The sequence below is a fragment of the Methylobacterium sp. J-092 genome (assembly GCF_022829325.1).
Classification (GTDB): Bacteria; Pseudomonadota; Alphaproteobacteria; order Rhizobiales; family Beijerinckiaceae; genus Methylobacterium.
On sequence record NZ_JAKSXU010000212.1, the window covers coordinates 1 to 44,450 of the forward strand.

Below are 44,450 nucleotides of genomic sequence, written 5' to 3' on the forward strand. Positions count from 1 at the left end.
GGACGGGCCTGCCTGCGACGGCCTTGCAGGAGACGGCCTTGCAGGAGACGGCCTTGCAGGAGACGGCCTTGCAGGAGACGGCCTTGCAGGAGACGGCCTTGCAGGAGACGGCCTTGCAGGAGACGGCCTTGCAGGAGACGGCCTTGCAGGAGACGGCCTTGCAGGTGGCGACCCGCGTCGTCGCCTACGCCGCACCGGAGCCGCGCGACGATCACCGCGCGCTCGCCGTCGAGATGCCGGTGAACCTCGTCTACGGCAGCGTGCCCTATGCGGTGATGATGGCGACGCCGGCCGACCTCGAGGATTTCGCCTACGGCTTCAGCCTGACCGAAGGCATCGTCGCGGCGGCCGACGAGATCCGCGGCGCCGCGGTCGAGCCGGGCGACGGCGGGCTGCGCCTGCTGGTGGATTTGGCGCCCGGGCGCCTGCGCGAGCATCTCGCCCGCAAGCGCGCGATCAGCGGGCGCACCGGCTGCGGCGTCTGCGGGATCGAGGATCTCGCCGCCCTGCCGCGGGCCGAGACCCGGGCCGCGTCGGGCCGCGTGCGCGTCGGGGCGGAGGCGATCGCGCGGGCCTTGTCGGATCTCGGCGATTCGCAGGTGCTCGGGCGCGAGACGCGGGCCGTGCACGCCGCCGCCTGGGTGCGCCTCGACGGGAGCCTCGTGGCGGTCCGCGAGGATGTCGGCCGGCACAACGCGCTGGACAAGCTGATCGGGGCGCTGATCCGGACGGGAACCGACCCGGCCGCGGGCTTCCTGGTGATCACCAGCCGGTGCTCGTTCGAGATGGTCGAGAAAGCCGCGCATTTCGGCGCGTCGGTCCTGGTCGCGATCTCGGCCCCGACCTCGCTCGCGATCGAGCGGGCGCGCCTGCACGACATGACGCTCTGCGCCATCGCCCGGGCCGATTCGTTCACGCTGTTCTGCGGGGACGAGCGCGTGGTCGGCCGCGCAGGGTAGGGGCCGATCAGGGTGTCGGCGCGTCCTTGTCCGGCGCGCCCGGCACGAGGGTCGCGCCACCGATGACGCGGACGTTGCGCTTGGCCTCGGGCGGATTCTTCCAGCTCTGGTCGGCGGGTTTGACCTCCGAGGTCTTCACGTCCGCCGGCTTCGATTCGCCCGGCTTCGATTCGACCGACTTGGCCAAGGTCCCGTCGGCGGGCGGCTGGACCGCTGCCGGAGTCGGCGTGACGCCGGGAACCGGCGCGGCCTTCGGCTGATCCACGGCGGCGACGGGAGCCTCCGGCTTCGACTCGGGCTTGGCGGCGTCCACCGGGCGGAGCTTGGGCGCCTCGGGAACGGTGCGCGCCTGCGCTTTTCCTTCGATCGCCTTGCCATCGCGCGCCTTCTCGTCGAGCGCTTTGGTCTCGGACAACCGGGGCGGGTTGGCGACTCGGGCGAGCTTGCGCGGCGATTCGGCGGGGCCGCGCCGATCGGGGTTGATGCCCTGCGGGTTCGGGTCCGCGAGCGTGCGCCCCGGCATGCCGTTCGATCCGTCGGGTCGGGCATAATCGGCCTCGGCCTCGGCCTCGGCCGGCGCACGGCGCAAGGGCATTCCGCGCGCCTCGGGCAACGGGATGTCGGCCGGCGGGAGCAGGCGCTCGGCCTGCCGCATCGGCTGGCGCGGCATCTCGTCCTCTTCGGTCCAGCCGTAGCCGGGCGCCGGGCGGGCAAGGGCGATCGGGCCGTCGTCGAGGCGCTGGCGGCCGAGGATCGCGCCGTCCCGGGCATCGACGAACAGGCGCACGCGGGCACCCATCGGGTTGAAGGCCTCGACGATGTAGGCGCGTCCGTCGAAGCGCGGGCGGCTCATGCCGCTGAAGCCGCGCTCGCTCAGGCGCCATGCGACGGCGCGCGGCGGCATGATCGCCTCGTCGTACGCGTATTGCGCCCGCGCCGCGTCGGCGGCACCGATCAGCAGGGCGCAGGCGGCGAGGCCCGCACGGAGACGACGATAGGATCGGTTCACGGCTGACCTCCCGGTCGCATTCTCAAGATCGCCCGAATCTCCGCAGGCGCTCGCCCCGCGCCGGGGAGTCCCGATCGGGACCTGCCGACGATCCGGCCCGGGCCCCGCGCCGAAGGACCGCGTCCCGCGTGTCCTTCGGCCATTCCGGCAGGGTCGTTGCCCCGCATGCCGCTTGTGCTCGGCGCTCGCCTTTGAGCGGAGGATTTGGGCGCAATTGCGGGAGAAAGCGGGCGGCGAAGGGCCGATCTTGACGCCGATCCACCCGTTCGCATCGCCCCTCGCACGACGGGGAATTGGGTCGCCTGCCGATCCGGCGTGGGGGCGGACATGGGACCGGACATGGGATCCGTCATGGGATGCGGCATCAAAACGCCGCTTTTGGTCCCGCGGGGCCCTTGCTGGAATTTTTGAAATCTGCCAGTTTGCAGCGTTAGGACAGTATGACTGTCCCATTTCCGGGGCGCGCGTGCGATCGATGCCGCGCGGTGGGGCCGTTCAGGCCTGGGCAGAGGGTTTCGGGACGTGACCATCGTGACGTCGAAACGAGATCGCGAGCCGGTCGCCGCAGAGGCGATCCGGGCCCACGCCGGCTGACATCGGGCCGGTGCGAGCCCGCGGGTAGCGGGCGCTTCCTCCACCGAGGACCCTCCCGAGACCCGACGAGACAAGATGACTGGCCCGGCCTCGCTTGAGCGCCGGGCATGAAACATGCTCGCCTGGCGGGCATGGGCGTTCGAACGGGTCTGGTCGATCTTTCGGGGATGGTGGGCATGGCGGCTTTCGGGAATGCGGACATGGCCGTGAGCGGGAACCTCAACGCCGACACGGCGCCGGCGGCCCGCGACGGCGTCGCGCCGCTGGTGGTGCGCGATCCGGCGATGCCGGTGGCGCAGGGCGCCTACGATCCCCGCAACGAGCGGGACGGCTGCGGCGTCGGCTTCGTCGCCGACATGCACGACCGGCGCACCCACGCCATCGTCGAGCAGGGCCTGAAGATCCTGGAGAACCTCGACCATCGCGGCGCGGTCGGAGCCGACCCGAAGATGGGCGACGGCTGCGGCATCCTCACGCAGATCCCGCACGCCTTCTTCGCCGAGGAATGCTCGCGCCTCGGCTTCGAGCTGCCCCCGGCCGGCGACTACGCCATCGCGCAGCTGTTCATGCCGAAGGCCGACGAGCCGCGGGCGATCATCGAAGCCATCGTCGAGGAAGCGCTCGCGTCGGAAGGGCTGCCCCTGCTCGGCTGGCGCGACGTGCCGGTCGACCCCGAGGATCTCGGCATCGCCGTGAAGGCGACCGAGCCGCATCACCGCCAGCTCTTCATCGGGCGCCCGGCCTCGGCGGCCGACGGCGACGCGTTCGAGCGGCGCATCTACGTCGCCCGCAAGGTGATCTCCGGCCGCGTCTACGGCCTGAAGGACCCGCGGGTGATGGAGTTCTACCCCGTCTCCGTGTCGAGCCGGACCATCGTCTACAAGGGCATGGTCCTGGTGAACCAGCTCGGGAACTACTTCCTCGACCTGAAGGATCAGCGCTTCGTCTCGGCGATCGCGCTGGTGCACCAGCGCTTCGCCACCAACACCTTCCCGACCTGGCGCCTGTCGCACCCCTACCGGATGGTGGCGCATAACGGCGAGATCAACACGCTGCGCGGCAACGTGAACTGGATGTCGGCGCGCCAGGCGAGCGTCGATTCGGAGCTGTTCGGCAACGACATCTCGAAGATCTGGCCGATCTCCTACGAGGGCCAGTCCGACACCGCGTGCTTCGACAACGCGCTCGAGTTCCTCGTGATGGGCGGCTACCCGTTGGCCCACGCGATGATGATGCTCATCCCCGAGGCCTGGGCCGGCAACCCGTTGATGGGCGAAGATCGGCGCTCGTTCTACGAGTACCATGCCGCGCTGATGGAGCCGTGGGACGGGCCCGCCGCCGTCGCCTTCACCGACGGCCGGCAGATCGGCGCGACCCTCGACCGCAACGGCCTCCGCCCCGCCCGCTACGTCGTCACCGACGACGGCCTCGTCGTGCTCGCCTCGGAGATGGGCGTTCTGCCGATCCCGGACGAGAAGATCGTCCAGTCCTGGCGCCTGCAGCCGGGCCGGATGCTGCTGATCGACCTCGAGAAGGGCCGCATCGTCGACGACGAGGAGATCAAGGGCGAGCTCGCCGCCGCGCACCCCTACGCGGAGTGGGTGAAGAACACCCAGATCGTGCTCGAGGACCTCAAGCCGGTCACCGCCCGCGAGAGCCGCACCGACGTGTCGCTGCTCGATCGGCAGCAGGCCTTCGGCTACAGCCAGGAAGACCTCAAGCTGCTCATGGCGCCGATGGCCGTGACCGGCCAGGAGGCTGTCGGCTCGATGGGCACCGACACGCCGCTCTCCGCTCTGTCCGACAAGTCGAAGTCGCTCTACACGTACTTCAAGCAGAACTTCGCGCAGGTCACCAACCCGCCGATCGACCCGATCCGCGAGGAGGCCGTGATGAGCCTCGTCTCGTTCATCGGTCCGCGCCCGAACCTGCTCGACATGGAAGGTGCCTCGCGCCGCAAGCGCCTGGAAGTCCGCCAGCCGATCCTGACCAACACGGATCTCGAGAAGATCCGCTCGATCGGCCATTTCGAGGACCGCTTCGACACCAAGACGCTGGACATCACCTACCCGGCCGAGACCGGCGCGGCGGCGATGAACGGCGCGCTCGACCGGCTCTGCGACCGCGCGGAAGTCGCGGTGCGCGGCGGCTACAACATCATCGTCCTGTCCGACCGCGCGGTCGGCCCCGACCGCATCCCGATCCCGGCGCTGCTGGCGACGGCGGCCGTGCACAACTACCTGATCCGCAAGGGGCTGCGCACCTCGGTCGGGCTCGTGGTCGAATCGGGCGAGCCGCGCGAGATCCATCACTTCGCGTGCCTGGCCGGCTACGGCGCCGAGGCGATCAACCCGTATCTCGCCTTCGAGACGCTGGTGGCGATGAAGCACGAGTTCCCGCCGGACCTCGTCGACGAGGAGATCATCTACCGCTACATCAAGTCGATCGATAAGGGCCTGCTGAAGGTCATGTCGAAGATGGGCATCTCGACCTACCAGTCCTATTGCGGCGCGCAGATCTTCGACGCGATCGGGTTGAACTCGGCCTTCGTCGCGCGCGACTTCTTCGGCACCGCGACGATGGTCGAGGGCGTCGGCATGGCCGAGATCGCCGAGGAGACCGTGCGCCGCCACGCCGACGCGTTCGGCGACGCGCCGATCTATCGCAACGCCCTCGATGTCGGCGGCGAGTACGCCTACCGGCTGCGCGGCGAGGCCCATACCTGGACCCCGGACACCGTCGCGACGCTGCAGCATGCGGTGCGCCTCGGCGTGCCCGAGCGCTACCGCGAATACGCCAAGCTGGTGAACGACCAGGAGCAGCAGCTCAAGACCCTGCGCGGCCTGTTCCGGATCAAGCTCGCCGGCGAGATCGGACGCGAGCCGGTGCCCGTGGAGAGCGTCGAGCCGGCCGCCGACATCGTCAAGCGCTTCGCCACCGGCGCGATGTCCTACGGCTCGATCTCGAAGGAGGCGCACGAGACCCTGGCGATCGCCCTGAACTCCTTCGGCGGCCGCTCGAACTCGGGCGAGGGCGGCGAGGAGGTCGAGCGCTTCAAGCCGCTGCCGGACGGTCGCTCGCGCCGCTCGTCGATAAAGCAGGTCGCATCGGGCCGCTTCGGCGTCACGACCGAGTACCTCGTCAACGCCGACATGATGCAGATCAAGGTCGCGCAGGGCGCCAAGCCCGGCGAGGGCGGACAGCTGCCCGGCCACAAGGTCGACGCCAAGATCGCCAAGGTCCGCTACGCCACGCCCGGCGTCGGCCTGATCTCGCCGCCGCCGCACCACGACATCTACTCGATCGAGGATCTGGCACAGCTGATCTTCGACCTGAAGAACGTGAACCCGGCGGCCGACGTCTCGGTCAAGCTCGTCTCCGAGGTCGGCGTCGGCACGGTCGCGACCGGCGTCGCCAAGGCGCGGGCCGACCACATCACCATCTCGGGCTTCGACGGCGGCACCGGAGCGGCGCCGCTGACCTCGCTCAAGCATGCCGGCGGCCCGTGGGAGACCGGCCTCGCCGAGACGCAGCAGACGCTGGTGATGAACCACCTGCGCGGCCGCGTCGCGCTGCAGGCCGACGGCGGCATCCGCACGGGCCGCGACGTGCTGATCGCGGCCCTGCTCGGCGCCGACCAGTTCGGCTTCTCGACCGCGCCGCTGATCGCGGCCGGCTGCATCATGATGCGCAAGTGCCACCTCAACACCTGCCCGGTCGGCGTCGCGACCCAGGACCCGGTGCTGCGCAAGCGCTTCAAGGGCACCCCCGAGCACGTGGTGAACTACTTCTTCTACGTCGCCGAGGAGCTGCGCGAGCTGATCGCGGCGATGGGCTTCACCAAGCTCGAGGACCTCGTCGGGCGTTCCGACTTCCTCGACAAGGTCGAGGCGATCCAGCACTGGAAGGCGCGCGGGCTCGACTTCTCGAAGCTGTTCCACCGTCCCGACGTCGGGCCGGAGGTCGCCATCCGCTGGGTCGAGACGCAGAAGCACCCGATCGACCACGTCCTCGACCGGCGCCTGATCGCCGGCGCGCAGAACGCGATCAACACCGGCGAGCCGGTGGTGCTCCACGACGTGATCCGCAACTCCGACCGCACCGCGGGCGCGATGCTCTCGGGCGCCGTCGCCAAGGCGCACGGCCACGAGGGCCTGCCCGACGACACCATCGTGGTGAAGCTCTCCGGCACGGCCGGCCAGAGCTTCGGCGCCTGGGTCGCAGCCGGCGTGACGATCGAGCTCACCGGCCACGGCAACGACTACGTCGGCAAGGGCCTGTCGGGCGGCAAGCTGATCATCCGGCCGAGCGACGCGCTTAAGGCGCCCGCCGACAGGACCATCATGGTCGGCAACACCGTGCTCTACGGCGCCATCGCCGGCGAGTGCTACGTCCGCGGCTCGGCCGGCGAGCGCTTCGCCGTGCGCAACTCCGGTGCGATCACCGTCGTCGAGGGCATGGGCGACCATGGCTGCGAGTACATGACCGGCGGCGTGGTCGTGTCGATCGGCGAGACCGGCCGCAACTTCGCCGCCGGCATGTCCGGCGGCATCGCCTACGTGCTCGACGAGGACGGCTCGTTTTCGGCCCGCTGCAACCTCTCGATGGTCGATCTCGAGCCGGTCGAGGAGGAGGACGACCTGATGCGCCGCTTCCACCAGGACGGCGACCTGGAGACCAAGGGCCGCGTCGACATCCTCGCCGACATGTCCGGCCACGACGAGGAGCGCCTGTCGCAGCTCATCACCAATCACCTGAAGTACACGGGCAGCCCGCGTGCCAAGGCGATCCTCGACGACTGGGCGGGCTACCGCACCAAGTTCGTCAAGGTGATGCCGGTGGAGTACCGCCGGGCGTTGCGCGAGATGGAGATGGCACGGATGCCGGTGGCGGCCGAGTAGGCGCGCGCCGGCCTCGTGCCGGTCGATGGAGATCACGTTCGATCCCGCGAAGCGTCTGGTGACGTTGCGCGAGAGGGGCCTCGATTTCGCACGCACCCCTGAAGTCTTCGCCGCCGCGGTGACGACCTTCAGGGACGAGCGGATGGACTACCGCGAGGCGCGATCGATCACGGTGGGAATGCTCGACGGACGGATGGTGGTCGTCGTTTGGACCGAACGGGATCATACTCGCCGGATCATCAGCATGAGGAAGGCCAATGACCGAGAGCAAGCGCGCTATCGCGAACGCGGCTGACCGACCGCTGAACCCCGACGAGATCGGCTGGGATCCGGACGACGCGCCGGAACTGGACGAGGCTTGGTTCGAGAAGGCCGATCGTTTCGTCGGCGGCCGCCTGATCGAGCGCGGGCACCGTCCCGGCGAGACTGAACGGTTGGTGCTTCCCACCGATCTCGTCGAGCGGTTCCGAGCCGGAGGGCCAGGCTGGCAGATACGGATCGAGACCGCGCTCAAGGAATGGTTGCGCGAGCATTCCGACCGGCTCTGAGCCGGCCGACGGACGGCCCGGACGAAACACGCGAGCGATGGCGGACATCGCGAGGGGGGACGACATGACGGCGACGCTTGCGACGATCCCACCTGCCGCCATGCGGATCTACGGCGATCTCACCTCGGGCAATTGCCTGAAGATCAAGATCGTCGCCGATCGGCTCGGCCTCGCCTACGAATGGGTTCAGGTCGACGCGCTGAAGGGCGAGAGCCGGACGCCCGCCTACCTCGCTCTGTTTCCGGCAGGCCAGATCCCGGGCGTGGCGTTCGCGGACGGGCGTCGGCTCGCGCAGTCGAACGCGATCATCCGCTACCTCGCCCGCGGCAGCGCGTTGCTGCCGGACGATGCCTTCGCGGCGGCGACGGTCGATCAGTGGCTGTTCTGGGAGCAGTACAGCCACGAGCCGGCGGTCGCGGTCTGCCGGGCGGAGATGAAGTTCCGCGGCGTGCGGCGCGAGGCCCGCGATCCGGCCAGGGTCGCGCGCGGCGAGGCGGCGCTCGACCTGATGGAGCGGCATCTCGCCGGAACGGGCTGGTTCGTGGGCGACGACGCGACCATCGCCGACGTCGCCCTGTTCGCCTACACCCAGTGGGCCGACGAGGGTGGATTCGATCTGGCCGCGAGGCCCGCGATCCGGGATTGGCTCGACCGATGCAAGGTCGCGTTCCGGATCGAACCCGACGCTATCGCCACCGCCGCCGGTCGCTGACCCGATCGCGGCACCACCGATTTTTCGCTACCGACGCTGAGCATCCCGATGGGCAAGATCACCGGCTTCCTCGAATTCGACCGGCAGGACCAGAAGTACCAGCTCGCGGCCGACCGCGTGCGGCACTTCCGCGAGTTCACCCTGCCGCTCGACGAGCACGACCTGAAGAAGCAGGCCGCCCGCTGCATGGATTGCGGCATCCCGTTCTGCCACGGGCCGACCGGCTGCCCGGTGCACAACCAGATCCCGGACTGGAACGACCTCGTGTTCCAGTCGGATTGGGAAGAAGCCGCGCGCAACCTGCACTCCACCAACAACTTCCCGGAATTTACCGGCCGCATCTGCCCGGCGCCGTGCGAGGAAGCCTGCACGCTGAACCTCGAGAACCAGCCCGTCGCGATCAAGACGATCGAGCAGGCCATCGCCGACCGCGCCTGGAACATGGGCTGGGTCAAGCCCGAGCCGTCGTCGATCCGCACCGGCAAGAAGGTCGCGGTGATCGGGTCGGGCCCGGCCGGCCTCGCGGCGGCGCAGCAGCTCGCCCGGGTCGGGCACGCGGTGCACGTCTACGAGCGCGAGCCGAAGGCCGGCGGCCTGCTCCGCTACGGCATCCCCGACTTCAAGATGGAGAAGCGCCACATCGACCGACGCGTGAAGCAGATGGAAGCCGAGGGCGTGGTCTTCCACTACAACCAGAACGTCGGCGTGACGAAGCCGGTCGAGGAGCTGACCGCGGAGTTCGACGCGGTGCTGTTCTCCGGCGGCGCCGAGGACCCGCGCAACCCGCAGCTGCCGGGGCAGGAGATGGAGGGCGTGCACTACGCGATGCCCTACCTGATCCAGTCGAACCGCCGCGTCGGCGCCGAGCCGATGCGCGGCAACGGCGAGGCGCCGATCCTGGCATCGGGCAAGAACGTGGTGGTGATCGGCGGCGGCGACACCGCGTCCGATTGCGTCGGAACCGCCTTCCGGCAGGGCGCCCTGTCGGTGACGCAGCTCGACATCCGGCCGCGCCCCCCCGAGCGCGAGGACAAGCTCTCGGTCTGGCCGTACTGGCCGACCAAGATGCGGACCTCGTCGAGCCAGGCCGAGGGCGCCGAGCGCGAGTTCCAGGCGGCGACGCTCCGGCTCGAAGGCAACAAGAAGGGCCGGCTCACCGGCGTCGTCTGCGCGCGCGTCGACGCCAAGCGCCAGCCGATCGAGGGCAGCGAGTTCGTGCTGCCGGCCGACCTCGTCTTCATGGCGATCGGCTTCGCCGGCTCGATCCAGAAGGGCCTGCTCGAGCAGTCCGGCATCACGGTCGACAAGCGCGGCAACGTCACCGCCAACGAGGAGGATTACCGCACCTCCGACCCGAAGATCTGGGCGGCCGGCGACATGCGGCGCGGCCAGTCCCTCGTCGTCTGGGCGATCCGCGAGGGCCGTCAGGCCGCCCGCTCGATCGACGAGACGCTGATGGGTGCCTCGATCCTCCCGCGCTGAGGTTTTCGCCGGGCGTTCAGCCCGGCGGCCAGCGGAAATCGTCGGCGCGGCCGGGCTGCGGCAGCGGTGCCGCCCCGCGCTGGAGCGCGCGCTCGACCGTGCCGGTGGCGTCGCCGTCGCGCGGTCGGCCGCTGACCAGGACGCCGCCGGGCGACAGCTCGATCCGGCCGAGCGGGACGACCGGCCCCGCCGCCGGCTTGACGGGGAGGGCCGGGACGCCGGGCGGCTCGGGCAGGCTCGGCAGCATCGCCGTGATCTGCCGGTCGATCGCGGTGACGTCGTCGAGGGTCGTCGTCGGTGCCCCGTCGAGCGGCGTCGCGGGCAGGGCCGAGACGGCGGCGGCCGGCTGCTCGGGCGCGGTGGGCGCCGTCGCACCCATCAGGCGCTTCAGCTCCACGTCGGCGAAATGCGCGAGCTTGCGGGCGCCGGCATGGGTGAAGTGCACGCCGTCGGCGGTGCGGAGCTTGGCGCTCTGCCCGTCGAGGTCCGGTCCGGTGGCGGTGTAGTGGTTGCGGTCGTCGGAGAAGCCCGGCCCGACATCGACGTAGGTGCCCCCCGCCTTGGTGACGGCATCCCGGACGATCTCGTTGAGGCTGCCGAGGTCGCGCGTCAGGCTCTCGCTGCGCATCGGCGGGGCGCCGACCCAGACGAGCGGAATCTTCCGGTCGGTGAAGACCTTCACCAAGGCGTCCACGCGGGTGCGGTAGACCTCGCGCCAGCGGTCGGAGAGCGGATCGAGGGTCTGGTCCCCGTCGCGCATCGGCTGGCGATCGTTGGCGCCGAGCATGACCACGGCATAGCCGACCTTCGGGTTCGCCTTCAGGTAGTCCTCGGCGGCCTTCGGCCAATCGACGACGTCCCTGCGCACGAGGCCGCTGTCGGCCTTGGCGCGATCGATCACCGCGACGTCGGCGGTGTCCTCGAACACGTCGTCCAGCCCGCGGCTGAGATGGTCGGCCAGCGAATCGCCGAACACCGCGATCTGGACCTTCGCCTCGGTCTTCTTCACGGCCGGCGCCGGCGCCGCGACCGTGGGCGCCGGCCGGGTCTGCGGACGCCGAAGCTGGCGGCCGGTCTCCGCGCTGGCGGGCGGGCGCACGCGCGGCGGGCGATAGGTCGGGGCCGCCTGCCGCGGCTCCGGCGGGCTCGGCCGGTCTTCCCACGGCCAGTAGAACTGGCGCTGCTCGGGCTCCGGCGCGGCGCGGCGCGGCGCGCGGGCATAGCCGTCGTCCTCGCGGTAATAGGCGTCGCGGCCGCGTCGGCGCGGCTGGTCGTAGCTGTCGCCCCACTGCGCCTCGGCCGGCGACGGCGGCAGGAGGACGAGCGGAAGCGCGAGGCCGGCCCCGAGCGCCAGAACGAGGCGGCGCGCCTTGGCGGCTGCCGCGTCGGCTCGGTTTGTCGCGTCGCGTCTCATGCGCCCTCCGGTCCCGCGGGCTTCGACCCGCGGGCGACCATAGCGGAGCGGTCGCGCCGCGTCTAAGAGCCTCCCGCAAAACCTCCCGCGCGCCGGCGGTCTCCTGTGCCCACGATGGCGCGACGGCGGTTCCATGACCGATGACGGGCGGCCATTCGACCCTGAGAGCGTCGGTCTTTCGACGAGACCCGATCGTTCGGCCCCCTCATCCTTCGCAGACGCCGAAGCGGCACCGCGAGGATGAGGGAAACGGGCCGACGAACGCGTCGACGGGGTTTCAGGCGGCGCGGACGGTGGCCAGGAAGTGCGCGACCTCTGCGCCGAGGCGTTCGGACTGGCGCGACAGCTCGGAACTCGACGCCAGGACCTGGGTCGCGGCAGCGCCCGTGTCCTCCGACGCGCGCGCCACGCCCGCGATGTGGGCCGTGACCTCGCTCGCACCGGCCGAGGCCTGTGCGACGTTGCGCACGATCTCCTGGGTCGCCGCTCCCTGCTCCTCGACGGCCGCCGCGATCGTCGCGGCCACCGCGTTGATCTCGCGGATCCGGGTCGTGATGCCGCCGATCGCGCTCACGGCCTGATCGGTCACGTGTTGCACGTGCCCGATGCGCTGGCTGATCTCCTCGGTGGCCTTGGCCGTCTGGCCGGCCAACTCCTTCACCTCCGTCGCGACGACCGCGAAGCCGCGGCCAGCCTCACCGGCACGCGCGGCCTCGATCGTGGCGTTCAGGGCGAGCAGGTTGGTCTGCGCGGCGATGTTGGAGATCATCCCGACCATGGCCCCGATCTGCTCGGCGGCGTGGCTGAGCTCCTGCACCAGCCGCGCCGTCTGATCGGCGTCCACCACGGCGGCTCGCGCCAGCTCGGACGAGCTGGACATCTGCCGTCCGATCTCCTGCACCGAGGATCCGAGTTGCTCGGCGGCGATGGCCACCGTGCTCACGTTGTCCGCCGCCTGCGTGGCCGCCGTTGCCACGATGCCCGACTGCGCCGCCGTGTCGCCGGCGGTTGCGGTCATCTGCTGGGCCGTCGCCTGCAGCTCGGTGGCCGCCGACGAGACCTGCCCGACGATGCCGCCGACGGCCGCTTCGAAGGCGTCGGCCATCTGCCGCATCCCGGCCTGGCGCTGCCGCTCCGCCTCCAGCCGCCCCTGGGACATCTCCTCCTCCAAGGCCTGCGTGCGGATCAGGTTCTCCTTGAACACCTGCACCGAGACGGCCATCGCCCCCAGCTCGTCGCCGCGCCGGGTCGCGGGCACCTCGGCCGCCGTGTCGCCCCGCGCGATGGCGCTCACGCAGGCGGCGAGCTGGCGGATCGGGCGGCCGATCGAGAGGGCCGAGAACACGGCCGAGCCGATCAGGACGAGGATGACGGTGCCGCCGATGGCGAGCCCGATCCGGTTGGCGGACTCGGCGGTCGCGACCGTGTTCCGCCGCGCCTCGTCCGCGAAGCGCTGGGCATTGGCGACCGATTCCGTTCCCGCCTCGTTCAACAGCGTGTTCACGCGCTGCTGCTCGGCGACGATCTGCGACAGCTTGTTCCCGTCGACGGACCGCGCGCCATTCTCGAAGCGGATGACGTCGGCCAGCGATGCCGCGAGGTCGGCATAGGTGACGAGATTCGTCCGAAGGTCCTGAAGAACGCCCGGGATCAGCGCGATCCGGATCGGCTCGTCGAGCGCCGCTGCGCCGGTAGCCTTGCCGGCGCGGATGCGCTCGGCGACGCGGGCGACCTGCTCGGTGGTTTCCGCGGTGCGGATGTCGCCGACCGCCGCTTGAAGCTCCGCGTGCGAGAGGCGGGTCTGCTGGATGCCTGCAAGGATGATCTGCTCGCGTCCGGCCGCGGCGTTCGCGTCGATGATATGCTGGGCGCTGATCCACTGGTTCATGACGAGGGCCGTGGCGAGCAGGACTCCGATTACGCCCGAAGCACCAAGTTTCTTTCCGATCGTCCAACGCATGATGACAAATCCCCCGGATTCTTGAGAAGATCAACAATCCGGACGACAGATCTGCGACGCGACATCGTGACGACCATCACGGACGTCTCGGAAGATAGAAGAATTTCATGGATGCATGATTGACCACACGTCTCACATTGCGCGTTTCCGGCTTGCGAACGACACCGTCCGAGAGCGCAAACCGCTCGGTTCGACTCCGAGCGATGAATAAAAGAGCGATATGCACTCTTTCGCCCCGGCTCGACGTTGCGTTCCGACGGAGCGTCTGGCCAAGTCGGGCGATGCCCGCCCGACGCCATGCATCCTCCTACCAGTTGCTCAACCTACTCGAGGCGACCGGCCAGGTCGGCGTCTGGTCCCTTAACCTGCGGACCGGCGAAATGAGCGGCTCGCTGGGCCTCGCCCACATCACCGGCCTGCCTTCGGACGAGAGCCTCCTCGGCCTGCTCGACCGACTTCTCCACCCGGACGATCGCGAAGCTCTCGGCGAGCTGTTCGACATGCTCTACAGCGGCCGGGCGATCGACCGCACGGTCCGGCTTGTGCGTCCCGACCACACCGTGCGCTGGGTTTCGGTCAAGGCCCAGATCGTTCTCGACGACGCCCATCGGCCGATGCGTGCCGAGGGCATCGCCTTCGACGTGACCGGCCCGCACGAGGCGCGTCTGCTCGCCGAGCAGAGCACCGCACGCTATCGCGGCCTCGTTCATGCCATCGCGGCCGTGGTCTGGACGACGGCTCCGGACGGGAAGGCGCGGCCAAGCCCGACATGGCAGGTCCTGACCGGGCAGACGGGACCGGAGATGCAGGGCGACGGTTGGCTCGCCGCGATCCACCCGGAGGATCGGGCACGGATCGAGTCGGCATGGCGAACGGCGATGGAGCACGGCACGCCTTACGAGGCGGATCACCGCGTTCTCTGCGCGGACGGGACGGTCCATTGGTACAGCAACCACACCATACCTCTCCACGATGCCGATGGTTCGGTGCGCGAGTGGATCGGGATCATGCAGAAGATGCCGCCCAGCGGTCGATTCTCGTCGCCTGAGATCACCGGGACGCTCGTGCGCGGAGCCCGCGCGATGCTGCGCTGGTCCGTCGTGGATCTGGCTCGGGCCGCCGGCGTCTCGGTCTCGAGCATCCGGCGCCTGGAGGAGGAGGTCGGGACGGTGCAGCCGCGAACCCGCTTGGCGATGCGTCGAGCCCTGGAAGGCGCCGGCATCGATTTCATCGGGACCCTCGACGGCATGACGGGGGTGATCTTGACCAAGGATCGGCGTGGCGCCTGATCGTGTGGATCTCGAGCCGACGCGCCGTCGGGGCCGGCGATCGATGATGCCGCGCCCTTGGCGGCCGGCATCGCCGGACGGTTCGACGTCATGCCCGCTCGGATCGGACGTGTCTTGAGAGCGCCTTCAGGCGAGGTGGATGCCGGCTCGCGCGAAGCACGGTCGACGATGCAACACGCGGGCGCCCCTCATAAAACGCCCGATCATCGGAGCCTCCTCCTGTGTCTAGGACGGCGCGACGGACGTTTCGTGACGGCTGTCATGCCGGATCGCATAGACCGGAATCCCTGAGGCCCGGCGGAACGCCGCCGCCGTGCGGCGCGAGGTCCGGGCCTCGACGGGTCGGCCTCAGCGAGGCCTGGCGTCGGTCCGGCCCGCGAGACGGTCGCGCAGGGCGGGTGTGGCGTAGCCGTCGGCGGCCAGGCCTTCGCGGATCTGGTAGCGCCGGATCGCCTCGCGCAGCTTCGGCCCGGCGCGGCCGTCGGCTTCGCCGGCATAGAGGCCCTGCGCGGCGAGGCCCGTCTGCAAGGCCTGGAGGCCGGCCTTGTCGAGGCGGGACGCCGCGCTCGGCCAGGGTGCGACGAGGGGCGGCCCGCCGGCTAGGCGGTCGGCGAGATGGCCGACCGCCAGCGCGTAGGAATCCGAGGTGTTGTAGCCGCGGATCACCTCGAAGTTGTCGGTGATCAGGAAGGCCGGCCCGCCGGCGCCGCCGGGCAGGAACACGGACGCTCCGCCCTTGTCCGGCAACGGGCCGCCATCGATCCGGCTGACGCCGCGGCGCGAGAATTCAGGCAGGTCCGCGGCGTAGCGCGTCAGGTCGAAGCCCTCGGGCAGGCGGACGGCGTAGCCCCACGCGATCGCGGGATTCCAGCCGAGGTCCTTGAGGTAGGCGGCGATCGAGGCGAGGGAATCGGCGTCGCTCGCCCAGATGTCGCTGCGGCCGTCCCCGTCGAAGTCGACCGCGTGCGCCAGGAACGTCGAGGGCAGGAACTGCACCTGTCCCATCGCGCCGGCCCAGCTGCCGAGCATCCGGTCCGGCGCGACGTCCCCGCGCTGCTGGATCGCGAGGGCGGCGAGCAACTCGTCGCGAAACAGCGTGCCGCGGTGCCGGGCGGCGGCGAGCGTCGCCAGCGCGCGGATCGTCGGCACCGAACCGCCGCTCGCGCCGAAATCCGACTCGATGCCCCAGATTGCGAGGAGCACCGAGGCCGGAACGCCGTAGCGCGCCTCGATCGCCGGGAGGGTCGGCCCGAGCGCCGATCCACGGGCCCGGCCGCGGGCGATCCGCGCCGGCGAGACCGCCCCGACGAGATAGTCCCATACCGGCCGCCCGAACTCGCTCTGACCCTTGATGCGGGCGAGCACAGCAGGGTCGGGCACGACGTCGCGGAACGCCGCATCGAAGGTCGCCGGCGCGATGCCCTTCGCGAGCGCATCCGTGCGGAGAGCCGCGACGAAGCCGGGGAACGCGTCCGCCCGACCGGCTTGCCCGACGGCGGCAGGCTCGGCGAGGGAGCCGCCCGGAGCGGCGGAGAGGCAGAGGGCGAGGAGCGCGGCGCGGATCGGGCGCACGGCCTCAGTGCCGGTTGCGCTTGGGCAGGGCGTCTTCCCAGTCGAGCGCCTGGCGCACGATCGCGTCGAGGTCGTCGTGCTTCGGGCGCCAGCCGAGCTGCTCGCGGATCCGCGACGCCTCGGCGACGATCCGCGCCGGATCGCCGGGGCGGCGGGGCGAGAGGCGCACCGGGAAGTCGCGACCGGAGACGCGCTTCACCGTGTCGATCACCTCGAGCACCGAATAGCCGGTGCCGTAGCCGCAATTCAGCGTCAGGCTCTCGCCGCCGGCGCGCAGGTGGTCGAGGGCGACCCGGTGCGCCTCGGCGAGGTCGGAGACCTGGATGTAGTCGCGCAGGCACGATCCGTCCGGCGTCGGGTAGTCGGTGCCGAACACCTCGAGATGCGGGCGCTGGCCGAGGGCCGCCTGCGTCGCGACCTTGATCAGGTGGGTGGCGTTCGGCGTGGACTGCCCGGTGCGCCCGCGCGGGTCGGCACCGGCGACGTTGAAGTAGCGTAGGATGACGTAGCTGAAGCCGTGCGCGGCCGCCGCGTCGCGGATCATCCACTCGCTCATCAGCTTCGAGCGGCCGTAGGGGTTGATCGGGTTGGTCGCGAGGTCCTCCGGCACCGGCACGGTCTCCGGCTCGCCGTAGACCGCGGCGGTCGAGGAGAAGATGATGTGCTTCACGCCGGTGCGCACCGCGGTCTCGATCAGCGCGCGCGTCTTCACCGTGTTGGCGAGGTAGTAGTGCAGCGGGTCGGCGACCGAGTCCGGCACGACGATGCGGGCGGCGAAATGGGCGATCGCGTCGACGCGGTTCTGCAGGATCGTCTCGGTGACGAGACCGGGGTCGCCGACGTCGCCGCGCACGAGCTTCACCTCCGGCGGCAGGGCCCAGTCGAACCCGGTGGAGAGGTCGTCGAGGACGACCGTCTCCTCCCGCCCGGCATCCTGCAGGGCGAGAACCATGTGACTGCCGATATAACCGGCACCACCCGTGACCAGAACCGCCATCGTTGCCCCTGAAAGAAACCGCGCCAACCAGCAAGCGGAAGCTTGCTTTTAACCGTTAATGCTCAATCGTGCCGCGCAACGGCGCGAAGCCGTCCGCTTGCCGTGCTAGTGTTGCCCGGAACGCCCGGCCCGTCCAACTCCCACGTTTGGGTTTTTGCTCGATGAAACCGATCCGAAAGGCCGTCCTCCCCGTCGCGGGCCTCGGCACCCGCTTCCTGCCGGCCACCAAGGCCGTCCCGAAAGAGATGCTGACGGTGGTCGACCGGCCGGTCGTCCAGCACGTGGTCGACGAGGCGCGGGAAGCCGGCATCGAGCACTTCATCTTCGTCACCGGCCGCGGCAAGGCGGTGATCGAGGACCATTTCGACATCGCGTTCGAGCTCGACCGGATGCTGCAGGAGCGCGGCAAGACCGCGGCCTACGAGGAGCTGAAGCGCGACCTGCCGGCCGCCGGCCAGACCAGCTTCACCCGTCAGCAGGCGCCGCTCGGCCTCGGCCACGCGGTGTGGTGCGCCCGCGAGATCGTCGGCGACGAGCCCTTCGCCGTGCTGCTGCCGGACATGCTCAGCCGCGGCTGCATGGGCCAGATGCTCGCTGCCTACGAGCGCCACGGCGGCAACGTCGTCGCCGTCGAGGAGGTCGCGCCGGAGGAGACGCATCAGTACGGCATCGTCAGCGTCGGCGAGACCTTCGGCCAGACCTTCGAGGTCACCGGCATGGTCGAGAAGCCGAAGCAGGGCACCGCGCCTTCGAACTTCATCATCTCGGGCCGCTACATCCTCCAGCCGGAGATCTTCGGCATCCTCGAGCATGGCGAGAAGGGCGCGGGCGGCGAGATCCAGCTCACCGACGCGATGATCAAGCTGATGGCCGAGCAGGACTTCTTCGGCATGCACTACGAAGGCCGCACCTACGACACCGGCTCCAAGCTCGGCTTCCTCACCGCCAACATCGCCTACGCGCTCGACCGCAAGGATCTGGCCGGCCCGCTCAAGGCCGAGATCGCGAAGCTCCTGGCCGCCGGTTAGGCGGCTGCGGACGTGCAGCCGGAGCGGGCGGGGTATGCGCAACCGGTAGGGGTATTCCGCTTGCGTTTTGTGCGCCGCAATTTACTTTGTGCATTGCGGGATCGCGATGGCGTCGCGGTCCGGCAGCCCTTCTTGGGCGTTTCCTCCCTAGACTTCGGGCCGCTCCTTCGGGGGTGGCCTTTTTTCTTGGTCACAGGACTGCCCGACGTGTTTGGTCGGGCCCGGGGTCATCAGTTTCACGCAACCACGGTTCTGCACGCTCCTCGTCATCCCGGGGCGCCGAAGGCGAACCCGGGACCCGGAACCGCAGGCCGTAATCGATCCTGCCGTCGTCGGCTCTGGATCCCGGGTTCCGCTGCGCGGCCCCGTGACGACGGGGAGGGGCTGATCGGTTATGCCCGCTCGCGGGCGAGGATTCCCGTAGAACGACAGGCAACCTCGGAAGGACCTGCGGCGCCCTGCGCCGGATCCGACGAGTGGCCGTTATCGACCTATTCGGCGGCGATGCCGATCGGCGTCTCCGAGCCGAGGTCGTCGGCGACCTCGACGATCGCCTCGCCGAGCGTCTTGGCCAAGTCGAAGAAGCCCGGCGTGATCGCGAGACTCGCCTCGTTCATGTAGAGCGCCCGGTTGATCTCGATCTGCAGCGCGTGCCGGCCGATGTTCGGCTCGCCGTAATGCTCGGTGATGAAGCCCCCGGCATAGGGCTTGTTGCGTACCACCTTGTAACCGCGGGCGCGGAAGGCCGCCTCGAAAGCGTCGATCAGCGCCGGGTCGCAGGCGGTGCCGAAGCGGTCGCCGAGCACGAAGTCCGCCCGCGCATAGTGATCGCGCCCGAGGCTCGACGACGGCATCGAGTGGCAGTCGATCAGCATGCAGCGCCCGAATTCCCGCACCGTGCGCAGGATCAAGCCGCGCAAAGCCCGATGATACGGCTTGTACAGCCCGTCGATGCGCGCCACCGCCTCGTCCACCGGCATGCGCGCGGCATAGATCTCCTGCCCGTCCGAGACGACGCGCGGCACCGTGCCGAGGCCGCCGGCGACGCGCATCGAGCGCGTGTTGGCGAAGGGCGGCAGGCGGCCCTCGAACATCCGCGGGTCGAGCTCGTAGGGCTCGCGGTTCACGTCGAGATAGGCGCGCGGGAAATTGCAGCGCAGCAGCGGCGCGCCGAGCTCGACCACCTGGGCGAACAGCCGGTCGACATGCGCGTCCTCCGACCGGCGCAGCGACAGCGCGTCGAGCCGCGAGGCCTTCAGGAAGCTGTCCGGGTAGACCGACCCGGAATGGCCGGTGTTGAACACGAACGGCAGCGTGTGCCGCGTCGGCTCGTCCACGGCGAAGGCGGGCGAGAAGCCGAAGGCGTCTGTCTGATGCGGAAAGGGGAGCGTCATCGGCGGGGAGGCGCACCGTCGGGAATGGGAACGGCCAACGTCAAGGCCGCACTGTGGGGCGGCGGCGGCGGCCTGTCCACCGTGCCGGCGGGCTCCGGCATGGCCGCGCGGTGCGGCCTGTCACCTCGCAGGGGCGGCAAATCCTAACGTCTTGTTTACCGTTGGCTCCCTTTATGAAAAGAACGTTGCGATTCGAGGGTCCGGAACCGTCCGATGAAAATTCTCTTGGCGGAAGACGACAACGACATGCGCCGGTTCCTGGCCAAGGCGTTGCAGAATGCCGGCTTCGACGTGCTGTCGTTCGACAACGGCCTGTCGGCCTACAATCGCCTGCGCGAAGAGCCGTTCGAGCTGCTGCTGACCGACATCGTGATGCCTGAGATGGACGGGATCGAGCTCGCCCGCCGGGCGACCGAGCTCGACCCGGACATCAAGGTGATGTTCATCACGGGCTTCGCCGCCGTGGCGCTCAACCCGGATTCGAAGGCTCCCAAGGACGCGAAGGTCCTGTCGAAGCCGTTCCACCTGCGCGATCTGGTCAACGAGGTCGAGAAGCTGCTCGCCGCTTGAGGCGGCCGGCGTGACGTTCCGGCCATAGGCGATCGGGACCGCCGACCCCTATATGGTCGTGTCATCCGCGGGACGCGAACACGCCCATGAATCCGGTTACGATCTACACGACGGCGTGGTGCCCCTACTGCTCGGCGGCCAAGAGCCTGCTCAAGGAGAAGGGCGTCGCATTCCGTGAAATCGACGTCGAGAAGACGCCCCCCGAGCGCACCACCATGATGGCGCGCGCGGGCGGACGCACCAGCGTGCCGCAGATCTTCATCGGCGAGACCCATGTCGGCGGCTGCGACGACCTCTACGCCCTAGACAAGGCCGGCAAGCTCGATGCGCTGCTGAAGGCCTCCGCGAATGCCTGAGGCCCGCTTCGTCGCGGCCTGCGTGCAGATGCGCTCGGGTCGCGACCCGGGCGCGAACCGCGACGCGGCGGTGGCCGGCGTGCGGGAGGCGGCATCGCGCGGCGCGCAGTTCGTCCAGACCCCGGAGATGACCTCGCTGGTCGAGCGCGACCGCGCACGGCTCTTCGCGGTGGTGCGCGGCCAGGACGAGGACGAGACGCTGGCCGCGCTCCGCGACGCGGCACGCGAGACCGGGACGGTGGTGCAGATCGGCTCCCTCGCGATCCGCGCCGGCGAGAAGATCGCCAACCGCGCCTTCCTGATCGGCGCGGACGGCGCGATCGTCGCGGCCTACGACAAGCTGCACCTGTTCGACGTCGACCTGCCGAGCGGCGAGCGCTGGCGGGAATCTTTGACCTATACCGGCGGCGCCTGCGCCGTCGTCGCGCCGACGCCGTGGGCCGAGATCGGGCTCGGCATCTGCTACGACATCCGCTTCCCCGCCCTCTACCGGGCGCTCGCCGAGGCCGGCGCCTCGGTGCTGACGGCGCCGGCGTGCTTCACCCGGCAGACCGGCGAGGCGCATTGGCACGTGCTGCATCGGGCACGCGCGATCGAGACCGGATCGTTCATGATCTCGGCCGCCCAGGGCGGGACGCACGAGGACGGTCGCGAGACCTACGGGCACTCGCTCATCGTCGATCCGTGGGGCCGGGTGCTGGCCGATGCCGGCGGCGCCGAACCCGGCGTGATCCTGGCCGAGATCGACCTTTCCGCGGTCGCGGATGCGCGCGCGCGAATCCCCTCGCTACAACATGGGCGCCCGTTCACGATCGAGCGGGTCGGCTCCCCAGGAACCGCCCCGTCGTGACGGCATGATCCGGTACAGTCTCGTCTGCGAGGCCGGGCACAGCTTCGAGAGCTGGTTTCCCTCGTCCGAGTCCTTCGACGCGCAGGCGGCGCGCGGCCTCGTGACCTGCCCGGTCTGCGACACGTCGCGGGTGGTGAAGGGCCTGATGGCGCCGAGCCTCGCCCGCACCGACCGCGGGCGCCCGGTGGGCGGCGCGGACGCGGATCTGCCCGTGCCCGTCGCACCCGCCCCGGTGCCGATGATCGCCGAGCCGGAGCGGCGCATCCGCGAGATGCTGCGGAGCCTGCGCGAGCACGTCGTCGCATCGGCCGAGCATGTCGGGACGCGGTTCCCGGAGGAAGCGCGCAAGATCTATTACGGCGAGACGCGGGAGCGCGCGATCTACGGGCAGGCCAGCCCGGACGAGGCCCGCGCCCTGATCGACGAGGGCATCGACGTCGCGCCCCTGCCGCCGGTGCCCGACGATCGCAACTGATCGATCGCGCGGTCGAAGCGGCCGGGCGTTCGTAAGCGATCGCGTCGGATCGCTCAGGGCTTCGCTGCGGCCGTGCCGGCGATGCCGGCGAGCACGCAGGCGATGACCGCGTTCCAACCGGCGAGCGAGACGCCGAGCACCCGCATCGCCGCGGTCGAGCAGTCGACGACCTTCGTCGTCTGCAACGCGTTCAGAAAATCGCCGACGGCTGCCGGGTTCGCGCCGGTTCCGCCGCCGCAATCGGTCGGGCCCGGCCAGAACCCCCACTCCGCGCCGGCGTGGTAGGCGCCGAGCCCGGCGCCGTAGAGCAGGCCGGCCGCGGCCAGCCCGAGGGCGAGGCGCGAGAGCCGCTCGGGCAGGAACAGCGCGAGGACGGCGAGCGGCACCGCCGCGTAGTAGGGCAGGCGCTCGGTCAGGCAGAGCTTGCACGGCGCGTAGCCGTAGCCGAACTGCAGCACCAGGGCGGCGCCGACCGTGAGGATCGAGCCGATCAGGACGGCGAGCGCGGCGCGGCGCAGGCGCAGCAGGGCGGCGTAGCTCATCTAGAGGATCACCTTGAACAGGACGAAGCCGAGGACGATCACCGCGACCGAGATCGCGACGACCGCGTTGAGATGGCGGTCGAGCACGCCGCGGATCTGGACGCCGTAGCGCCCGAGCAGCCCGGCGAGGATGAAGAAGCGCGCGCCGCGGGTGACGATCGACAGCAGCGTGAACCAGAACAGGCTGTAATGGGCGAAGCCCGAGGTGATGGTCACGAGCTTGTAGGGGATCGGCGTCAGCCCCTTGAGCAGGATCACCCAGTGCCCGTACTCGGCATAGGATTGCTGGAAGGTCGCCGCCTTGTCCTGCAGGCCGTAGAGTCGGATCAGCCAGGTTCCGAGCGAGTCGAACAGCAGCGCGCCGATGGCGTAGCCGACGAGGCCGCCGAGCACCGAGCCGACCGTGGCGATCAGCGCGTAGAACCACACCCGGTCGGGCCGGCTCACCGCCATCGGCACCAGCATCGCATCGGGCGGGACCGGGAAGAAGGAGCTCTCGGCGAACGCCACGGCGCCCAGGACGTAGGGCGCGGAGGGCTTGCCCGAGAGTGCGAGTATCCACTCGTAGAGGCGGCGGATCATCGGGCCTGTCTGTGCATCGGGTTCCTCGGGGCAGGGCGCCCTTTGAGCACAGCCGGCCCGACCGCACCAGCGTGCCGGCGATCCACCGCACGCCGTGCGCGACCCCGGGAAAGGGCTTGGCCCGGCCACGGGACCTGTGCGAAAAGGCTCCCCGTCGCGGGTATGGTGGAACTGGTAGACGCGGGCGACTCAAAATCGCCAGCCGCAAGGCGTGGGGGTTCGATTCCCTCTACCCGCACCAACCTTCTCATTCCTGCTCCAGGAATCGTCGGATCCAGCCCGCCACCCGGTGCCGGTCGTCCGGTGCGTCGAGCGAGGCGAGCGCCGCTTGCGCCCGCTCCGGATCGTCCTGCGCATCGGCATGGCCGGCGATCAGGGCGCGGGTGTAGTCGGGCTCGAATTCCGGGTGGAACTGCACCGACAGCGCGGCGCGGTCCCGGTATTCCAGCATCGCGTAGGGCGTGAAGGCGCTCGCCGCGAGCACGCGGGTCGCGGGCGGGGCCACGACGACCTGATCCTGATGGAACGCCGCCACCGCGATCCGCGTCGCGTCGTCCATGAACGGCGCCCGCTCCGTCACCGCGTAGCCGTGCAGGCCGAGGGCGCGCCCCTTCTCCGAACGGATCGCGCGGCCGCCATAGGCCTCCGCCATCACCTGATGCCCGAAGCAGATGCCGACGAGGCGCTTCTCCGGCGGGAGCGCGCGCAGGGCCGCGATCAGCGGCGCGATCCACGGCAGCGGATCGTAGACGCCGGCCGCCGAGCCGGTGACGGCGTAGCCGTCGAACGCCTGCCAATCGGTGGGCATCCGTCCTGCGCGGACATCGAAGATCGTGCTGTCGTGCGCCGGCCCGATCATCCGGGCCGTCATCGCGCCGTAGGAGGGAAAGCGGTCGAGCCGCGCCGGAGGCGATCCGGCTTCGAGGATGGCGATGCGCACGTGACCGACCGCTGCTGATGATCCGCGACCGGCATCGCGCCGTTCGCGCCGCGATGCAACCGGCTCAGGCGGGGCGCGCGGTCCGCCCGACCCGTCGCGGCCGGACGGCGGGCTTCAGGCGGATGTCCATGGCGTTGCCGCGCCAGACGATCGCGCGATGGGTCCAGGCCGCGCACCAGACCAGCGGGATCAGCGCGTCGCGCAGAACGAAGGCGAGGAGCAGGCGGGGGGCGTGGAACCAGCCGGCGCGCGTCGCCAGCCGGAGCTCGGCGGCGTAGCCCAGAGCTGCGAGAGCGGCGAGGCCGGCCGCCGCCGTCCAGGTTCCGGCCAGGAGCCCTGCGAGCAGGAACGGCAGCAGCGTGCCGCTGGCGATCTCGGGCGCGAAGAACAGCGGGAACGTCACCCGGCGCAGGCGCGCCCAGCGGATCTGGCGGGACCAGACCTCGGACGCCCTGCGGCGCCCCAGCGGCTGCTCGAACGGCGCCGCGACGAGGTGGACGCGGCGGCCGGCCGCGCGCACCAGCTTCGTCGCCGCCGCGTCCTCGGCGATCTCGGCGGCCAGCGCCCGGATGCCGCCCTGCGCCTCGAGGAACGGGCGATGCCAAAGCATGCTCTTGCCCTGCGCGAAGCCGAGCCCCACCGCCTCGCCGGCATATTGCCAGCGCGCCTGGAGGGTGTTGAGAAAGGCGCACTCGACCGCGGCCCAGATCCCGTCCGGCCGCGCGCCGATCGGCGTCGAGCAGACGAGGCCGGTGTCGGCGCGCCACGCCGCCTGCATCCGCTCCAGGTAGTCCGCCGGCATCAGCACGTTCGAGTCGGCGATGACGATCCAATCGTGTCGCGCCGCCTCCCAGCCCCGCACGCAGTTGTTGAGCTTCGGGTTGTCGCTGATGCGCTCGTCGCCGATCAGGATGCGGGCCGGAACCTGCGGATGCGCCGCGACCAGGCGGCGGACCAGCGGCAGCACCGGATCGGCGGCATCGGCGACGCAGAACAGGATCTCGTAGGCCGGGTGGTCGAGCGCGAAGCCGCGGGCGAGGGTCTCCTCGCTGAAGGTCTCGAGGCCGCAGACCGGGCGCACCAGGGAGATCGGCGCGCCGGCGGGGAACGTGGTGTCGCCGGGCGAACGGCCGATCCGCCGACCCGCCACGATCAGGCTCGCGAGGTGGACGATCGTCAGGAGCGCGCACGGCGCGAGGGCGAGCGCGGTGCCGTCGAGGGCCGGTAAGGTGCTGGCGAGACCCATGCGGCACGCATCTCCGAACCGGCCTGTCCCGCGGCGTGCGGCCGCGCCGGCGGACTGCCCCTAACAGGGTGCGCATTTCAGCCGTATGACAGCCTGGGGGCACCCAGGGGAGCGAAGCTTTGGCTGAAGGCGGAACCGTCGCGATCCTCGGAGCCGGCATGGCGGGCGGCGCCGCCGCCCAACGCCTCGCCCAAGCCGGCATCGCCGTCCGCATCTTCGACAAGGGCCGCGGCATCGGCGGGCGCATGGCGACGCGGCGCACCGGGACGGGCCAGCGCTTCGACCACGGCGCGCAGTTCTTCCGCGCCAAGGGCGACGCGTTCCGCTCGCAGTGCGCAACCTGGATCGCGTCCGGCGCCGCTGCGCCCTGGGGCGAGGACGGCCGCACCGTCGGCCTGCCCGGCATGCCGGCGCCGGTCCGGGCCCTGCTCGACGGCTTTCCGGTCTCGCTCGAGACCACGATCATCCGCATCGCGCGCTCGGAGGCCGGCTGGATGCTGACGGATGCGGACGGCGTCGCCAGCGGTCCCTTCGCCGCCGTTGGTCTGACCTTCCCGGCGCCGCAGGTCGTGGCGTTGATTGCGGCGAGCGGTCTCGTCCTGCCCGGGCCGGAGCGGGCGACCTACGCGCCGTGCTGGTCGCTGCTCCTCGACCTCGACGAGCACCCCGGCTTCTCGAAGGCGCATCTGGCGTTCGCGGACGGTCCGATCGCGCTGATCGTGCGCGAGGAGACCAAGCCCGGACGCGCGGCCGGTCACGCCCTGGTGGTGCATGCCGCGCCGGACTGGTCCCGCACGCATCTGGAGGATCCGCGCGAGGCGGTCCGGGCCGCGCTGATCGGCGCGCTCGAAGCCCGTCTCGGCCGGGCGGTCCGCCCGGCCTACGTCGCCGTCCATCGCTGGCGCTACGCCATGGTCGAGACGGCGCTCGGCGAGCCCTGCCTCTACGATCCGGCGCAGCGGCTGGGCGCGGCCGGCGATTGGTGCCTCGGCCCGCGGATCGAGGCGGCCTTCGACAGCGGCCGGGCGCTGGGCGAGCGCATCGTCGCGGACCTGAAGGGCGCGCGGTGATCCCGCCGATCGTGTTCCACCCGGCCTACGAGGCGAGCCTGCCGGCCGGGCACCGGTTCCCGATGCGCAAGTACGGGCGGCTCGCCGAAGTCCTGACGGAGCGCGGGCTGGCGCCGCGCGGGTTCGTGACGCCGGAGCCGGCCTCGCCCGAGCTGCTGCGGTTCGCCCACGATGCAGCTTACGTCGAGGCCGTCCTCGGTCTTTCGGTCCCGCGGGCGATCGAGCGGGCGATCGGCCTGCCGGTGGACGCGAGCGTCGTCCGCCGCTCGCGCGCCTCGGTCGGCGGCACGCTGCTCGCGGCGCGCCTCGCCCTCGCGCAGGGTCTCGCCGGAAGCGCCGCAGGCGGGAGCCATCATGCCCGGCGCGAGCAGGGGGCGGGGTTCTGCGTCTTCAACGACGTCGCGGTCGCCGCCCGCGCCCTGCAGGCCGAGGGCGCGATCCGGCGGGCGCTCGTGGTCGATTGCGACGTGCACCAGGGCGACGGCACCGCCGACTGCCTCGCGCGCTCGCCGGACCTCTTCACCCTCTCGATCCACTGCGAGAAGAACTACCCGACCGCCAAGATCGCCGGCGACCTCGACATCGGCCTGCCCGACGGGCTCGACGATGCCGGCTACCTCGCCGTGCTCGAGGCGCGGCTTCCGCCCCTCCTCGACGCGCTGGCGCCCGACCTCGTGTTCTACAATGCCGGCGTCGACCTGCATCGCGACGACCGCCTCGGCCGGCTCGCGCTCAGCGACGACGGGCTGCTTGCCCGCGACCGCTTCGTCGTCGGGCAGGCGCGCGCCCGCGGCATCCCGCTCGTCGCGGTGATCGGCGGCGGCTACACGCACGATGTCGACGCGCTCGCGGGCCGCCACGCCCTGGTGTTCCAGGCGCTGGCGGCCAACGCCCTCTACTGATCCGCGGGCAGCGCCCGCGCCTGGGTCTCGAGGGCGTCGAACAGGCAATTCAGCGCCGCGCCGTCGAGGCGGTGGAAGTCGAGCGAGCGGCTCAGCATCAGGCCGAGGATCGAGAAGGTCAGCGCCGCACCCTGGCCCGCGCGCCCCTCGATCGCGCCCATCGCCGCGAGCTGCTCGGCCAGGAAGTCGGAGAAGGCCGCCACGGCCTCGGGGTTGTCGGCCGACGCGATCAGCAGGGCATCCGGAAACCCGCATTCCTCGGCGTACATCTCGCGGGCATGGGCGATCACCGCCAGCGGCAGCGCGGCGGGCCCTCGCGGGCCGGCGGCGAGGCAGGCGGCGATGCCGGCGCGAAGCCGGCCGACCTTGCGGACCGCCAGCGCGGTCACCAGCGCATCCTTCGAGGCGTAGTGGTGCAGCACGCCGCCCTTGCTCAGCCCGGCTTCCACCGCGACGGCGTCGATCGTCAGCGTGCGGCTGCCGGAGCGCCGCAGCAGGGCTTCGGCCGCGTCGAGGATCACCTCGGCGCGATCCTGTCGCCGGCTACGCGTCTTCGTCGTCCCGTCGTCCATCGATACCGCCCGTAAAAACCGTCTGGACGGTCGGTAAGATAGCGGATAAGTTCCGGCCGCGATAGATCGAGTCGGGACCATGCACGCCGTGAACCGAGGTTTTTCCATCGTCCTCGCGTCGACGCTGCTGGCGGCGACCGCCGTCCGTGCCGATCCGGTGCCGCTGATGGCGCAGACCCTGGTGCGCACGGTGATCGCGGCGGAAAGCTCGGTCGCCGGCGACGTCGTCTTCACCGGCGACGTCCAGGCGCAGGGGCAGACCAGCGTCTCGTTCCGCACCGCCGGCAAGATCGAGACCCGCCTCGTCGAGGTCGGCGACCATGTCGCGGCCGATCAGGTCCTGGCCCGGCTCGACCCGCGCGAGCAACGCTCGAACCTCGCCAACGCGCAGGCGGCGCTCGCCTCAGCTGAGGCGCTGTCGACCCAGGCCAAGCTCGGGTTCAAGCGCCAGGAAGCGCTGATGGCGAGCGGCTACACCACGCGGCCCTCCTACGACAACGCCGAGCAGCAGCTGCGCACGACCCAGGCCGCGGTCGATTCGGCCAAGGCGGCCCTCGGCACGGCGCAGGAACAGCTGTCCTACACCGAGCTGAGGTCGGGCGTGGCCGGCATCGTGCTCAGCCGCTCCCTGGAGACCGGGCAGGTGGTGCAGGCCGGCCAGTCGGTCCTGACGCTGGCGCAGGACGGGCCGCGCGATGCGGTCTTCAACGTCTACGAGGCCTTGCTGGCGTCCCCTCCGCAATCCGGCACCGTCGACGTGACGCTCCAGGGCGACCCGTCGGTGACCGCCATCGGCAGCGTCCGCGAGATTTCGCCCAGCGTCGATCCGGCCTCCGGCACCGTCCGCGTCAAGGTCGGTCTCAAGCAGACGCCGCCCGCGATGAGCCTCGGCGCGGTGGTGATCGGCCGCGGCCGGTTCCAGAGCCACGCGGCGATCCTGCTGCCGTGGTCGGCGCTCTACCGGTGGGAGGACAAGCCCGCGGTCTGGGTACGCGATCCCGCCGGCGGCACGGTGGCGCCCCGCATCGTGACGATCGACCGCTACGGCCCCGACAGCATCGCGCTGTCGAGCGGGGTCGCGTCGGGCGAGGAGGTCGTCATCGCCGGCATCCAGTTCCTTCGCCCCGGCCAGACCGTGACGGTGGCCCAGCAGGTCGCGACGGGAGCCGCGAAGTGATGGTGTTCAAGCGTTTCTTTGCCGCCGCGTTCCCTTCCTCCTCCCGCGCAGGGGGGAGAGGCGGGCGGTTTCGGGCCCCTTCCATCCTCGTCGGAACGTCGCTGCTCGCGCTCGCCGCCTGCAAGCCCGCCGAGGAGGCGAAGGCGCCGCCGGTGCGGCCGGTCCTGTACGCCGTCGCCAAGCCGATCGCGTCGGTGCGGTTCGGGCCGTTCGCCGGCACGGTCGAGCCGCGCTACCAGTCGCAGCTCGGGTTCCAGATCGCCGGCCGGGTGGTCGCGCGCGACGTCACCGTCGGCGACCTCGTGAAGAAGGGGCAGCGGCTCGCCGCCCTCGACACCGTGGTGCCGCGCTTCGCGATGACCCGAGCCGAGGCCGACGTGGCGGATGCCAAGGCGCAATCCGAGAACGCCGCCGCCACCGAGGCGCGGACCCGGCGCCTGATGGAAGGCGGCAACGTCACCCAGGCGCAGCTCGACAGCACCGTCGCCAACCGCGACACCGCGCAGGCGCGGCTGACCCAGGCGCAGGCGAGCCTGGAAAAGGCCCGCGACCAGATGGGCTACACCGAGCTCCATGCCGACTTCGACGGCGTCGTCACCCAGCGCAACGCCGAGATCGGGCAGGACCTCACCGCCGGGCAGACGGTGGTGACCGTGGCGCGGCCCGAGGTGCGCGAGGCGGTGGTCGACATCCCCGACGACCTCGTCGCGGCCATGCCGAAGGACGGCCGCTTCACCGTGGCGCTGCAGAGCGCCCCCGAGATCACCGCCGTCGGCACCGTGCGCGAGACCGCGCCCTTCGCCGATGCGAGCACCCGCACCCGGCGCATCCGGATGTCGCTCGACAACCCGCCGCGCGCGTTCCGGCTCGGGGCGACGATCACCGTGTCGCTGGTGCGCAGGATCGCGCCGCGCTTCGTGCTGCCCGCCACCGCCATCCTCGGCGCCGAAGGGCGCGATTCCGTGTGGATCGTCAACGCCGCCGGCGACGCGGCGAAGCGGTCCCCGGTCACGGTCTCGGACCGGAAGGGCGACTATGTCGGCGTCGCGAGCGGGCTGGCGGCGGGCGACCGCGTCGTCGTCGCCGGCGTCCACTCCCTCGCCGACGGCCAGACGATCCGCCTGGCGGATGCGCCCATCGTCGTTCCCGGCACGCAGGACTTCTGATCGTGGGTAGCTTCAACGCATCGGAATGGGCGCTCTCGCACCGCTCGTTCGTGTGGTTCCTCATGGCGATCTGCCTGGTGGCCGGCACGCTCGCCTATCGCGGGCTCGGCCGCGAGGAGGACCCGCCCTTCGCGATCAAGACGATGGTGGTTCAGGCGGTATGGCCGGGCGCCACCATCGGCGACACGCTCGAGCAGGTCACCGACCGGATCGAAAAGGAGCTGCAGCAGGTCGCGACCCTGGACTACGTCCGCAGCTACACCACGCCGGGCAACGCGACGGTGTTCGTGCAGCTGCGCGACACCACGAAGGCGTCCGAGATCCAGCCGTCGTTCTACCAGGTCCGCAAGCGCCTCGGCGACATCCAGGGCACCTTCCCGCAGGGGATGCAGGGGCCGTTCTTCAACGACGAGTTCGGCGACGTCTACGGCAACGTCTACGGCTTCACCGCCGACGGCCTGAGCCACCGCCAGCTGCGCGACTACGTCGAGGGCGTGCGCACCGAGATCCTGAAGGTGCCCAACATCGGCAAGACGCTGCTGCTCGGCACGCAGAAGGAGACGATCTTCCTCGACTTCTCGACGCGCAAGCTCGCTGGCTACGGCATCGACATCCAGTCGCTAATCAAGACGCTGCAGAGCCAGAACGCGATCTCGCCCTCGGGCGTCGTCCAGGCCGGGCCGGAGCGGGTCTCGGTGCGAGTGAGTGGGCAGTTCTCGTCCGAGACCTCGCTGGAGACCATCAACCTGCGGGTCAACGACCGCTTCTTCCGCCTGTCGGACGTCGCCGAGATCAGCCGCGGCTACGAGGACCCGCCGGCCGCCCTGTTCCGCGTCGACGGTAAGCCGGCGATCGGGCTGGCGATCGCCATGCGGCCGAACGCCAACCTGCTGCATTTCGGCGAGGACCTGAAGGCGCGCATGCGCCTGATCGAGGCGAAGCTGCCGATCGGCGTCGGCATCCACCTCGTCTCGGACCAGCCGCGGATCGTCGAGGAGGCGGTCGGCGGCTTCACCCAGGCGCTTCTCGAGGCGGTGGTGATCGTGCTTGCGGTGAGCTTCCTCAGCCTCGGCATCCGCGCCGGCCTCGTGGTCTCGATCTCGATCCCGCTGGTGCTGGCCATCGTCTTCGTCGTGATGCAGATTATGGGCGTCACCCTGCAGCGCATTTCGCTCGGTGCGCTGATCATCGCGCTGGGCCTGCTCGTCGACGACGCGATGATCACCGTCGAGATGATGGTCGCGCGGCTCGAGCTCGGCGATTCGCTGAAGAAAGCCGCGACCTTCGCCTACACCTCGACCGCCTTCCCGATGCTGACCGGCACCCTGGTGACGGTGGCCGGCTTCCTGCCGATCGGCTTCAACGGCTCGTCGGCCGGCGAGTACACCTACTCGCTGTTCGTGGTGATCGCCGCCTCGCTCCTGGTCTCGTGGGTGGTGGCCGTGCTGTTCGCGCCGCTGATCGGCGTGACGCTGCTGCCGAAGACCATGAAGAAGCACAGCCACGAGCCCGGCCGGATGGGGCGGCTGTTCCTGCGCGCGCTCGTCGCCGCGATGCGCTTCCGCTGGCTCACCGTCGCGGGCTGCGTCGCGCTGCTCGGCCTGTCGATGTACGGCATGACCTTCGTGCAGCAGCAGTTCTTCCCGGCCTCCGACCGCACCGAGATCCTGGTCGACTTCACCCTGCCGCAGAACGCGACGGTCACCGAGACGCAGGCCCAGATGGACCGTTTCGAGGCGACCCTGACGGGCGACCCCGACGTCGAGCGCTGGTCGTCCTATGTCGGCCAGGGGGCGGTGCGCTTCTACCTGCCCCTCGACCAGCAGCTCGCCAACAGCTTCTTCGGGCAGGTCGTCGTGGTGACGAAGTCGCTGGAGGCGCGCGACCGCCTGTTCCCCAAGCTCGAGGAGCGGGCGAAGCGCGACTTCGTCGGCACCGACGTGTTCGTGAACCCGCTCTCGCTCGGCCCCCCGGTCGGCCGGCCGATCCAGTACCGCTTGAGCGGGCCCGACCTCCAGGTGGTCCGCGCGAAGGCGCTCGCGCTCGCCGACATCGTCGCCAAGAGCCCGCATGTCGGCGTGCCGACCTTCGACTGGAACGAGCCCGGCAAGGTGCTGCGGGTCGAGATCCTGCAGGACAAGGCACGTCAGCTCGGCGTCACCAGCCAGGACATCGCCGGCATCCTCAACGGCGTCGTCGGCGGCACGGCGATCACGCAGGTGCGCGACTCGATCTACCTCGTCAACGTGATCGGGCGGGCGCAGGCGGCGGAACGGACCTCGCTCGACACCCTGCAGAGCCTGCAGGTGACGCTCGCCAACGGCTCGGTGGTGCCGTTGCTCGCCTTCGCGCGGATCGCCTACGACCTGGAGCAGCCGATCGTCTGGCGCCGCGACCGGGTCGCGACGCTGACGGTGCGCGCCCCGATCATCGACGCGACGCAGCCGCCGACCATCGTGGCGGCGCTCGCCGCCGACATCGACGCGTTCGCCGCCGCTCTGCCGGAGGGTTACGCGCTCGCTACCGGCGGCGCGGTCGAGGAGGCGGCCAAGGGCCAGGGCCCGATCGCCGCGGTCGTTCCGGTGATGCTGCTGACGATGGCGGTGTTCCTGATGATCCAGCTGCAGAGCGTGCAGAAGCTGTTCCTGGTGTCGAGCGTGGCCCCGCTCGGGCTCATCGGCGTCGTCGCGGCTCTGCTGCCCTCGGGCAAGCCGATGGGATTCGTCGCGATCCTCGGCATCCTGGCGCTGATCGGCATCATCATCCGCAACGCGGTGATCCTGGTGAGCCAGATCGAGGAATGCGAGGCCGACGGCCTCGGGCCCTGGGACGCGGTGGTGGAGGCGACCCGCCACCGCATGCGCCCGATCCTGCTGACGGCCGCGGCGGCGAGCCTCGGCATGGTCCCGATCGCCCGCGAGGTGTTCTGGGGGCCGATGGCCTACGCGATGATCGGCGGCATCATCGCGGCGACCTTCCTGACGCTGTTCTTCCTGCCGGCGCTCTACGTCGGCTGGTACCGGATCCGGCCGCCGGCCCCGAGCCGCCCGGCCGCTACCGCGGCTTGATCGGCCGGCGCGGCGAGGTCGGCGGCGCGGTCTCGTCGGGGGCGACCGCCTCGGGCGGGATCGCAACCGGCTTCGAGAACGCACCGAGGTTGTCGACCAGCTTCGTCAGCAGGCGGATCGTCTCGGCGACCTCGTCCGCGCTGAGCGCGGCGAGGAAGTTGCGCTCGCGCTCCAGCGCCACGACGGTGATGCGGTCGTGCAGGTCGAGGCCGGCGGGCGACAGCGCCAGCAGGCGGCGGCGGGCGTCCTTCGCGTCGCCCTGGATCAGCACCAGGCCGCGGCTCTCCATCCAGGCGATGCTGCGGCTCACCACGGCCTTGTCGAGGGCCGACAGCTCGCAGATCCGGTGTGCGGTGATCCACGGCTCGGAGGCGAGCCGATACATGATCCGCCAGTCGGTCAGGCCGACTCCGAAATGCTGCCGGTAGAAGATCGAGGCGTTGTTGGTCAGCGTGTTCGACAGGTGCGTCAGCAGTGCCGGCACGTAGACGTCGGGATCGACGATGGCGGGCTCGTCCCGGCTCACCGCGGGGGATTCCTGTGCGCCGGCGATCGATCCACCCATTGACCATGCCCCGCCGAGACGTGTTCCGCCGCGCATCCGCTCGCGCGTTGCCGGATCGTCCCGGTATCCGGAATACTTAGACCCGATCGCACCCGTTGCGCACCTGCCGGCTGGAAACTTGTCTCCGCCGACACAACCTTTTTGGCCGTGCGCGGATCCGATCAGGGCGGCGTTGGGTCGCACAGGGCCGGCGCGAGCGCGCCGAGCACGGGCCGGTAGGCCGCAAGGTGGAGCCCGTCACGCATCGTGCCGGGTTTGGCGAAGCCCGTCGCCCCGTCGCGGATCGCGGCGAAGGGATCGGCGAAGCGGCAGCCGAGCCGCGCGCACAGGGATTTGAGCCGATCCGAGTAATCCGCGACCGCGAGCGGGTCGAGGCGCCCGTCGAGCGCGCGACCGATCGGCGGCAGCGCCGTCACGACGAGGCGATCCGTGTTCGCCGTCAGCTGTTGGATGATCCGCGTCGCCGCCGCCTCGTAGCGCGCCGCCGCCGCGGCCTCGCGCGGGTGGTTCTTGGCCAGGATGTCGTTGGTGCCGATCGTCAGCACCGCCGCCCGCGGCCGGACCGGAAACCGGATGGTCGCGACGAGGTCGGCGTAGACCGGCGCGCTGGCGCCGCTGACGCCGCCGTTCACCAGTTCCAGGCCGCAGGGCCGCTGTGCTGGCGTTTCCAACTCGGCGTGGGAATCGCCGGCCAGGAAGACGTAGTCGGCGGGCGCCTCGTCGAGATGGACCTGCACCGCGGTGAGCCGGCCCTGCGCGTAGGCGCGGACGTTGACCGGCGCGACCGCGAGCATCCGCCCGAGCAGGATGCCGGTGCCGACGAGGGCGAGACCGGCGAGGCCGGCGACGATGTGGCGCCTCATGCGCGGGCGGTTCCGGCCCGGTCCACCGTCGCGTCGGGCCGGGAATCGGTCGTCGCGTAGTAGGGCTTGATGTCGAGGAGCGGGGTGCCGTCGAGGCAGTCGAGACCGCGCACCGTCAGGGTCGCGCCGTCGCGTCCGAGCAGCTCCACCACCGAGAGCGCGATCGGGTTCGGCCGCGCCGGCGAGCGCAGCGAGAACGTGCCGCGGCTGCCGTCGGCGTGGCGCGGGCGCTGCACCAGCAGGCCGCGCTCGGCCCGGTCCATCCAGTACAGCAGGATCAGGTGGCTCGCGCCCTCGACGTTCTGCAGGCCCGGCGCGTAGCGCGGATCGACCGCGACGGTGCATGCCGCGTCGGTCTGCAGCCCGTTCTTCGGGCAGTCTCCGCGAACCGTCCACGGCGTGCGGATGCGGCCGATGAAGTGGAGCCCGGCATCGGCGCGATCGGGGAGGGCGACGGCCTCCTCGCCCGCGCGGCGCGCGAACGCGTCGCCGGCGGCGTCCATGCTGGTCGCGTTCTTAGCATCCCGATCGGTCATCCGCCGGCTTTCGGGCAACGCGTCGCCGACCGCAAGCCCCGCCTCGCGCGCACGGGCGCCGGGGTGTAGAGCCGGGCGGGACGGGCCAGGCAGGATCTGAACGGGGAACGCGCGTGATCGAGAACGAACTGCGCCCGATGGAGGCGGTGGCCGACGTCGCGACCGCCGTCGACCGGCTGGTCGAGCTGCATGCCGGCGCGACCCAGGCCCTGCGCACCGCGCTGACCCGCACGCTGGACGGCGGCAAGCCGCCGGACGCTGCCGAGCGGCTGCAGTTCCGCTACCCGGAGCTTCGCGTGACCTACCGGCCCGCCGGCCCGGTCCCGCGCATCAGCCGTGCGACCGCCAAGATGCAGGCGCCGGGCACCTACAGCACCACCGTCACCAGCCCTGCCGACTTCCGCGCCTACCTGACGGCGCAGCTCGAGCCGCTGGTGGCCGATTACGGGGTCGGGCTCGAGGTCGGCCTGAGCGCGCAGGAGATCCCGTATTCCTACGTGCTCGAGCCCGGCACCGACCTCGGCGCGGGACGCGTCAGCCCGGCCGAGCTCGCGACCTGGTTCCCGGTGCCGCTGCTCTCGCTCGTCGGCGACGAGATCGCCGACGGGACCTGGCAGCCGATGGCCGACGAGCCGCGCCCGCTCGCTCTGTTCGACGCCGTGCGGGTCGATTACTCGCTCCGTCGCCTCGTGCACTACACCGGCTGCGACTGGCGCGAGGTCCAGCCCTGGATCCTGCTGACCAACTACCACCGCTACGTCGACCAGTTCGTCCGCCACGGGCTGGAGCGCCTCGCCTCCGGCGCGGAGGGCTTCACCAAGCTGGTCATGCCGGGGGGCATCACCGTGACGCGTGGCGAGGCCGCCTCCGCCGACCCGGCGGCGCTGATGGCCGCCTCGCCCTGGCACCGCTTCCAGATGCCGGCCTACCACCTCGCGTCCGAAGGTGCCGACGGCACCGCGCAGGGCACGACGCTGGTCAATATCGGCGTCGGCCCCTCGAACGCGAAGACGATCACCGATCACCTCGCGGTGCTGCGCCCGCATTGCTGGCTGATGGTCGGGCATTGCGGCGGCCTGCGGCAATCGCAGACCATCGGCGACTACGTGCTCGCCCATGGCTACATGCGCCGCGACCGCATCCTCGACGAGCTGGTGCCGCCGGACGTTCCGGTGCCGGCGCTCGCCGAGGTGCAGCTCGCGCTCCAGGCCGCGGCCGCGCAGGTCACGGGGGAGAAGGCCGACGCGCTGAAGCGGCGCCTGCGCACCGGCACGGTCGTCACCTACGACGACCGCAACTGGGAGCTGCGCTTCAGCCAGGAACGCCGCCGGATCAACCTCAGCCGCGCCATCGGCGTCGACATGGAGAGCGGGACGATCGCCGCGCAGGGCTACCGCCTGCGGGTGCCCTATGGCACGCTGCTCTGCGTTTCCGACAAGCCGCTGCACGGCGAGATCAAGCTGCCGGGCGCGGCCAACGCCTTCTACGAGCGAGCGGTGGCCGAGCACTTGCTGATCGGGCTCGCCGCCCTCGACATCCTGCGCGGCGACCGCCACGGCCTGCACTCGCGCAAGCTGCGCAGCTTCGACGAGCCGCCGTTCCGGTAGGCCGCGCCGCTACTTCAGCCTGCCGGCGATCCATCCGATGATCGCGTCGGCGACCTCGCCGTTGTTGGTCTCCAGCATCATCATGTGCCCGTTGCCGTGGATGCCGTGCTCGGCCAGCGCCAAGCGGTCGGGCTTGGCGCCCGCCTGCTCGAGGAAGGCGCCGGTGCAGTCGTCCATCGTCGCGCGGAACGAGGCCTCGGCCGTCACGATCACGGCCGGTACGCGGGCGAGATTCGGCAGCTTGCGTGCCGGCTCGGCCTGGAGCCAGCAGCGGATCTGGCCGGGCCGGAGCGGCGCCTCGGACTGCGCTACGACGAGGTCGGTCGGGGTCGAGACCGGCGGATCGAAGGTCAGCGGCACGCGGGTGATGCCGTAGGGCCGGGCACGCGCCTCGCCGACCTTCTCGTACCAGTCCGCTCCCCCCTTGAAGCGGATGTCGTAGAAGGTCGGCCCGTTCGGCTCGACCGCGACATGCGCCTTCACCAGGTCGGGGCGCCGGTCCGACACCGCCCATCCGAACACGCCGGCCTGCGAATGCGTCAGCAGGACGGACGGCCCGATCTTCTCGAGCAGCGCGATCAGCGCGGGGTCGACGAGCTCCTCGCTGCGCAGGGCGCTGGCGATGAACGGCACCTGCGAGAAGTAGAACTGGTCGAACGCCGCGTTGCCCCTCCCGCCGGCCCCGCCCGGCCAGCGGGTGTGAAGCTTGGCCTGCGGAAACAGGTCGAAGCGCTCCTGCCCGGTGAAGATCGTCTCCAGGTCGTTCGGCGCGAGCCGCGCATAGGGGCCGTAGGCGTCCGGATCGTCGCCGGACCGGCCGCGGCCGACCTGATCGACGACGTAGACGGCAAACCCCTTCTCGACGAACCGATCGACCCAGCCGGGACGCCCGTCCGGCGTGCCGAGGAAGTTCACGCCGGTCTGCGCCGTGCCGTGCACCATCACCACGGGATAGGGCTGCGCCACCTCGACCGGCGCGTGATACTGCACGAACATCTGCCCGACGGCGGCACCCTTGCCCGCGACCGTCTCGTAGGCGCCGCCGACGAAGAAGTAGCCCTCGCGCTGCGCCGGCTTGAAGGTCGCCGGATGGTCGGGCGCAGGCTCGGCCAGAGCCGGTGACCCGAAGCTCAGCAGCGCCCAGGCGAGACCCAGGACGGGTTTCCGCATCGTGACCTCCCGCAGACGTTCTTGTTCGAGTCGGATCGGACGCTAGCAGCCGCCGGCGACCGCGTCAGGCCGTTTGGCTCGCGGACCGATAGGGCGACGGCCGTCTGTCGCCGAACCCGACCCTCGAAGGCACGGGCGCCACCGGCAGAGAGGATCAACGCGGCGGGGTCGCCGCCGCCGATGCGGCAGCGGGGGGCCTTCCGTTTCCGCTCGCATCGGGCTTCCTCGACATCCTGCGCGGTGACCGCCACAGCACGCGCCGCATGTCCCGGCGCCGTCCGATCATGCCGCAGGGGACGCCGTCGAGCGCTGACGGAGCCCGTCACCGACGCCAGTGAATCCACGGGTGCGATGGGGTGGCGTCAGGCCGCCTCCGCGCGCGCATCGTACGATGCCTGTGCGGCGTCGATCCGGGCGAGGTTGTCGAACGCCCATCGCCCGAGCGCCTGGATCGGCTCCGCGAGGGAATGCCCGATCGCCGTGAGTTCGTAGTCGACGCGCGGCGGGATGGTCGGCGTCACCGTCCGGGTCACCAGACCGTCCCGCTCGAGATGGCGCAGCGTGAGGGTCAGCATCCGCTGCGAAATCCCGTCGACGCCGCGCTTGAGTTCGCTGAAACGGCACGCGCGCTCACGCAACAGCATGATCACGAGCACGGTCCACTTGTCGCCGATGCGCGACAGCAGTTGCGAGACGCGCAGGCACTCGGGCGAGTGCTTCGCCTGGGACGCGGTCACATCCATGTAACCTCGGTATCCGGTTTGTGCCGTCTTGCGACGGCTCCGCGAACTCATATCATGACCCGGTCACTAATCGAAACCGAGGCACGAGACGGAACCCCGTGCATCGGCGCGCGCGACCGGCGATCTCTCCGGCTTCACCGTCCAGCAAGGAGATCGCGCATGTCGCAGACCCTCGTCGCTCCTGCAGCTGCGCCCGCGCGCGCTCGCGACATCACCGTCCCGATCCTGACGGCGTTGCTCATCGTCGCCTTCCTGGAAACCGGCGGTGCCAGGCGCGGCGGCGTTCCGATCATGATCCAGTTCTTCGATCAGATCGGCCTCGGGCAATGGCTCAGGATCGTCACGGGCGTGATCGAGGTCGTCGGAGCCGCGACCCTCCTGGTGCCGGGCTACGGGTTCTTCGGTGCCGTCTGGCTCGCGGCGAACATGACAGGCGCGATCCTCGCCCACCTCCCGGTGCTGCCGTCCTCGCCCGCGCCGGCGATCCTGCTGCTGGTCGCAAGCCTCGCCGTCGCCCGGCTGTGCTGATGCCTCTCAGGATAGCGGCTGAAGTCGTTTGCTCCGGCCGCATCGACCTTTCGAGACCGCATCGAACAGGAAACCCGACGATGACCGATACCCCGTTCAAGCTCGTCATCTACCTGATGGCGGGCTGCCCGTTCTGCTCTAAGGTCCGCCTGTTCCTCCTGGAAACCGGGCAGCTCGACCACGTGACCTTGCGGGAGTTCGTCCCAGGCACGAAGGAGCAGAAGGCGATCGGCAGCCTTCTCGCACGAAATGGAACCCAGGTCGCCTATCCGACGGCCGAGCTGACGCCCGGCGTCCTCACCGCCGAGTCCGATGCCATCGTCGCGCATTTCGCGACACGCGCGGGCGTCGCCGCAGACACCCTGCCGACCTACGCGTCGTATCTCGCCGGCGTCTTCAAGAGCCTCCAATTGCTCTACCGCGAGAACATGGAGCTGAAGAGGCGCCAACCGGCGGGCTGACGCGGAGGCGCGAACCCGGTCCCTCGCCCTTCCCACGAGTTCCGAAGCGAAAGCCTGCCCGCCATGACGGTCGAACCCATCCTGACCCTGGAAGGGATCCCCTTCCTGGACGACGCGACCCGGCCCAGGGCACCGGCCATCCCCGGCGTCACCCCGATGCAACGCGCCCGAGGGCGGCGCCTGGGCCTGTATCACCGGCACCACCTCGCCGAGCTTGCCGCCGTCCGCGCTGCGCTCGACCGGTTCCGGTCGGGGACCGGCACCGTCGAGGCCGTGTCCGAGGGCGTCGCGTCCCTGTCGATGGTCGCGAACTACCGCGCGTTCGGCAACCTGTGCGGGCAACAATGCCAGATGCTCCAGATGCATCACGACATCGAGGAAGGCAGCGTCTTCCCGGCCATCAGGCAGGACGCAAGCATGCGCCCGGTCCTCGACCGACTGGGCGCCGAGCACCGGACCGTGCACGCCCTGCTCGAACGCATCCTGCAGATCGCGCGCGCCATCGCCGTGGATCCGCGCCGGGACTACGCCCTCGCCTTGGGCAGGATCTACGAGCGCTTCGAGCAGATCGTGATCTCGCATTTCGGCTACGAGGAGCGCGAGCTTGAGGAGGCGATCGGGTTCTACAACGCGTTATGAATGGCCGCCTCGGACCGGAGCGCCGCGTCGATCGCCGCGGGCCCGGATCGGATGGAAGGCCCCGGGTAAGCCGGGACGTTCCCTCAGCGGCGCCCGCCCCACATCCCGGTGCGTTCCGACCGCGCCTGCTCCTCCGCCGCGAGCAGGTCGGGCGGCGCGTCCTCGCTGGCGCGGGCGCCGCCGGCCGAGAGGATCAGCGCGGCGAGGTCGTCGCCGTCGATGCGGCAGCGGGTGCCTTGGATTCCGCCGGCATCGGGCGCGCACACCACCTCGCGGCGGCGCAGGTAGCGCGCGAGCTGGCGGGCGAGGTGGCCGCCCTGGCCGTCGACGCCGGCGAGCCGCACGGTGCGGCCGCGGAACGACAGGGTGCCGGTGTCGATCACCTCGGGCACGCCGCGCGCCTCGGGGCCGGCGGCCGGCGCGGCGGCTGCGGGCGCGGGCGGCACCGCTTCGGCCGGCTGCGGCTCGGCCTTGACCGCCGAGGGGCGCTTGCGGCCCTTGGCCATCTGCGCCGAGGCCCGCTGCACGAAATCGCGGAAGATCGAGGCCGGGACGTCGCCGCCGCCGACGCGGTTCATCGCGGAATTGTCGTCGTTGCCGACCCAGACGCCGACGACCATGTCGGGCGTCATCCCGATGAACCAGGCGTCGCGGTAATCCTGCGTCGTCCCGGTCTTGCCGCCGACGGCCAAGCCGGACACGCGCGCGCCCTTGCCGGTTCCGCCGTCGACCACCGCCTGCAGCGAATCGAGCATCATCGTGCGGCTGTCGCCCGGCAGGCCGGCGGCGGGCTTGGCGTCGGGGCGCAGATAGAGCGGGGCCGGCGCTCCGCCGCGGATCGCGTGGATGTCGAAGCTCTCCACCGGCGTGCGGTTGTTCAGAACCCCGGCATAGGCGCGTGTCATCTCCAGCAGCGTCACCTCGGCCGAGCCGAGCGCGAGGCTCGGCACGTTCGGCAACTCGGACTGCACCCCGAGGGATTTCGCCGTCGCGATCACGGCCGGGATGCCGAGTTCCTCGCCGAGCTGGGCCGCCACCGTGTTGATCGAGAGCGCGAAGGCGGTCCGCAGCGGCACGGCGCCGCGGAACCGGTTGTTGGCGTTCTGCGGCTCCCAGTCGCCGATCTGCACCGGGCGGTCGACCAGCACGGTCTCCGGGGTCAGCCCGTTCTCGTAGGCGGTGAGGTAGACGAACAGCTTGAACAGCGAGCCGGCCTGGCGCTTGGCCTGGGTTGCGCGGTTGAACTGGCTGTCCTCGTAGTCGCGCCCGCCCACCATCGCGAGGATCGCGCCGTCCTTCGACATCGCGACGAGCGCCCCTTGGCCGATCTTCTTCTTGCCGCCCTCGGCGTCGAGGCGGCGTGCGACGATTCCCTCGGCGAGGCTCTGGAGGTCGAGGTTGAGGGTCGAGCGCACGGTGAGGTCGCCCGGCGCGTCGGTGAGCTTCTTGGCGTCGGCGGCGAGGAGGTCGAGAAAGTAGTTGCTGCCCGGCGGCGTCTCCGGCGGCGTGCGCAGCGTCACGGTCTTGGCCCGCGCCGCGTCGGCGGCCTCCGCGGTGATCGCGCCGGTCTCGACCATGGTCTGCAGCACCACGTCGGCGCGCTCCTTGGCGCCGCCGAAGTTGCGCGTCGGGGCGAGCTGCGAGGGCGCCCGCACCAGCCCGGCGAGCATCGCCGCTTCCGGCAGGGTCAGCGCCTTCGCACCCTTGCCGAAGTAGCGCCGCGCCGCCGCATCGGCACCGTAGGCGCCGGCCCCGAAATAGGCGGTGTTGAGGTAGCCGAGCAGGATGTCGTCCTTGCTCATCTCGGACTCGACCCGCAACGCCAGGAAGGCTTCCTGGATCTTCCGGCGCAGGGTCTTCTCCTGGTTGAGCGACGTCAGCCGGACGTATTGCTGCGTGATCGACGAGCCGCCCTCGCGCACCCCGCCGCCGACGGCGTTGCGCCAGGCCGCGCGCACCAGCCCGCGCAGGTCGATGCCCCAATGGCTGTAGAAGCGCCGATCCTCGATGGCGACGATCGCCTGGGCGAGATGCGGCGGAAGCTCCGCCTTGGTGATCGGCTGCCCGCGGAACGCGCCGCGGGTGGCGAAGACCCGGCCGTCGTCGGCCTCGACGGTGAGCGCGCGCTGGCCCTGGTCGATCACCACGCCGCCGAGCGGCGGCAGCGTCAGGAACGCGAACAGGACGTAGCCGGCCAGCGCGACGAGCGGCAACGCGACGACGGCGCCGGCGACCAGGAGGGCGGGGCGCAGCGGACGCCCGCGGATGGCGAAGCGCGACGGCGCGGACCCGGCGGTCGCCGGTCCCGCGATGGGGGCGTCAGCCTCGGCCGGAGCTTTGGATCGGCGGCGTGCCGCGAGGCCCCCGACAAGCGATCCGGTGGCGCGCGCCGCCTCCCGGCCCCTGCGCCCGGCGCCGCGCGCGGCACCGACTGCGAGGATGCCGAGCTGGCGCGCCAGCACCTTGGCGGCGGCAGCCGCCTCCCGCGCCGCGGCACCGGCATCGGGCGAGGCGTCGTCGGGGGGGCGTCGATCCGGATCGGGTGAAGGCATCGTGTTCCTGAACGGCGGCCCGTGCGACACCACAGCCCCGCCGGCGCTGCCGTTCTAGAACGATCGGGCGGAGCGAAGCTATGCCGTGTGGCGTCCGCCGGGACGTCCGGTCTCTCAGACGCCGTGGCGGAAGGGCATCGGCGAGCCGGCAGCCTCGTGGCGGTCGCGCAGGCGGAAGCCGAGGACGACCAGCAGGACGCCGAAGGCGACGGCGTAGGCGCCGAGCCACCAGGTGAGCACCAGCGCCGACATGCCCGGCTCGACGAGCAGCACCGCACCGAACAGGATCGAGACCACGCCGCCGAGGCCGAGCCACCAGCGTCCGAAATGCAGGTGCAGGCGGAAGGCGGCCGCGATCATCAGCGCGCCCGTGACGATCGCCCAGATCGCGACGAGCAGGACGAAGGCCCAGACGGCGGCGCCGGGCACGAAGAAGGCCGCGACGCCGACCAGGATGTCGAGCAGGCCCTCGATCAGCAGGAAGCCCCAGCGCTCGTGGGCTTGTGCCGCCCGGACCGAGGCGACGATCGCGAACACGCCGTCGACGACCATGTAGGCCGCGAAGAACCACACCAGCGACAGGACGAAGGCGGCCGGCGCCACGAAGGCCATCACGCCGAACAGGATGGCGACGACGCCGCGCAGGGCGACGAGCCACCAGTTGCGCGCCAGCGTCCGGCTCATCGCGTCGAGGCGCGCGGTCCCGACGCGCGGGACGCCGGTCGGATGGGTTCGAGAGAAGAGGGCCATCGCATCGGCTCGCTGGTGATCGGTACGGTACTCCGGCGCGAAAACGCCGCACCGCAACGCCCGTTCCCCTCGGTCCTGTTCCGCGGGGGCGAACGGCGCGGCGAAGCGCCGCGGAACTTTGCCGTCGCATCGCCTTTTTAGTCGGTGAGGCGGGTTATTCGTTCGCTCCGGCCGCTTCGGCAGGGTTCGGCGCGGGCGCAGGCGGTTTCTTTTCGATGCTAGACGATCAGCGCCAGGCGACGGCCCTGGACCCGCAGACGCGCCCCGACGACCGGGAGGCGCCCGACCGACGCGACATCATCGATCTCAAGCCGCAGGAGAAGGATCCTCCCGCGGGCGACGAGGCCGACGAGACCGAGGCCGAGCCCGATCAGGACGCGTCGTCCGAGGGCGAGGACGACGAGAACCGGCCGGGTATCCTCAAGCGCCATCCGTGGTGGTTCGTCCTCGGCGGGATCGCGATCGTGCTCCTTGGGATCGCCGGGTTCTTCTACTGGCAGATCTACCTGCACCCTTACGAATCCACCGACGACGCCTTCGTCGACGCGCGCCAGTTCTCGATCGCGCCGAAGGTGTCCGGCTACGTCGTCGCGCTCTCGGTCACCGACAACCAGCACGTCGACACCGGCGCGACCCTGTTCCAGATCGACCGGCGCGATTA

General features: G+C 70.8%; 40 protein-coding genes and 1 tRNA gene. 23 read left to right on the forward strand and 18 right to left on the reverse strand.

All coding sequences use genetic code 11. The annotated features are described in order from the left end of the window. The first annotated feature begins 128 nt into the window (after positions 1-128). Positions 129-959, forward strand: a complete 831-nt coding sequence (fdhD, locus tag MKK60_RS26890; protein WP_409567461.1) for a formate dehydrogenase accessory sulfurtransferase FdhD — start codon at positions 129-131, stop codon at positions 957-959. Between the two features lie 7 nt (positions 960-966). On the opposite strand, the gene MKK60_RS26895 is transcribed toward fdhD, so the two are convergent. Next, positions 967-1,968 carry a hypothetical protein gene (locus tag MKK60_RS26895; protein ID WP_243989134.1) on the reverse strand — a complete coding sequence of 334 codons (1,002 nt, stop codon included), beginning with the start codon at positions 1,966-1,968 and terminating at the stop codon, positions 967-969. A gap of 794 nt (positions 1,969-2,762) precedes the next feature. On the opposite strand from MKK60_RS26895, the gene gltB reads away from it, so the two are divergent. The 5 genes from gltB to MKK60_RS26920 all read left to right on the forward strand — a co-directional run bounded on the left by gltB (position 2,763) and on the right by MKK60_RS26920 (position 10,205). Next, positions 2,763-7,463, forward strand: coding sequence for a glutamate synthase large subunit (gene gltB, locus MKK60_RS26900; RefSeq protein WP_243989135.1), 4,701 nt, complete (start codon positions 2,763-2,765; stop codon positions 7,461-7,463). Between the two features lie 25 nt (positions 7,464-7,488). After that, complete coding sequence (locus MKK60_RS26905) at positions 7,489-7,758, forward strand: BrnT family toxin (protein WP_147725184.1); 270 nt, start codon at positions 7,489-7,491, stop codon at positions 7,756-7,758. Next, positions 7,721-8,011: a BrnA antitoxin family protein gene (locus MKK60_RS26910; protein WP_147725183.1), complete on the forward strand. Its 291-nt coding sequence runs from the start codon at positions 7,721-7,723 to the stop codon at positions 8,009-8,011. Before MKK60_RS26905 ends, MKK60_RS26910 begins: the two co-directional genes overlap by 38 nt. 100 nt (positions 8,012-8,111) lie before the next feature. Then, positions 8,112-8,723: a glutathione S-transferase family protein gene (locus MKK60_RS26915; RefSeq protein ID WP_147858138.1), complete on the forward strand. Its 612-nt coding sequence runs from the start codon at positions 8,112-8,114 to the stop codon at positions 8,721-8,723. A gap of 48 nt (positions 8,724-8,771) precedes the next feature. Further along, positions 8,772-10,205, forward strand: coding sequence for a glutamate synthase subunit beta (locus tag MKK60_RS26920; protein ID WP_147725179.1), 1,434 nt, complete (start codon positions 8,772-8,774; stop codon positions 10,203-10,205). Between the two features lie 16 nt (positions 10,206-10,221). On the opposite strand, the gene MKK60_RS26925 is transcribed toward MKK60_RS26920, so the two are convergent. Both MKK60_RS26925 and MKK60_RS26930 read right to left on the reverse strand, forming a co-directional pair. Beyond that, positions 10,222-11,619: a DUF459 domain-containing protein gene (locus tag MKK60_RS26925; protein ID WP_243989136.1), complete on the reverse strand. Its 1,398-nt coding sequence runs from the start codon at positions 11,617-11,619 to the stop codon at positions 10,222-10,224. 277 nt (positions 11,620-11,896) lie between these two features. Beyond that, on the reverse strand, positions 11,897-13,507 hold the full coding sequence (locus tag MKK60_RS26930) for a methyl-accepting chemotaxis protein (RefSeq protein ID WP_243989137.1): 1,611 nt from the start codon (positions 13,505-13,507) through the stop codon (positions 11,897-11,899). A 452-nt stretch (positions 13,508-13,959) separates the two neighbouring features. On the opposite strand from MKK60_RS26930, the gene MKK60_RS26935 reads away from it, so the two are divergent. After that, the gene (locus tag MKK60_RS26935; RefSeq protein ID WP_243989138.1) at positions 13,960-14,868 is read left to right on the forward strand and encodes a PAS domain-containing protein; all 909 of its coding nucleotides are present in this window, start codon (positions 13,960-13,962) and stop codon (positions 14,866-14,868) included. A 348-nt stretch (positions 14,869-15,216) separates the two neighbouring features. Here MKK60_RS26935 and MKK60_RS26940 read toward each other — a convergent pair whose 3' ends face one another. Both MKK60_RS26940 and galE read right to left on the reverse strand, forming a co-directional pair. Next, positions 15,217-16,440 (reverse strand): lytic murein transglycosylase, encoded by a 1,224-nt coding sequence (locus tag MKK60_RS26940; protein WP_243989139.1) that lies wholly within the window; start codon positions 16,438-16,440, stop codon positions 15,217-15,219. Positions 16,441-16,444: 4 nt separating this feature from the next. Next, positions 16,445-17,437, reverse strand: coding sequence for a UDP-glucose 4-epimerase GalE (gene galE, locus MKK60_RS26945; protein ID WP_243935341.1), 993 nt, complete (start codon positions 17,435-17,437; stop codon positions 16,445-16,447). Positions 17,438-17,598: 161 nt separating this feature from the next. Here galE and MKK60_RS26950 point away from each other — a divergent pair, with 161 nt between their 5' ends. Beyond that, a complete protein-coding gene (locus MKK60_RS26950; protein ID WP_243989140.1) occupies positions 17,599-18,465 on the forward strand; it encodes a UTP--glucose-1-phosphate uridylyltransferase in 867 nt (288 codons plus the stop codon). Between the two features lie 491 nt (positions 18,466-18,956). On the opposite strand, the gene MKK60_RS26955 is transcribed toward MKK60_RS26950, so the two are convergent. Continuing rightward, positions 18,957-19,859: an N-formylglutamate amidohydrolase gene (locus MKK60_RS26955; RefSeq protein ID WP_243989141.1), complete on the reverse strand. Its 903-nt coding sequence runs from the start codon at positions 19,857-19,859 to the stop codon at positions 18,957-18,959. A 213-nt stretch (positions 19,860-20,072) separates the two neighbouring features. On the opposite strand from MKK60_RS26955, the gene cpdR reads away from it, so the two are divergent. From cpdR to MKK60_RS26975, 4 genes are all read left to right on the forward strand, one after another. Continuing rightward, positions 20,073-20,429, forward strand: coding sequence for a cell cycle two-component system response regulator CpdR (cpdR, locus tag MKK60_RS26960; RefSeq protein ID WP_147727374.1), 357 nt, complete (start codon positions 20,073-20,075; stop codon positions 20,427-20,429). Between the two features lie 86 nt (positions 20,430-20,515). Then, the gene (gene grxC / locus MKK60_RS26965; RefSeq protein ID WP_243989142.1) at positions 20,516-20,785 is read left to right on the forward strand and encodes a glutaredoxin 3; all 270 of its coding nucleotides are present in this window, start codon (positions 20,516-20,518) and stop codon (positions 20,783-20,785) included. Then, the gene (locus tag MKK60_RS26970) at positions 20,778-21,635 is read left to right on the forward strand and encodes a carbon-nitrogen hydrolase family protein (RefSeq protein ID WP_243989143.1); all 858 of its coding nucleotides are present in this window, start codon (positions 20,778-20,780) and stop codon (positions 21,633-21,635) included. The genes grxC and MKK60_RS26970 overlap by 8 nt, the downstream gene beginning before the upstream one ends. Positions 21,636-21,639: 4 nt before the next feature. Continuing rightward, positions 21,640-22,110, forward strand: a complete 471-nt coding sequence (locus tag MKK60_RS26975) for a DUF1178 family protein (RefSeq protein WP_243989144.1) — start codon at positions 21,640-21,642, stop codon at positions 22,108-22,110. A 53-nt stretch (positions 22,111-22,163) separates the two neighbouring features. On the opposite strand, the gene MKK60_RS26980 is transcribed toward MKK60_RS26975, so the two are convergent. Together MKK60_RS26980 and MKK60_RS26985 are read right to left on the reverse strand one after the other, a co-directional pair. Then, positions 22,164-22,652: a disulfide bond formation protein B gene (locus MKK60_RS26980; protein ID WP_243989145.1), complete on the reverse strand. Its 489-nt coding sequence runs from the start codon at positions 22,650-22,652 to the stop codon at positions 22,164-22,166. Beyond that, a complete protein-coding gene (locus MKK60_RS26985; protein ID WP_147727379.1) occupies positions 22,653-23,234 on the reverse strand; it encodes a YqaA family protein in 582 nt (193 codons plus the stop codon). A gap of 156 nt (positions 23,235-23,390) precedes the next feature. Between MKK60_RS26985 and MKK60_RS26990 the strand changes: the two genes are divergently transcribed. Continuing rightward, positions 23,391-23,475, forward strand: a tRNA-Leu gene (locus MKK60_RS26990). A 6-nt stretch (positions 23,476-23,481) separates the two neighbouring features. On the opposite strand, the gene MKK60_RS26995 is transcribed toward MKK60_RS26990, so the two are convergent. Then, positions 23,482-24,174 (reverse strand): glutamine amidotransferase-related protein, encoded by a 693-nt coding sequence (locus tag MKK60_RS26995; protein WP_243989146.1) that lies wholly within the window; start codon positions 24,172-24,174, stop codon positions 23,482-23,484. A 64-nt stretch (positions 24,175-24,238) separates the two neighbouring features. Next, complete coding sequence (locus tag MKK60_RS27000) at positions 24,239-25,420, reverse strand: ceramide glucosyltransferase (RefSeq protein ID WP_243989147.1); 1,182 nt, start codon at positions 25,418-25,420, stop codon at positions 24,239-24,241. A gap of 119 nt (positions 25,421-25,539) precedes the next feature. Between MKK60_RS27000 and MKK60_RS27005 the strand changes: the two genes are divergently transcribed. After that, positions 25,540-26,490: an NAD(P)/FAD-dependent oxidoreductase gene (locus MKK60_RS27005; protein ID WP_243989148.1), complete on the forward strand. Its 951-nt coding sequence runs from the start codon at positions 25,540-25,542 to the stop codon at positions 26,488-26,490. Continuing rightward, positions 26,487-27,392 (forward strand): histone deacetylase, encoded by a 906-nt coding sequence (locus MKK60_RS27010; protein ID WP_409567460.1) that lies wholly within the window; start codon positions 26,487-26,489, stop codon positions 27,390-27,392. Before MKK60_RS27005 ends, MKK60_RS27010 begins: the two co-directional genes overlap by 4 nt. Here MKK60_RS27010 and MKK60_RS27015 read toward each other — a convergent pair. Continuing rightward, complete coding sequence (locus MKK60_RS27015; RefSeq protein WP_243989149.1) at positions 27,386-27,964, reverse strand: TetR/AcrR family transcriptional regulator; 579 nt, start codon at positions 27,962-27,964, stop codon at positions 27,386-27,388. The genes MKK60_RS27010 and MKK60_RS27015 overlap by 7 nt on opposite strands. A gap of 79 nt (positions 27,965-28,043) precedes the next feature. On the opposite strand from MKK60_RS27015, the gene MKK60_RS27020 reads away from it, so the two are divergent. Genes MKK60_RS27020 through MKK60_RS27030 form a run of 3 tightly spaced genes read left to right on the forward strand, consistent with a single transcriptional unit; the run spans position 28,044 to position 33,375 of the window. Continuing rightward, positions 28,044-29,141, forward strand: a complete 1,098-nt coding sequence (locus MKK60_RS27020; RefSeq protein WP_243989150.1) for an efflux RND transporter periplasmic adaptor subunit — start codon at positions 28,044-28,046, stop codon at positions 29,139-29,141. Continuing rightward, positions 29,141-30,307 (forward strand): efflux RND transporter periplasmic adaptor subunit, encoded by a 1,167-nt coding sequence (locus MKK60_RS27025; protein WP_243989151.1) that lies wholly within the window; start codon positions 29,141-29,143, stop codon positions 30,305-30,307. Before MKK60_RS27020 ends, MKK60_RS27025 begins: the two co-directional genes overlap by 1 nt. Before the next feature lie 2 nt (positions 30,308-30,309). Continuing rightward, the gene (locus MKK60_RS27030) at positions 30,310-33,375 is read left to right on the forward strand and encodes an efflux RND transporter permease subunit (protein WP_313901155.1); all 3,066 of its coding nucleotides are present in this window, start codon (positions 30,310-30,312) and stop codon (positions 33,373-33,375) included. On the opposite strand, the gene MKK60_RS27035 is transcribed toward MKK60_RS27030, so the two are convergent. From MKK60_RS27035 to tsaA, 3 genes are all read right to left on the reverse strand, one after another. After that, positions 33,362-33,901 carry a MarR family winged helix-turn-helix transcriptional regulator gene (locus tag MKK60_RS27035; protein ID WP_243935357.1) on the reverse strand — a complete coding sequence of 180 codons (540 nt, stop codon included), beginning with the start codon at positions 33,899-33,901 and terminating at the stop codon, positions 33,362-33,364. The two genes, MKK60_RS27030 and MKK60_RS27035, sit on opposite strands and share 14 nt — an antisense overlap. A gap of 200 nt (positions 33,902-34,101) precedes the next feature. After that, the gene (locus MKK60_RS27040; RefSeq protein ID WP_243989152.1) at positions 34,102-34,803 is read right to left on the reverse strand and encodes an SGNH/GDSL hydrolase family protein; all 702 of its coding nucleotides are present in this window, start codon (positions 34,801-34,803) and stop codon (positions 34,102-34,104) included. After that, the gene (tsaA, locus tag MKK60_RS27045; RefSeq protein WP_409567217.1) at positions 34,800-35,339 is read right to left on the reverse strand and encodes a tRNA (N6-threonylcarbamoyladenosine(37)-N6)-methyltransferase TrmO; all 540 of its coding nucleotides are present in this window, start codon (positions 35,337-35,339) and stop codon (positions 34,800-34,802) included. Before tsaA ends, MKK60_RS27040 begins: the two co-directional genes overlap by 4 nt. Before the next feature lie 113 nt (positions 35,340-35,452). Here tsaA and MKK60_RS27050 point away from each other — a divergent pair, with 113 nt between their 5' ends. After that, positions 35,453-36,946, forward strand: a complete 1,494-nt coding sequence (locus tag MKK60_RS27050; RefSeq protein ID WP_147728275.1) for an AMP nucleosidase — start codon at positions 35,453-35,455, stop codon at positions 36,944-36,946. 9 nt (positions 36,947-36,955) lie between these two features. On the opposite strand, the gene MKK60_RS27055 is transcribed toward MKK60_RS27050, so the two are convergent. Both MKK60_RS27055 and MKK60_RS27060 read right to left on the reverse strand, forming a co-directional pair. Next, complete coding sequence (locus tag MKK60_RS27055; protein ID WP_243989153.1) at positions 36,956-38,116, reverse strand: alpha/beta hydrolase; 1,161 nt, start codon at positions 38,114-38,116, stop codon at positions 36,956-36,958. Positions 38,117-38,478: 362 nt separating this feature from the next. Next, a complete protein-coding gene (locus MKK60_RS27060) occupies positions 38,479-38,859 on the reverse strand; it encodes a winged helix-turn-helix transcriptional regulator (protein WP_243989154.1) in 381 nt (126 codons plus the stop codon). 159 nt (positions 38,860-39,018) lie between these two features. On the opposite strand from MKK60_RS27060, the gene MKK60_RS27065 reads away from it, so the two are divergent. The 3 genes from MKK60_RS27065 to MKK60_RS27075 all read left to right on the forward strand — a co-directional run bounded on the left by MKK60_RS27065 (position 39,019) and on the right by MKK60_RS27075 (position 40,487). Continuing rightward, a complete protein-coding gene (locus tag MKK60_RS27065; protein WP_243989155.1) occupies positions 39,019-39,387 on the forward strand; it encodes a DoxX family protein in 369 nt (122 codons plus the stop codon). A gap of 80 nt (positions 39,388-39,467) precedes the next feature. Then, positions 39,468-39,848 carry a glutathione S-transferase N-terminal domain-containing protein gene (locus tag MKK60_RS27070; protein ID WP_243989156.1) on the forward strand — a complete coding sequence of 127 codons (381 nt, stop codon included), beginning with the start codon at positions 39,468-39,470 and terminating at the stop codon, positions 39,846-39,848. Between the two features lie 63 nt (positions 39,849-39,911). Next, on the forward strand, positions 39,912-40,487 hold the full coding sequence (locus MKK60_RS27075) for a hemerythrin domain-containing protein (protein ID WP_243989157.1): 576 nt from the start codon (positions 39,912-39,914) through the stop codon (positions 40,485-40,487). An 83-nt stretch (positions 40,488-40,570) separates the two neighbouring features. On the opposite strand, the gene MKK60_RS27080 is transcribed toward MKK60_RS27075, so the two are convergent. Together MKK60_RS27080 and MKK60_RS27085 are read right to left on the reverse strand one after the other, a co-directional pair. Further along, positions 40,571-43,039: a PBP1A family penicillin-binding protein gene (locus MKK60_RS27080; RefSeq protein ID WP_243989158.1), complete on the reverse strand. Its 2,469-nt coding sequence runs from the start codon at positions 43,037-43,039 to the stop codon at positions 40,571-40,573. A gap of 114 nt (positions 43,040-43,153) precedes the next feature. Continuing rightward, positions 43,154-43,789 (reverse strand): HdeD family acid-resistance protein, encoded by a 636-nt coding sequence (locus MKK60_RS27085; protein WP_243989159.1) that lies wholly within the window; start codon positions 43,787-43,789, stop codon positions 43,154-43,156. A 215-nt stretch (positions 43,790-44,004) separates the two neighbouring features. Here MKK60_RS27085 and MKK60_RS27090 point away from each other — a divergent pair. Next, on the forward strand, positions 44,005-44,450 hold a 446-nt coding region (locus MKK60_RS27090; protein WP_243989160.1), incomplete at its 3' end, for a biotin/lipoyl-binding protein.

Bases quoted from the DNA above. Each gene is read 5' to 3' on its own strand.
- gltB (WP_243989135.1), top strand. From the start codon at position 2,763: ATGGCCGTGAGCGGGAACCTCAACGCCGACACGGCGCCGGCGGCCCGC.
- MKK60_RS26905 (WP_147725184.1), top strand. From the start codon at position 7,489: ATGGAGATCACGTTCGATCCCGCGAAGCGTCTGGTGACGTTGCGCGAG.
- MKK60_RS26910 (WP_147725183.1), top strand. From the start codon at position 7,721: ATGACCGAGAGCAAGCGCGCTATCGCGAACGCGGCTGACCGACCGCTG.
- MKK60_RS26915 (WP_147858138.1), top strand. From the start codon at position 8,112: ATGCGGATCTACGGCGATCTCACCTCGGGCAATTGCCTGAAGATCAAG.
- MKK60_RS26920 (WP_147725179.1), top strand. From the start codon at position 8,772: ATGGGCAAGATCACCGGCTTCCTCGAATTCGACCGGCAGGACCAGAAG.
- MKK60_RS26925 (WP_243989136.1), bottom strand. From the start codon at position 11,619: ATGAGACGCGACGCGACAAACCGAGCCGACGCGGCAGCCGCCAAGGCG.
- MKK60_RS26930 (WP_243989137.1), bottom strand. From the start codon at position 13,507: ATGAACCAGTGGATCAGCGCCCAGCATATCATCGACGCGAACGCCGCG.
- MKK60_RS26935 (WP_243989138.1), top strand. From the start codon at position 13,960: ATGAGCGGCTCGCTGGGCCTCGCCCACATCACCGGCCTGCCTTCGGAC.
- galE (WP_243935341.1), bottom strand. From the start codon at position 17,437: ATGGCGGTTCTGGTCACGGGTGGTGCCGGTTATATCGGCAGTCACATG.
- MKK60_RS26950 (WP_243989140.1), top strand. From the start codon at position 17,599: ATGAAACCGATCCGAAAGGCCGTCCTCCCCGTCGCGGGCCTCGGCACC.
- MKK60_RS26955 (WP_243989141.1), bottom strand. From the start codon at position 19,859: ATGACGCTCCCCTTTCCGCATCAGACAGACGCCTTCGGCTTCTCGCCC.
- cpdR (WP_147727374.1), top strand. From the start codon at position 20,073: ATGAAAATTCTCTTGGCGGAAGACGACAACGACATGCGCCGGTTCCTG.
- grxC (WP_243989142.1), top strand. From the start codon at position 20,516: ATGAATCCGGTTACGATCTACACGACGGCGTGGTGCCCCTACTGCTCG.
- MKK60_RS26970 (WP_243989143.1), top strand. From the start codon at position 20,778: ATGCCTGAGGCCCGCTTCGTCGCGGCCTGCGTGCAGATGCGCTCGGGT.
- MKK60_RS26975 (WP_243989144.1), top strand. From the start codon at position 21,640: ATGATCCGGTACAGTCTCGTCTGCGAGGCCGGGCACAGCTTCGAGAGC.
- MKK60_RS26980 (WP_243989145.1), bottom strand. From the start codon at position 22,652: ATGAGCTACGCCGCCCTGCTGCGCCTGCGCCGCGCCGCGCTCGCCGTC.
- MKK60_RS26985 (WP_147727379.1), bottom strand. From the start codon at position 23,234: ATGATCCGCCGCCTCTACGAGTGGATACTCGCACTCTCGGGCAAGCCC.
- MKK60_RS27000 (WP_243989147.1), bottom strand. From the start codon at position 25,420: ATGGGTCTCGCCAGCACCTTACCGGCCCTCGACGGCACCGCGCTCGCC.
- MKK60_RS27015 (WP_243989149.1), bottom strand. From the start codon at position 27,964: ATGGACGACGGGACGACGAAGACGCGTAGCCGGCGACAGGATCGCGCC.
- MKK60_RS27020 (WP_243989150.1), top strand. From the start codon at position 28,044: ATGCACGCCGTGAACCGAGGTTTTTCCATCGTCCTCGCGTCGACGCTG.
- MKK60_RS27025 (WP_243989151.1), top strand. From the start codon at position 29,141: ATGGTGTTCAAGCGTTTCTTTGCCGCCGCGTTCCCTTCCTCCTCCCGC.
- MKK60_RS27040 (WP_243989152.1), bottom strand. From the start codon at position 34,803: ATGAGGCGCCACATCGTCGCCGGCCTCGCCGGTCTCGCCCTCGTCGGC.
- tsaA (WP_409567217.1), bottom strand. From the start codon at position 35,339: ATGACCGATCGGGATGCTAAGAACGCGACCAGCATGGACGCCGCCGGC.
- MKK60_RS27055 (WP_243989153.1), bottom strand. From the start codon at position 38,116: ATGCGGAAACCCGTCCTGGGTCTCGCCTGGGCGCTGCTGAGCTTCGGG.
- MKK60_RS27060 (WP_243989154.1), bottom strand. From the start codon at position 38,859: ATGGATGTGACCGCGTCCCAGGCGAAGCACTCGCCCGAGTGCCTGCGC.
- MKK60_RS27065 (WP_243989155.1), top strand. From the start codon at position 39,019: ATGTCGCAGACCCTCGTCGCTCCTGCAGCTGCGCCCGCGCGCGCTCGC.
- MKK60_RS27070 (WP_243989156.1), top strand. From the start codon at position 39,468: ATGACCGATACCCCGTTCAAGCTCGTCATCTACCTGATGGCGGGCTGC.
- MKK60_RS27075 (WP_243989157.1), top strand. From the start codon at position 39,912: ATGACGGTCGAACCCATCCTGACCCTGGAAGGGATCCCCTTCCTGGAC.
- MKK60_RS27080 (WP_243989158.1), bottom strand. From the start codon at position 43,039: ATGCCTTCACCCGATCCGGATCGACGCCCCCCCGACGACGCCTCGCCC.
- MKK60_RS27085 (WP_243989159.1), bottom strand. From the start codon at position 43,789: ATGGCCCTCTTCTCTCGAACCCATCCGACCGGCGTCCCGCGCGTCGGG.